At 59.3% G+C, this 54,855-nt stretch carries 62 protein-coding genes and 1 pseudogene (2 of these 63 only partly in view); 24 read left to right on the top strand and 39 right to left on the bottom strand.

What is annotated here, in order from left to right:
- The 5 genes from BW974_RS00590 to ddh all read right to left on the bottom strand — a co-directional run.
- On the bottom strand, positions 1 to 942 hold the 5' portion of the coding sequence (locus BW974_RS00590) for a redox-regulated ATPase YchF (RefSeq protein ID WP_076427070.1). The gene continues 252 nt to the left of window position 1, outside the view; 942 of the gene's 1,194 nt are visible here — the first part of the coding sequence; its start codon is at positions 940 to 942; the stop codon falls past the left edge of the window.
- 92 nt (positions 943 to 1,034) lie between these two features.
- Positions 1,035 to 2,093 carry a dipeptide epimerase gene (locus BW974_RS00585; RefSeq protein WP_076427068.1) on the bottom strand — a complete coding sequence of 353 codons (1,059 nt, stop codon included), beginning with the start codon at positions 2,091 to 2,093 and terminating at the stop codon, positions 1,035 to 1,037.
- Position 2,094: 1 nt separating this feature from the next.
- Entirely contained in the window at positions 2,095 to 3,132 is a 1,038-nt protein-coding gene (locus BW974_RS00580; protein WP_076427066.1) for an N-acetyltransferase DgcN family protein, read from the bottom strand.
- A 725-nt stretch (positions 3,133 to 3,857) separates the two neighbouring features.
- Positions 3,858 to 5,246 carry an FAD-binding oxidoreductase gene (locus tag BW974_RS00575; protein ID WP_076430171.1) on the bottom strand — a complete coding sequence of 463 codons (1,389 nt, stop codon included), beginning with the start codon at positions 5,244 to 5,246 and terminating at the stop codon, positions 3,858 to 3,860.
- 195 nt (positions 5,247 to 5,441) lie between these two features.
- Complete coding sequence (ddh, locus tag BW974_RS00570; protein ID WP_076427064.1) at positions 5,442 to 6,377, bottom strand: D-2-hydroxyacid dehydrogenase; 936 nt, start codon at positions 6,375 to 6,377, stop codon at positions 5,442 to 5,444.
- A gap of 105 nt (positions 6,378 to 6,482) precedes the next feature.
- On the opposite strand from ddh, the gene BW974_RS00565 reads away from it, so the two are divergent.
- Positions 6,483 to 7,055 (top strand): LURP-one-related family protein, encoded by a 573-nt coding sequence (locus BW974_RS00565; protein WP_076427062.1) that lies wholly within the window; start codon positions 6,483 to 6,485, stop codon positions 7,053 to 7,055.
- 178 nt (positions 7,056 to 7,233) lie between these two features.
- On the opposite strand, the gene BW974_RS25250 is transcribed toward BW974_RS00565, so the two are convergent.
- Genes BW974_RS25250 through BW974_RS00555 form a run of 3 tightly spaced genes read right to left on the bottom strand, consistent with a single transcriptional unit; the run spans position 7,234 to position 9,850 of the window.
- Positions 7,234 to 7,437: a hypothetical protein gene (locus BW974_RS25250; protein ID WP_175609600.1), complete on the bottom strand. Its 204-nt coding sequence runs from the start codon at positions 7,435 to 7,437 to the stop codon at positions 7,234 to 7,236.
- A complete protein-coding gene (locus tag BW974_RS00560; RefSeq protein WP_076427060.1) occupies positions 7,424 to 8,674 on the bottom strand; it encodes an eIF2B alpha/beta/delta subunit family protein in 1,251 nt (416 codons plus the stop codon). The genes BW974_RS25250 and BW974_RS00560 overlap by 14 nt, the downstream gene beginning before the upstream one ends.
- A 51-nt stretch (positions 8,675 to 8,725) precedes the next feature.
- Positions 8,726 to 9,850, bottom strand: coding sequence for an outer membrane protein assembly factor BamB family protein (locus BW974_RS00555; protein WP_076427058.1), 1,125 nt, complete (start codon positions 9,848 to 9,850; stop codon positions 8,726 to 8,728).
- 86 nt (positions 9,851 to 9,936) lie between these two features.
- Between BW974_RS00555 and BW974_RS00550 the strand changes: the two genes are divergently transcribed.
- The 3 genes from BW974_RS00550 to BW974_RS00540 all read left to right on the top strand — a co-directional run bounded on the left by BW974_RS00550 (position 9,937) and on the right by BW974_RS00540 (position 12,274).
- Positions 9,937 to 10,458 carry a metallophosphoesterase family protein gene (locus BW974_RS00550; RefSeq protein ID WP_076427056.1) on the top strand — a complete coding sequence of 174 codons (522 nt, stop codon included), beginning with the start codon at positions 9,937 to 9,939 and terminating at the stop codon, positions 10,456 to 10,458.
- An 84-nt stretch (positions 10,459 to 10,542) separates the two neighbouring features.
- Positions 10,543 to 11,304 (top strand): coenzyme F420-0:L-glutamate ligase, encoded by a 762-nt coding sequence (locus BW974_RS00545; protein ID WP_076427055.1) that lies wholly within the window; start codon positions 10,543 to 10,545, stop codon positions 11,302 to 11,304.
- Positions 11,291 to 12,274 (top strand): 5,10-methylenetetrahydromethanopterin reductase, encoded by a 984-nt coding sequence (locus tag BW974_RS00540; protein WP_076427053.1) that lies wholly within the window; start codon positions 11,291 to 11,293, stop codon positions 12,272 to 12,274. Before BW974_RS00545 ends, BW974_RS00540 begins: the two co-directional genes overlap by 14 nt.
- Here the strand turns inward: BW974_RS00540 and BW974_RS00535 are convergent.
- Positions 12,228 to 12,434: a DUF8024 family protein gene (locus tag BW974_RS00535; RefSeq protein ID WP_076427051.1), complete on the bottom strand. Its 207-nt coding sequence runs from the start codon at positions 12,432 to 12,434 to the stop codon at positions 12,228 to 12,230. The genes BW974_RS00540 and BW974_RS00535 overlap by 47 nt on opposite strands.
- Before the next feature lie 72 nt (positions 12,435 to 12,506).
- Between BW974_RS00535 and BW974_RS24160 the strand changes: the two genes are divergently transcribed.
- Complete coding sequence (locus BW974_RS24160) at positions 12,507 to 12,917, top strand: DUF7573 domain-containing protein (RefSeq protein ID WP_139328791.1); 411 nt, start codon at positions 12,507 to 12,509, stop codon at positions 12,915 to 12,917.
- Here BW974_RS24160 and BW974_RS00525 read toward each other — a convergent pair whose 3' ends face one another.
- Both BW974_RS00525 and BW974_RS00520 read right to left on the bottom strand, forming a co-directional pair.
- On the bottom strand, positions 12,918 to 13,202 hold the full coding sequence (locus BW974_RS00525; RefSeq protein WP_245799864.1) for a PIN domain-containing protein: 285 nt from the start codon (positions 13,200 to 13,202) through the stop codon (positions 12,918 to 12,920).
- A 104-nt stretch (positions 13,203 to 13,306) separates the two neighbouring features.
- Positions 13,307 to 13,540 (bottom strand): antitoxin VapB family protein, encoded by a 234-nt coding sequence (locus tag BW974_RS00520; RefSeq protein ID WP_076427049.1) that lies wholly within the window; start codon positions 13,538 to 13,540, stop codon positions 13,307 to 13,309.
- Between the two features lie 242 nt (positions 13,541 to 13,782).
- On the opposite strand from BW974_RS00520, the gene BW974_RS00515 reads away from it, so the two are divergent.
- The 4 genes from BW974_RS00515 (at position 13,783) to yciH (ending at position 18,440) form a co-directional block, all read left to right on the top strand.
- On the top strand, positions 13,783 to 14,781 hold the full coding sequence (locus BW974_RS00515; protein ID WP_076427048.1) for an AAA family ATPase: 999 nt from the start codon (positions 13,783 to 13,785) through the stop codon (positions 14,779 to 14,781).
- Between the two features lies 1 nt (position 14,782).
- Positions 14,783 to 15,838: a DUF58 domain-containing protein gene (locus BW974_RS00510; protein WP_076427046.1), complete on the top strand. Its 1,056-nt coding sequence runs from the start codon at positions 14,783 to 14,785 to the stop codon at positions 15,836 to 15,838.
- Positions 15,835 to 18,081 carry a transglutaminase TgpA family protein gene (locus BW974_RS00505; RefSeq protein ID WP_076427045.1) on the top strand — a complete coding sequence of 749 codons (2,247 nt, stop codon included), beginning with the start codon at positions 15,835 to 15,837 and terminating at the stop codon, positions 18,079 to 18,081. Before BW974_RS00510 ends, BW974_RS00505 begins: the two co-directional genes overlap by 4 nt.
- 65 nt (positions 18,082 to 18,146) lie before the next feature.
- Positions 18,147 to 18,440, top strand: a complete 294-nt coding sequence (yciH, locus tag BW974_RS00500; protein ID WP_049971819.1) for a stress response translation initiation inhibitor YciH — start codon at positions 18,147 to 18,149, stop codon at positions 18,438 to 18,440.
- 47 nt (positions 18,441 to 18,487) lie between these two features.
- Here yciH and BW974_RS00495 read toward each other — a convergent pair whose 3' ends face one another.
- From BW974_RS00495 to BW974_RS00480, 4 genes are all read right to left on the bottom strand, one after another.
- Positions 18,488 to 18,865, bottom strand: a complete 378-nt coding sequence (locus tag BW974_RS00495; protein WP_139328790.1) for a DUF7522 family protein — start codon at positions 18,863 to 18,865, stop codon at positions 18,488 to 18,490.
- Between the two features lie 71 nt (positions 18,866 to 18,936).
- Complete coding sequence (locus BW974_RS00490) at positions 18,937 to 19,284, bottom strand: rhodanese-like domain-containing protein (RefSeq protein ID WP_076427040.1); 348 nt, start codon at positions 19,282 to 19,284, stop codon at positions 18,937 to 18,939.
- Between the two features lie 60 nt (positions 19,285 to 19,344).
- Positions 19,345 to 19,863, bottom strand: coding sequence for an NUDIX hydrolase (locus BW974_RS00485; RefSeq protein WP_076427038.1), 519 nt, complete (start codon positions 19,861 to 19,863; stop codon positions 19,345 to 19,347).
- The gene (locus BW974_RS00480; RefSeq protein ID WP_076427036.1) at positions 19,860 to 20,411 is read right to left on the bottom strand and encodes an NUDIX hydrolase; all 552 of its coding nucleotides are present in this window, start codon (positions 20,409 to 20,411) and stop codon (positions 19,860 to 19,862) included. The genes BW974_RS00485 and BW974_RS00480 overlap by 4 nt, the downstream gene beginning before the upstream one ends.
- A gap of 114 nt (positions 20,412 to 20,525) precedes the next feature.
- On the opposite strand from BW974_RS00480, the gene BW974_RS24470 reads away from it, so the two are divergent.
- Together BW974_RS24470 and BW974_RS00475 are read left to right on the top strand one after the other, a co-directional pair.
- On the top strand, positions 20,526 to 20,705 hold the full coding sequence (locus tag BW974_RS24470; RefSeq protein ID WP_139328789.1) for a hypothetical protein: 180 nt from the start codon (positions 20,526 to 20,528) through the stop codon (positions 20,703 to 20,705).
- 231 nt (positions 20,706 to 20,936) lie between these two features.
- Positions 20,937 to 21,383: a metal-dependent transcriptional regulator gene (locus BW974_RS00475; protein ID WP_175609599.1), complete on the top strand. Its 447-nt coding sequence runs from the start codon at positions 20,937 to 20,939 to the stop codon at positions 21,381 to 21,383.
- A gap of 13 nt (positions 21,384 to 21,396) precedes the next feature.
- On the opposite strand, the gene BW974_RS00470 is transcribed toward BW974_RS00475, so the two are convergent.
- The 6 genes from BW974_RS00470 to BW974_RS00445 all read right to left on the bottom strand — a co-directional run bounded on the left by BW974_RS00470 (position 21,397) and on the right by BW974_RS00445 (position 25,955).
- The gene (locus tag BW974_RS00470) at positions 21,397 to 21,594 is read right to left on the bottom strand and encodes a hypothetical protein (protein ID WP_076427032.1); all 198 of its coding nucleotides are present in this window, start codon (positions 21,592 to 21,594) and stop codon (positions 21,397 to 21,399) included.
- A gap of 27 nt (positions 21,595 to 21,621) precedes the next feature.
- Positions 21,622 to 22,032, bottom strand: a complete 411-nt coding sequence (locus BW974_RS00465; RefSeq protein WP_076427030.1) for a DUF5809 family protein — start codon at positions 22,030 to 22,032, stop codon at positions 21,622 to 21,624.
- Between the two features lie 24 nt (positions 22,033 to 22,056).
- The gene (locus BW974_RS00460; RefSeq protein ID WP_076427029.1) at positions 22,057 to 22,473 is read right to left on the bottom strand and encodes a DUF5810 domain-containing protein; all 417 of its coding nucleotides are present in this window, start codon (positions 22,471 to 22,473) and stop codon (positions 22,057 to 22,059) included.
- 58 nt (positions 22,474 to 22,531) lie between these two features.
- Positions 22,532 to 23,002, bottom strand: a complete 471-nt coding sequence (gene rimI / locus BW974_RS00455) for a ribosomal protein S18-alanine N-acetyltransferase (protein WP_076427027.1) — start codon at positions 23,000 to 23,002, stop codon at positions 22,532 to 22,534.
- 342 nt (positions 23,003 to 23,344) lie between these two features.
- Positions 23,345 to 23,689: a DUF6176 family protein gene (locus BW974_RS00450; protein WP_076427025.1), complete on the bottom strand. Its 345-nt coding sequence runs from the start codon at positions 23,687 to 23,689 to the stop codon at positions 23,345 to 23,347.
- A 286-nt stretch (positions 23,690 to 23,975) separates the two neighbouring features.
- Complete coding sequence (locus BW974_RS00445) at positions 23,976 to 25,955, bottom strand: aconitate hydratase (protein WP_076427023.1); 1,980 nt, start codon at positions 25,953 to 25,955, stop codon at positions 23,976 to 23,978.
- A gap of 150 nt (positions 25,956 to 26,105) precedes the next feature.
- On the opposite strand from BW974_RS00445, the gene BW974_RS00440 reads away from it, so the two are divergent.
- The 3 genes from BW974_RS00440 (at position 26,106) to BW974_RS00430 (ending at position 29,715) form a co-directional block, all read left to right on the top strand.
- Entirely contained in the window at positions 26,106 to 26,627 is a 522-nt protein-coding gene (locus tag BW974_RS00440) for a deoxyuridine 5'-triphosphate nucleotidohydrolase (protein ID WP_281247679.1), read from the top strand.
- Positions 26,628 to 26,742: 115 nt separating this feature from the next.
- Positions 26,743 to 28,179 (top strand): S8 family serine peptidase, encoded by a 1,437-nt coding sequence (locus BW974_RS00435; protein WP_076427021.1) that lies wholly within the window; start codon positions 26,743 to 26,745, stop codon positions 28,177 to 28,179.
- 294 nt (positions 28,180 to 28,473) lie between these two features.
- Complete coding sequence (locus BW974_RS00430; RefSeq protein WP_076427018.1) at positions 28,474 to 29,715, top strand: MFS transporter; 1,242 nt, start codon at positions 28,474 to 28,476, stop codon at positions 29,713 to 29,715.
- A gap of 328 nt (positions 29,716 to 30,043) precedes the next feature.
- Here the strand turns inward: BW974_RS00430 and BW974_RS25245 are convergent, their stop codons facing one another.
- From BW974_RS25245 to BW974_RS00410, 5 genes are all read right to left on the bottom strand, one after another.
- On the bottom strand, positions 30,044 to 30,208 hold the full coding sequence (locus BW974_RS25245; RefSeq protein ID WP_175609598.1) for a hypothetical protein: 165 nt from the start codon (positions 30,206 to 30,208) through the stop codon (positions 30,044 to 30,046).
- 47 nt (positions 30,209 to 30,255) lie between these two features.
- Entirely contained in the window at positions 30,256 to 31,425 is a 1,170-nt protein-coding gene (gene trpB, locus BW974_RS00425) for a tryptophan synthase subunit beta (RefSeq protein WP_076427016.1), read from the bottom strand.
- 214 nt (positions 31,426 to 31,639) lie between these two features.
- Entirely contained in the window at positions 31,640 to 33,163 is a 1,524-nt protein-coding gene (locus tag BW974_RS00420; protein WP_076427014.1) for an FAD-dependent oxidoreductase, read from the bottom strand.
- Positions 33,164 to 33,240: 77 nt separating this feature from the next.
- Complete coding sequence (locus BW974_RS00415; RefSeq protein WP_076427012.1) at positions 33,241 to 34,872, bottom strand: alkaline phosphatase family protein; 1,632 nt, start codon at positions 34,870 to 34,872, stop codon at positions 33,241 to 33,243.
- A gap of 160 nt (positions 34,873 to 35,032) precedes the next feature.
- Entirely contained in the window at positions 35,033 to 36,457 is a 1,425-nt protein-coding gene (locus tag BW974_RS00410) for an MATE family efflux transporter (RefSeq protein ID WP_303645954.1), read from the bottom strand.
- 276 nt (positions 36,458 to 36,733) lie between these two features.
- Between BW974_RS00410 and BW974_RS00405 the strand changes: the two genes are divergently transcribed.
- A complete protein-coding gene (locus tag BW974_RS00405) occupies positions 36,734 to 38,053 on the top strand; it encodes a 5'-deoxyadenosine deaminase (RefSeq protein ID WP_076427008.1) in 1,320 nt (439 codons plus the stop codon).
- A 17-nt stretch (positions 38,054 to 38,070) separates the two neighbouring features.
- Here BW974_RS00405 and BW974_RS25240 read toward each other — a convergent pair whose 3' ends face one another.
- Positions 38,071 to 38,232, bottom strand: a complete 162-nt coding sequence (locus tag BW974_RS25240; protein ID WP_175609597.1) for a hypothetical protein — start codon at positions 38,230 to 38,232, stop codon at positions 38,071 to 38,073.
- 137 nt (positions 38,233 to 38,369) lie between these two features.
- Here BW974_RS25240 and BW974_RS00400 point away from each other — a divergent pair, with 137 nt between their 5' ends.
- Complete coding sequence (locus BW974_RS00400) at positions 38,370 to 38,762, top strand: VOC family protein (RefSeq protein WP_076427006.1); 393 nt, start codon at positions 38,370 to 38,372, stop codon at positions 38,760 to 38,762.
- 15 nt (positions 38,763 to 38,777) lie between these two features.
- On the opposite strand, the gene BW974_RS00395 is transcribed toward BW974_RS00400, so the two are convergent.
- From BW974_RS00395 to BW974_RS00385, 3 genes and pseudogenes are all read right to left on the bottom strand, one after another.
- Positions 38,778 to 38,966, bottom strand: a complete 189-nt coding sequence (locus tag BW974_RS00395; RefSeq protein WP_076427004.1) for a hypothetical protein — start codon at positions 38,964 to 38,966, stop codon at positions 38,778 to 38,780.
- Between the two features lie 179 nt (positions 38,967 to 39,145).
- Positions 39,146 to 39,409: pseudogene (locus BW974_RS00390) on the bottom strand (MATE family efflux transporter); the annotation flags it as partial.
- A 95-nt stretch (positions 39,410 to 39,504) separates the two neighbouring features.
- Complete coding sequence (locus BW974_RS00385; protein WP_076427000.1) at positions 39,505 to 40,080, bottom strand: 2Fe-2S iron-sulfur cluster-binding protein; 576 nt, start codon at positions 40,078 to 40,080, stop codon at positions 39,505 to 39,507.
- Positions 40,081 to 40,209: 129 nt separating this feature from the next.
- On the opposite strand from BW974_RS00385, the gene BW974_RS25235 reads away from it, so the two are divergent.
- Positions 40,210 to 40,365 carry a hypothetical protein gene (locus BW974_RS25235; protein ID WP_175609596.1) on the top strand — a complete coding sequence of 52 codons (156 nt, stop codon included), beginning with the start codon at positions 40,210 to 40,212 and terminating at the stop codon, positions 40,363 to 40,365.
- Between the two features lie 174 nt (positions 40,366 to 40,539).
- Here BW974_RS25235 and gnd read toward each other — a convergent pair whose 3' ends face one another.
- The 8 genes from gnd to BW974_RS00345 form a co-directional block, all read right to left on the bottom strand.
- Complete coding sequence (gene gnd, locus BW974_RS00380) at positions 40,540 to 41,433, bottom strand: phosphogluconate dehydrogenase (NAD(+)-dependent, decarboxylating) (protein ID WP_076426998.1); 894 nt, start codon at positions 41,431 to 41,433, stop codon at positions 40,540 to 40,542.
- Between the two features lie 50 nt (positions 41,434 to 41,483).
- Entirely contained in the window at positions 41,484 to 41,903 is a 420-nt protein-coding gene (locus BW974_RS00375; protein WP_076426996.1) for a hypothetical protein, read from the bottom strand.
- Positions 41,904 to 41,952: 49 nt separating this feature from the next.
- On the bottom strand, positions 41,953 to 42,381 hold the full coding sequence (locus tag BW974_RS00370) for a zinc ribbon domain-containing protein (RefSeq protein ID WP_076426994.1): 429 nt from the start codon (positions 42,379 to 42,381) through the stop codon (positions 41,953 to 41,955).
- Positions 42,382 to 42,426: 45 nt separating this feature from the next.
- Positions 42,427 to 43,620, bottom strand: a complete 1,194-nt coding sequence (locus BW974_RS00365; protein ID WP_076426992.1) for a cation:proton antiporter — start codon at positions 43,618 to 43,620, stop codon at positions 42,427 to 42,429.
- A gap of 7 nt (positions 43,621 to 43,627) precedes the next feature.
- Positions 43,628 to 44,122 (bottom strand): cation:proton antiporter regulatory subunit, encoded by a 495-nt coding sequence (locus BW974_RS00360; RefSeq protein ID WP_076426990.1) that lies wholly within the window; start codon positions 44,120 to 44,122, stop codon positions 43,628 to 43,630.
- Between the two features lie 31 nt (positions 44,123 to 44,153).
- Complete coding sequence (locus BW974_RS00355) at positions 44,154 to 44,459, bottom strand: hypothetical protein (protein WP_076426988.1); 306 nt, start codon at positions 44,457 to 44,459, stop codon at positions 44,154 to 44,156.
- 76 nt (positions 44,460 to 44,535) lie between these two features.
- Positions 44,536 to 45,531 carry a CAP domain-containing protein gene (locus tag BW974_RS00350; RefSeq protein ID WP_076426986.1) on the bottom strand — a complete coding sequence of 332 codons (996 nt, stop codon included), beginning with the start codon at positions 45,529 to 45,531 and terminating at the stop codon, positions 44,536 to 44,538.
- Positions 45,532 to 45,850: 319 nt separating this feature from the next.
- Positions 45,851 to 46,750, bottom strand: coding sequence for a lamin tail domain-containing protein (locus BW974_RS00345; protein ID WP_245799863.1), 900 nt, complete (start codon positions 46,748 to 46,750; stop codon positions 45,851 to 45,853).
- Positions 46,751 to 46,939: 189 nt separating this feature from the next.
- Here BW974_RS00345 and BW974_RS00340 point away from each other — a divergent pair, with 189 nt between their 5' ends.
- From BW974_RS00340 to BW974_RS00310, 7 genes are all read left to right on the top strand, one after another.
- A complete protein-coding gene (locus tag BW974_RS00340) occupies positions 46,940 to 47,134 on the top strand; it encodes a hypothetical protein (protein WP_076426983.1) in 195 nt (64 codons plus the stop codon).
- Between the two features lie 151 nt (positions 47,135 to 47,285).
- Positions 47,286 to 49,904, top strand: a complete 2,619-nt coding sequence (locus BW974_RS00335) for a valine--tRNA ligase (protein WP_076426981.1) — start codon at positions 47,286 to 47,288, stop codon at positions 49,902 to 49,904.
- A gap of 213 nt (positions 49,905 to 50,117) precedes the next feature.
- Positions 50,118 to 51,254 carry a metal ABC transporter substrate-binding protein gene (locus tag BW974_RS00330; RefSeq protein ID WP_076426979.1) on the top strand — a complete coding sequence of 379 codons (1,137 nt, stop codon included), beginning with the start codon at positions 50,118 to 50,120 and terminating at the stop codon, positions 51,252 to 51,254.
- Positions 51,251 to 51,988: a metal ABC transporter ATP-binding protein gene (locus BW974_RS00325; RefSeq protein ID WP_076426977.1), complete on the top strand. Its 738-nt coding sequence runs from the start codon at positions 51,251 to 51,253 to the stop codon at positions 51,986 to 51,988. The genes BW974_RS00330 and BW974_RS00325 overlap by 4 nt, the downstream gene beginning before the upstream one ends.
- Positions 51,981 to 52,802, top strand: a complete 822-nt coding sequence (locus BW974_RS00320; protein WP_139328788.1) for a metal ABC transporter permease — start codon at positions 51,981 to 51,983, stop codon at positions 52,800 to 52,802. Before BW974_RS00325 ends, BW974_RS00320 begins: the two co-directional genes overlap by 8 nt.
- A gap of 66 nt (positions 52,803 to 52,868) precedes the next feature.
- Complete coding sequence (locus BW974_RS00315) at positions 52,869 to 53,285, top strand: CBS domain-containing protein (RefSeq protein ID WP_076430167.1); 417 nt, start codon at positions 52,869 to 52,871, stop codon at positions 53,283 to 53,285.
- Positions 53,286 to 53,353: 68 nt separating this feature from the next.
- Positions 53,354 to 54,451 (top strand): aminopeptidase, encoded by a 1,098-nt coding sequence (locus BW974_RS00310; protein WP_076426973.1) that lies wholly within the window; start codon positions 53,354 to 53,356, stop codon positions 54,449 to 54,451.
- A 36-nt stretch (positions 54,452 to 54,487) separates the two neighbouring features.
- Here the strand turns inward: BW974_RS00310 and BW974_RS00305 are convergent, their stop codons facing one another.
- Positions 54,488 to 54,855 carry the end of a M57 family metalloprotease gene (locus tag BW974_RS00305; protein WP_076426971.1) on the bottom strand. 703 nt of this gene lie beyond the right edge of the window, so only the last 368 of its 1,071 coding nucleotides appear in the window; its start codon lies off the right edge, out of view — the gene reads right to left on this strand; it ends in the stop codon at positions 54,488 to 54,490.

Genomic DNA, 54,855 nt, shown 5'->3' with positions numbered 1-54,855 from the left:
CGCGGCCTCGATGGCTTTCTGGACGCCGGTGCCGTCGAACTCCGTGACGAACTCACGGATTTGGGAGAGGCCTTCTTCCTGTTCCTCGCTCACGTCGCCCGTGATTTCGAAGTCCTCGTCGCCAGCATCGTAGTCGATGATACCCTGTTCGGCGGCGTTCTTCAGGGCTTTCTCGGCGTGCGCGCTCGCTGGGACGATTGTCAGGTGCTCGTACTCCGGGTCGGACGTGATGTCGTCGTAGTTTTCCTGCGCCTCTGGCGTGTCCATTTTGTTCGCCGCGATGACCATCGGTTTGGTGCGCTTGCGGATTTCACGGGCGAGGTCTTCGCGGTCATTGTCGTCCCACTCGTCGGGTTCGAGGTCGAGGTCGAGCGAGAGGATGATTTGCTTGATTTCGTCCTTGTTCGTTTTGAACGCGGACATCTGTTCTGCGAGGTCGATTTCGATGTGTTTCTCGTCGCCGTCGTAGCCCGATCGATAGCGCTCGATTCCCTTCTCCAGAATCTCCAGATACCACATATCGAGTTCGTTTTCGAGGAACGCGATGTCATCGCGCGGGTCGTGGCCCTCGGTCGGTTCGCCCTCAATGTCGGTTGTTCCGGAGAAGTCCACGACGTGAACCAGCACGTCGGCCTCGTTCAAGTCGGTGAGGAACTGGTTTCCGAGTCCTTTGCCCTCGTGCGCGCCCGGAATCAGTCCGGCCACGTCCACGAGTTTCGTCGGAACGTAGCGCGTTCCTTCCTGACAAAAGCCGACGCTCGGCGTGCAGGTTTCGTCGAACTCGGGTGCGGCGCATTTCACGCGGACGTAGGCCTCGCCCACGGAAGGGTCGATTGTCGTGAAGGGGTACGCACCCTCCGGTACGTCGTTCATCGTCGCGGCGTTGAAGAACGTCGATTTGCCCACCGAGGGCTTCCCGACGAGTCCGATCTTGTAACTCATTAGGCCGGACTGGGCAATCCGCGGGTAAAGGAGTTTTCAAACGCTGACACGTCTGAGGCGTGGTACCGGGGGACGCGGCGGCCAGCGCAGAACTACTCCGGCGTAATCCCGTGTCCCGGCCCGCCAATCGAAATCTCCGGCCCTCGCTCCGTCGAAATCACGTCCTCCGCGAGCAGAAGATTCCCGTCCAAATCGACGTGCGAGAACGACCCGATTCCAGCGACGAGGTGCGCGCTCGTATGAATCCCGATTGCACTTTCGAGCATGCATCCGACCATCAACTCGACGTTCGCGGCCTCTGCAATGGAGGCGATGTCCGCCGCCGCCAGCAGTCCGGATTTCCCGAGTTTGACGTTGATGACGTCCGCGGCATCTTCACGAACCACGCGAATCGCGTCCTCCGGCGTGAATACGGCTTCGTCCGCCGCGACGGGAATCGAAATCGCGTCGCGGGCGCGGGCGAGTCCATTCACGTCGTCCGCCGGAACTGGTTGCTCTACGAGCGAGCAGTCGATGCCACGTGATTCGAGTTCCTCCGCGAACAGAATCGTCTCCTTGGGCGTCCAGCCCTGATTCGCGTCAACCGCCAGTTCCGCATCCGGCGCGGCGTCGTGAACCGCCTCAACGCGGGCAACGTCGCGCTCGACGGTGGTTCCGGTTTTTATCTTCAGCGAGTCGAATCCCGCTTCGACCGCACGAACCGCGTGGTCGTTCGCCTCCTCGGGCGGCAGAATCGAAATCGTGAGGTCGGTCGTCACCTGCCGGGGCGACCCGCCGAAAAGTTCCGAAAGGGGCATTTCCCGCTCGCGGCAGTAGGCGTCCAAAATCGCGGTTTCGACCGCGAACAGGGCTGACACCATCCCTGGAAACGTAGCGCGGACTTCACTAATCAGTTCCCGGTAGTCCGCGAGGTTTTTTCCTTCCAGCAGTTCGACGGCGGCGCGAGCAGTTGCGAGCGCCGCCTCTTGGGTTTCCCCCGTGACGGGCGTGAGCGGCGAACCTTCGCCGTACCCGGTCGCGTTCTCGGTTTCGACCGTCACGAGCAGGTTGTTCGCGTGGTGCTGTGTTCCGAGCGAGATTTCGAACGGTTCACGGAGCGGCAAATCGAGCGGCGAGACGGAGACGTTCTGTATCGTCGTCCGATTGCCCATCTCACAACACCTCTCGAACCGCCGAAAGGAGGTCTTCAGACCCGTTTTTGTGATACACGTTCGCGGCGGGGACCGGATACTCGACTTGCTCGGGGGCGGCCCACGTCGAAATTCCGGCAACTGTCGCCTCGGACAGTTCGGTGACGAGATCGATTTCGGCCTCGACGCCCGCGACCGGCCACTGTTCGAAGTGCGTTCGTCGGTCGCGGTCGGGTTCATCGACCAGCACCACGGCGTCGGGCCACGCGCCGTGCAGGAGCGAGAGCGTGACGCCGGAGTAAGCGCGGTGGGTGAGTGCGGCCTGTCCTTCCACGAAAACGATGTCGTGGTCTTCCGCGACGGCGGACACGAGGGCTTCGACGACTCCGGCGGTGAAATCCGCCGGTACGCGGTCGATGACGACGCCGCGATGCGCGCCGACCATGATTCCCGTTTGGCCGGTGGCAACCCATCCCGCGTTCAGTCCGGCGCGCTTTGCCGCGCGGTAGAGTTCGAACGTCGTGGTTCGCTTGCCGACCGCGCAGTCGGTTCCGACGGTCAGGACGACATTGGCGTCTGCTTCGTCCACTTTTCCATCTCCGACTCGCAGGTTCTCTTCTTCCGGCGGTTTCCGCACGTCGAAGAGGCGCGCGTCGTGTTCGTCTGCGAGGGCTTGCCACGAGGACTGGTCGGAGAGAAAGACGTGCAGGCCGGAGACAACGTCCAGTCCGTCGCGGATGGCTTCCTCGATGTCCGCGACCCATTCGTCCGGCAGTGCACCCCCGGCAGGTGCGACGCCGATGACGAGGGCTTCGGCGTCCGGAGCGCGTTCAATGGCCTCCTCTGTCGAGGCAACGATTGGAACGTCTTCAACGTCGGTTCGTCCGAGTACGTCGCCCGCATCTTCCCCTGCGTGCGTCGAGTCGATGACCGCTTTCGCGTCGAACAGTTCGCTGTGCATGACGACCCCGTTCGCCGTCTTTCCGTCCATGGTTCCAAAGGCACCTTCCGCGAGGATAATCGCGGGTGCAGGGGCGTCGAAGGCCTCCCGAAGGTTCATGTGCTACACAGGCGCACAGCCCATGAAAGGTTTGCCCCCTTTTATGGAAGGGTACCGCGCGCTTGCTGTGGGTTTTTGAACAAAAGAGAGGTGAGACTGTGAGAAGTTTTTAAAATACGTGTGGAAACGTCGCTTGTGAGTATTGTTAGTACCTCTAGAGGGCCAGTAGGAAGTCACGATGACACATACCCGCCACGACGAAATTGGTAGTGTGCGACTTACAACAAGTGAGGTTTTTCGATAGCAAGTCACGACTCCAATCAGACCGCCACCGCACCGCAATCAACCACACGCCTCCCCAACCGATTCGCTCGCGCGGCTTCGACTCGGCGTCTCGAACGACCGTATCCTCGAAGGCTCGCCAGCGTGCGCCACATCGCTTGACGACACAACTGCAAGGGTGCGCCAGCGTATTCGGGCGAGGGGTACGAGGCGACTGTGTCGCCTCGATTGCGAACGGCGAAGCTGTGAGCACGAACGACAGTGAGGCGCGAGTGCAACCTTGCGCTGGCGGGGAGGAGTGGGGAGTACGAGAGTTCTTTGAAATCTCGACAGTGAACGGCGAAGCCGTGAACTGGCGGAGGTGGTGCGGAGGCGGTTTCGGTGGAGTCGGGAATTGCAAGCGGTACATTCGATAGTATTCCGTAACAGAAATCAGAGTATGCTGAACCGAAATATATCTTGACAGAACAATCAAAAAGGAAAACGAAACGCTCTGCTGGCCTTCAGTTCGCGGGTTCGATGTTCTGATTCACGTGGAAGAAGTTGTCCGGGTCGTACTCCGCCTTGACCTCCCGCAGTCGCTCGTAGTTGTCGCCGTAGGTGGCCTGAATCCGGTCTTCTCCTTCCTCCATCATGAAGTTGATGTACGACCCACCGACCGTGTGCGGATGCAGGTCGTGCCAGTAGTCGCGCGCCCATTTGGTGATTTTCCCGTCGTTTTCCGGGTCGGGGTCAACGCCCACGATGACCATCGACCAATTGGCGTCGCGGGCGTTCCACGCGGTTTCGTCCGAGTCGATGTCGTGAGCCGCCCCGTCGATTGGATAGAGGTGCATGGTCGATTTCGGCGTCGGCACCTCGGCGTGGCGCTCGTGAATTTCGATGGCTTCGTCGGAGAGTTCGCGCACGAAGTCGCCTTTCCAGTACCACTGCTCGCCCGGCGGATAGAGGTCGTCGAACATGCTCTGAAGCGCCGGATACGGCATCTCCCCGACGTGTTCGAACAGCGGTTCGGCGACGTCGCGGGCCGTTTGAAGCATTTCCTCGGTTTGGTCTTCAGATCCCAGACAGCACCACATCATGCCACAGACCTTTTCCCCGTGAATCTCCGGCGGGAAGGGGTCGCCCGGAACCTCCGCAACCAGATAGAACGCATACACGTCTTCCGGCGCTTGTGGGAGCCATTCTCGGTACCAGCGCATCGTGGTTTCGAGTTCCTCGATGGGCCAGAACAGCGGCCCGGCGGTCACCGTATCGACGGGGTGCAGTTCGTACTCGAAGGAGACGACCACGCCGAAGTTGCCGCCGCCGCCGCGGAGCGCCCAGAACAAGTCTGGATTTTCATCTTCGCTCGCACGAACGAGTCGTCCGTCGGCCAACACGACATCCGCGCTGAGCAGGTTGTCGATGGTCAGACCGTATTTCCGGGTCAAATAACCGTGGCCGCCGCCGAGCGTCAGGCCGCTGACGCCGGTTGTGGAGATGACCCCGCTGACGGTCGCCAATCCGAAGGCGTGAGTCGCGTAATCCACGTCGCCCCACGTGCAACCGGGTTCGACTCGCGCGATTCGTTCGTCGGGGTCAACACGAATGCCTGTCATTTCGGACAGGTCGATAACCAATCCGTCGTCCACGAGCGACAGGCCGGGCCCGCTGTGGCCGCCGCTCCGTATCGCAGTGTCGAAGTCGTTCTCGCGGGCGAAGTTCACGGCCGCGATTACGTCGCCGACGTTGGCACACTGGACGATAAGTCCGGGATGTTTGTCTATCATCCCGTTGTAAATCGTGCGCGTGTCGTCGTACTCCGCATCGTCAGGCCGAACCAGCGTCCCCCGAATCTCCTCCCGAAACTGTTCGATGATTGTTTCGTCGTCTCTTGCTGTCGTCGCCATTATTTCCTCCGTCTGTCGCGCCCGTCCCGACATCGTTCATTTCTAGTTCGCCATTACGGAGGGCGCAACTGATTCTACGACACGGAAAGCGTTAGTTGTTACCAAATAACAAAGTCAACAAATACACCGCGAAATCAGCGATGAGCAGATAATAAGCGATAAAAATCGAAATCAGTCAGAGTCAGTTCAGTCGGCTCAGACGACCCGGTTCGTGACTTCCTCGTCGGCGTCGATGTGCTGGACGTTCTCTCGAACCAGTTCAGCGATATGGTTGTAGTAGTCGATTTCCGCCGCCGCGGCGTGCGGCGTGACGACGACTTCGTCCATCTCCCAAAGCGGGGACTCCTCCGGAAGCGGTTCTTCCTCGAACACGTCCAAGGCCGCGCCCGCGATTTCGGCGCTTTCGAGCGCCGAAATCAGCGCGTTCTGGTCGGCGCACTTTCCGCGAGCCACGTTGATGAAGTAGGCGTCCTCGCGCATCGCCTCGAACTCCGCCGCCCCCATCAACCCTTCCGTCGCATCGGTGAGGGGCGTCGCCAAGGCGACGAACCGAGCCTCCGAAATCGCGTCGTGCAGGTCGTCGTTCGCGTACACCTCTCGGACGTGCGGCACCGATTCGGCGGAGCGCCGGACGCCTGTGACGTGCATTCCGATTGCATCCGCCCGCTTTGCGATTCCCTGTCCCAGCGTCCCGAGGCCGACCACACAGACCGGTTCGTGCTGGAGCGTAAACGGTTCGTTCCAGTCGGGGCGGTTCCACTCGCGGTCGGCCTGCTGGCGCGAAAAGACGTGGAGGCGGCGGGAAATGGAGAGCATCATCCCCAGCACGGATTCGCCGACGCTGGTGCCGTGAATGCCCGTGCTGTTCGTCAGAATGATACCCGCGTCCTCGAACGCAGAAAGCGGGAATCGGTCGTATCCCGCCTGAATCGAATGCACCCACTTGAGTCCGGAATCGAGAAGCGCGCTCCGGTGGGCGAAGGTAACCACGGCGTCACATTCCGCGATTTCCGCTGGGCCGTCACCGACGACCACGACGTTCGGGTCGATGGACGAAAGCGCCTCGCGCAACTGTTCGGGTGGGAAGACGGCACCGACCGACTCGTGGATTCCGAGGTGAGAAATCTGCATAGACAGGGGTACCCACGGCACGGGAATGAATCTTCGGACAGTGGCAGAGTGGATGCGACGAGCCATCAGCAGAGATTACTATCGGCACGTTCGAATCGTCGGACGATGCCAGTGCGCGACGAGGTTGGTGACCTGCCGTTCGGGGACGAATCGTACACCGTCAAACGAAAGTTTCTCCGGGAGGAGTTCTGGGTTTCCGATTCGGACGGCAGTCGGATTCTCGACACCGGACGAAACGTGTCGGAGGGCATGGCAACGTTTCCGTTTCGTGATGAGGACGACGAAATCGTGTTTCGAGTGCGCTCGAAACGGATGTTCGACAGTACAGGCGACTACGTTCTTCTCGTGGAAGGAGAAAACGAGCCACTACTCACCCTCTCGAAAGACCTCAGTTTTCGCCGCCATCACTGGACTGTCGCGTTTCCGGACGGCGAAGAAATCGCCGAAGTGACCTCTCGCCGGGGACTCGTCGGTGCAGTGAACACCGTCTCGCAGATGCTCTCTCCGCTTCCACAGACATTTTCCATCGACGCGCCGAACGGCGAGCATATCGGGGACGTTGCTGGGCGACTTCATCCGCGAACCGTTTACGACGTTCGTATCGAGCGTCCGGGGGCGACTTCGCAAGGGGTTTTGAGCGCTGCTAGCGTGGCTATCGCGGTGCTGGAGAGTGTGTAGTGGAATGTCGATAATTGGTGTTGAATCGAAAGGGCGGCTCGGGAAAAATCCTCGTCACAAGGGGCTCGGAGGGGGTAACTTTCGTCACCGCCGCCCAATCGTCCGTATCCACCCGACTGGTTTGACTCTTACGAGCGGACATCGTCCCAAAGCACCGTTCGAAACGACGCAGAAACGGTCACGGCGTTTCGCCGTACAGAACGAACAACGGCGAGAGGAAGAAAACGTGGACAAGAGGAAGATGGAGAAAGAAAGCCACCGTCTGTTCGAGGGATTCGACCACACGGCGTATCCTGCGATGATGGGAAGCGAAAAGTGGATGAGAAAGTCGATAGACGACGCCGAGTTCCAAAACCAATGTAGCACAATCACGTCTCGTCATCTCGCCATCCGGCCAACGACCGCAGTTCCTCGCCTACGTCCCGAACAGCCTTTCTTCCGAGCAAACCGCGCTCGGTTACGTACCCAGTGATGAACTCCGCAGGCGTTACGTCGAAGGTCTGGTTCAACACCGACAGATTTCTATCGCCGTCGTACACCGCCGCAGAATCGCCCGATTCCAGTTCCGGGCGGTCCGCCCCGTCGCGGAGTCGTACCTTGTCGGTAGACGTAACGACGAACACCGGCACGTCTTCGCGGTTGGCGGCCGTGGCCGCCAACCGCGTTCCGGTCTTGTTCACCACGTCGCCGTTCGGGAGAACGGAATCCGCACCGACGACCACGCTGTCTACGTCTTCCGTCGCCAACACGTGCCCGATTCCGGCGTCGGTGTGAAGCGTCACGTCCGTACTTTCGGTGAGTTCCTCTGCAACGCCGACGCCTTCACATGCTGGTCGGGATTCCGCGACGAAGACGCGCTTCGCGCCGCGAAGCGCGTCGAGGACAGTGCCGGAGCGAGAGAGGGTGAGAACGGTCGAATCCGCGATTCTCTCCCGTGCGTTTTCGGTCGCTTCCTCGTCAACTCGGTAGGCACGGTCGATTCCCTCGATAGCCGACTGCTCGACGGCGGTGGGGGAGTCCGCCTCGGCCATCACGCGATTTACTCGATTTTCGAGGACGGCCATGCTCGGCCGGGTAGAGCGAAGTTCGGTCGCCAACTCGGCCAGTTCGTCCCAGTCGTCGTCTCGAACCGCAAGCAATCCAGCTCGGTCGCGGAGGGTTTCGAGGGCACGAATTGAAATGTACGCGGAACCGTGTTCCGCGTCCTTGGCGACTGATTCGACGCTCGGCGCGACGTGCGCGTAAGATTTCCACAAGTCGGGCACTGTCTCCCGGCGAAGGATTTCGGTCGGGGAAACCCACTCCATCTCGGTCGTTTCCCAATGAGGTTCGACTGCGCGACTCGCGCAGTCGAACAGGTACGGATGGACTATCCAGCGTTTCCCGAGCGATTCGTCTTCCACCTCGAAGGTATCGCCCGCTCGAACGAACGTGCAGGCGGAGAGCAGGCCGGTTTCTTCCTCGATTTCTTCGCGCGCGAGGGCGTCAGGGTCACCCTCGGCGTGTCCGGCGACTCCACCCCACAGACCCGCATACGACCCGACCTGCTCGCTTCGCTGGAGCAGTAGCACGTCACCGCGATTCCGCAGAAAGCAGGTGACGACGTGGATTTGGTCCATACGAAATCGTCGTTCCGAGGGAGGGTGAATCTGTGGTCGAATCGAAGCCAATCACCGGTCGTAGGCGACGATTGACGTGTCGTCGCCGACGATGACCACGTCGTCGCGCAGGATGGGTTTCATCGTCGCTTGCTCGTTCAGTTCGTACTGCTCTTTCTGCGCACCGCCGACACCGAAAATGGAGAGACTGTTCTCGGGAGTGGACGACTCCTGCGTCGTTTCGACTCGTTCGACAGATTCGATTGCGACTTCCTTTTCGGTCACCGAAAGTGGCGTGCCGAACTTCGCCTGTTTTCGCCAGCGCTCTTCGCCGGTGTTTCTGTTGCAGGCAATCACGTACGTCTCCATCGCGAATCGACTCCGACGATGGTTCGAATAGAACGAGAGAATGGCGTACACGCTCGAATCGTTCGCCTCGGGAAGCGTTCCGACCGACCCAATCCAGTCGCTTTCTGTTTGCCAGCGCACGCTCCCGTCGGTTGAGTTCAGTGCTGTAACGCCGTCCATCGAGGCGACGAAAACGGCACCGTCGTGGTGCGTGAGCACTGCATTTCTGCCGGTTTTCTGCTTCCATAGCGTCCTTCCCTCGGCCGCATCATACGCTCGTATTGTCCCCGTCGGAGAGGCCGCAAACACGCGCTCGCTGTCCGTATCGACCGACGAACGGATGTGTCCGAAGGGATGTGCCCACTCGATTCGCTCCGTGTCGAGGTTCAACGAGAAGGCCGCGTATTTCTCGATTTCTTCACTGTAGGCGACGCCGTACAGTCGTGATGACTCCGCCGAAACCGCAGAGTAGCGACCGAACGCCAAGTAGTCGGTTCGAAGTTCGGTCGGGCCATCGCCGTTCACCGGAACCTCGTGGATACTTCCGTCCGCCTCGACGAATGCGCGATTGCCGACGAGAACCGGCGGGGCGGTAATCCGTGAGAGGTCGGCAAGCGGTTCGTATTCGCCGGAGAATCGAACGAATCCGAGTTCGCCGTTCGGTTCCAATGTGGTCGCGACGACGAGTCCGGTGTCGGTGACGGTCGATGCTCGTGCGGGGTAGCCGTCCAGTGTCACCGTCCATCTGGTGTCGTCGCCGTTCGCTCGGAGTGAGGTACACCCGCTTCCGAACGCTAGCAAACTGGCACCTGTAGCGCGAAGAAATTCGCGGCGGAACCCGCGGGTCATAACTAAACCACCGAAACTGAGCAAAAAAGCGTTCCGGTGGAAATCGGCCTCAAACGCTTTTCTGCCGGGACAACGAAGCGAAAACCATGCTTCGGGTCGCCATCATCAGCGACACGCACATCCCCTCGCGAGCGAACCGCCTCCCCGACTGGATTCGAACCCGAATTCAGCGGGCGGATTACACGATTCACGCGGGGGATTTCGATTCGGCGGACGCGTTGGTTTCCATCGAGGAACTGACCGACGGCAACCTCACCGCAGTCGCCGGAAACACCGATCCGCGGTCGCTCCGTCTTCCCGAAGTGGCAACCCGAAAACTCGGCGGTGTGACGTTCGTCGTGACGCACGGAACTGGGCCGAAACGCGGCTATCGCAGTCGAGTCACCGAAATCGTTCGAGAAAATTCCGACGAAGCGGCCGAGAAGTCGGCCGCTTCGCCGGTCATCGGCGTCTCCGGCCACACGCATCGAGTGATGGACGAGGAAGTCGATGGCGTCCGACTGCTCAATCCGGGGAGTGCGACGGGGGCGGCCCCCGCCCGAAACGCGACGATGCTGGTTGCGAGCGTCGAAGATGGAACGGTTTCCGTGCAGGTTCACGAAAGCTGACGCTTCAGCCGTTCGAACTCACGAAAGCTACCGCAATTTGCACGTTTCGGGCGGGTTTTTATCCGGGCGCGCGAACGTCCGGGCATGAACGTTTTCGCGGTTCCGGGGATTCCGGAGGTCGAACCGGGCGACGACATCGCCGAACTCGTGGAGGAGCGAATCGACCTCGAACCCGGCGACGTACTGCTGGTCGCGAGCACCATCGTCTCGAAAGCCGAGGGCCGCACCGCAAATCTCGCGGAGTTTCCGGCGAGTCCGCGGGCGGAAGAACTCGCAGATCGACTCGGCGAGATTTCGGGCGAAGAGAAAGACCCGCGATTCGCACAGGCCGTCCTCGAAGAGAGCACCGAGATTATCATGGAAGCGCCCTTCCTGCTCACTTCGACGCGATTCGGCCACATCGGCGTCAATGCGGGAATCGACCGCTCGAATACGGGCGACGCAGACCTTCTCTTGCTCCCGAAGCGACCGAACGAGAGCGCCGACCGAATCCGGTCGGCGCTCTCGCAGGACGTACCCGTCGTCGTCACCGACACCTGCGGACGGCCGTTCCGACACGGCCAGCGCGGGGTCGCGCTCGGATGGGCCGGAATGCCCGCCAGTCGAGATTGGCGCGGGGAACGCGACAGGGACGGCCACGAACTCGAAGTGACGGTCGAATCGGTCGTGGACGAACTCGCGTCCACGGCAAACCTCGTGAGCGGCGAGGGCGACGACGGCCTGCCGGTCGTCGTCGTCCGCGACTGGGAGTTCGGCAACCACGAAGGAAGCGACAACCTGTTCCGGGCGGTCGATGGCGATTTCGTCCGGCAGGCGCTCAGGGGGTGGGAGTTTGCGCGGGATTGAACTCACGCCCGAAGACCCGGTTTCCGAACTGGTCGCGCTCGGCGCGCGCGCCGAGCGCGAGGGATTCGACACGCTGTTCGCCAGCAGCCATTACAACAACCGCGACCCCTTCACGGTGCTTTCGCAAATCGCGGCTGAAACCGAGAACATCCGACTCGGCCCGGGCGTCGTGAATCCCTACGAAACCCATCCCGTGACCCTCGCTTCACAGGTCGCGACCATCCACGAGGCCAGCGACGGACGAGGCGTTTTCGGACTCGGCGCGGGCGACCGTTCGACCCTCCAAAATCTCGGCATCGACCGCGACCGCCCGCTCCGGCGCGTGCTGGAGACGATGAAGGTCTCACAGCGACTCTGGGACGGCGAGCGCGTGACCCACGACGGAACCTTCGTCGCGGAGGATGCGGGCTTAAACTACGGAGTCGGCGAGATTCCGGTGTACGTCGGGGCACAAGGGCCGCACATGCTCCGAATGAGCGCGAAACACGCGGACGGCGCGCTGGTCAACGCCTCTCACCCGCGCGATTTCGAGTGGGCGGACGAGCGCATTTCGGAGGGGTTGGCCGACCGGCCCGACCATCGCGGCGAGTTCGACTTCGCCGCCTTCGCCAGCGTGAGCATCGCAGAGGACGGCGACGAAGCGCGAGAGGCCGCCAGACCGCCGGTCGCGTTCATCGCAGGGGGTGCGGCAAAGCCCGTGCTGGACAGGCACGGAATCGACCACGAGCGCGCGGACGAAATCGGGGAGAAAATCGGCGCAGGGGAGTTTTCCGCCGCGTTCGAGCTAGTGACGCCGGAAATGATAGACGCCTTCTGTATCGCCGGAACGCCGGAGACGGTTGGCGAACGAATCGACGCAGTGCTCGACTACGCCGACAGTTTCGTTGCGGGGTCACCGCTTGGTCCCAACAGAAAAGAGGCGATTAGGCTCGTCGCTCTGGCCCTCGACCAGCAGTGTCGGGAATCATAGCGGCACCGAGTCCGCCGAGTGCGAGGAAACCGAAAACTAGCACCGAGACGCCGACGAGCAGTGCGCCGAAGAAGAGGAGGATTGCGGAGCCGGGGAACGAAACCGCGACTTCGGTGAACAGCCGAATCATTTCCGTGATGTTGTGGACGAGGTTTACCATACTGCAACGTCCGTACTGGGGGTACTTGGTTTCTCCGTCACGCTTACGATGTGGCGATTCGTAGACGAGAGCGTGTCGCGGGATACGTCACTAGCCGACTTCGGAGCGAGCGAGGACGAGGCGAAAGCCGAGTCCGAGCGAGAGAAATCTGAGGCCGAAGCGGAAACAGAGGCCGTCAAAGCCGAGTCGGAAGCAGAAGTCGGCGAGCAGGAAAACCAAGAAACGGAGTCAAAAACGGAAACAGAAACGGAGTCAGAGGCCGAAATGGAGTCCAAAACGGAAACGGAGTCGGAACGTGGTTCACGTTCCGACTCCGCAAGTGAAGACGAATCTGAGTCGCTGGTTGATTCCGACGCAGAACCGGCCCGCGCGACCTACGACTGGACGCCCGGTGGAGTTGCTTGCGAGTGCTGTGGCGAATCGGTCGAAAAACGGTGGCGGGACGAAGACGAGATGGTTTGTGCGGACTGCAAAGAGTGGTAGTCAGTAAGATTCGACTTGAAGGCCGTCGATTCGCTCGAAATGGGTCACGTTTCGTGTGAGAATCGGTTCATCGGCGATGAGTCCGGTTGCCGCGATGATACAGTCACTCTCGCCGATTGGTGTGCCGTCGTTCTGTAGTGCTCCGTGAAGCCGCCCTGCTTTGCGCATTACGGGAGTATCTGCAGGAACAACGGTTTTCGTCTCGATGACGTTGCGAACTTTCTCACGTTCCGATTCGGAATCCATCGTTCGCTCGATAGCGTGAAAGAGTTCGAAAACCGTCATGGCGGACAGTTTTTGTTGGACGCGATTTCGTTCGAGCAGTTCGTATCGTTCGACGGTTTACTCGTCGTTTTTCATTAAATCGACGATGAATGCGGTATCCAAAATCATTTCATTCGGTCAGCTATGTCGTCTGGTTCCCGCTCGCGTTCCGCACGTCTCTCTTCGATGGCGTCCCATAGTTCGTCCGCTTCTTCGTCGGAAAGGATTCCCGCGATTTCGAGCAGGGAGCGTTCGCCAGCCAGACGTTTCACTACATCCGAGAAGCTTTCTCCCTCGCGTTTTTTCACTCGAAGCTTCTCGTACGCTTCGTTGTCCAGCGAGATGTTTTTCGCCCCCATGTATACACATACTTGTGTGTAAATTTATATATCTAATCCAGATGTGAATAGCTTTTCTCCCTACTTGTCGCCAGTTAGAAAGCACCAATCCACAAAGTATTCAACAGTAAGTCGAACAACTCTTTGAATAGCGACAAAAGTTACAAAGGTACGTCCCCATAGTACGCATAACGAGAGGGGACTTTTGCGTCTCCGGCAGGTGCCACCCGAACCCGTTACGACCGAATCCCGGCATTTAGAGCATGAAGGAAGCTAACAAAGACCCCGAGCCGACACATGTGGAACGATCGACAGACGAGTTTGCAGACCCACTTTCTATCGAAGATGCGGCGGATTTGACGCAACGAATCATCGAAAACATCGAACACGTCATCGTCGGCCAACACGACGCCGCCGAACACATTCTGACGACGATTCTCGCGCGCGGTCATCTGCTGTTGGAGGACGTTCCCGGCGTCGGGAAAACGATGCTAGCACGGTCGCTGGCGCGCTCCATCGACTGTTCGTTCAAACGCGTGCAGTTCACGCCAGACCTCCTTCCGTCGGACGTAACCGGTGTCAACATTTTCAACCAGAAAAACAGGGAGTTCGAGTTCCAACCCGGCCCGATTTTCGGCAACGTCGTCCTCGCGGACGAAATCAACCGTGCACCACCGAAGACGCAGGCCGCCCTGCTGGAAGCGATGGAAGAAGAGCAGGTCACCATCGACGGAACGACGCACGAGGTGCCGCGACCGTTCACCGTCATCGCCACGCAGAACGCGATTGAACAGGACAGAACCTACGAGCTGCCGGTGGCGGAAATCGACCGGTTCATGAAGAAACTCTCGCTCGGCTATCCGAATCCGGAAGACGAATCCGAAATCCTCCGGCGGGTCGTCGGCGAGCATCCGATTCGCCGACTCGACCCGGTTGCGAGCGCCAGCGACATCCGCCGAGCGCGAGCGACGGTTTCGAAAGTGACGGTTCAGGAACCCGTCCGGGAGTACGTCACGCGACTGGCGAACTACACCCGCGACCACGGACAACTCGGCGTGAGTCCCCGCGGGTCGATTTCTGTCCTCCGTGCGGCACAGGCGCGCGCACTCCTGGAAGGCCGAGAGTACGTCGTCCCCGACGACGTGAAGTTGGAAGCGGAAACGGTGTTGAGCCACCGCGTCCGCGGCACCTCCGGCACGATGGGCGGCGAGGAAGGAAAGGCCGTCGTTCAGGCCGCCCTCGACAACGTTCCGGTGGAATGAGATGCTGACGCGACGCGGACAGGGATTTATCGTTGTCACTATCCTCGGGGTTGCGATGGCGTTTTTCTTCGGCCCGCGGGCGTTGAACGCAGTCGTCGGCCCGATTCTCGTCGCGTTGGTCGTCGGATACGTCCAACTGAAACGAACGAGTCATCCGAATCTCACCGTTTCCGCGCCGAGTGTCGGCTTTCGGGAGGACGAAGCGACCATCACACTCGATTTTTCGGCCCCCGACCCGTTCGCAGGGCGAGTTTCGCTCGGCCTCGCGGACGGACTCGAGCATTCGGGCGAATCGGTCGAAACCAGCATTGGCGAGACGGAAATAGAGTACGACGTTCGACTCGCACAGCGCGGTGAACAGTCGATTGGCCCGGTTCGCATCGTCGCCGAGGACGTGTTTGGCCTGTTTCGGCGAACGTTCACGCACCAGGTGCGCGAGACGATACTCGTCTTTCCGCGGATTCACCCGGTCGATGGCATGAAAACAGTTTCCGCGCTCGAAGAGAGCCTCGGCGTTTCGGCGCGGCGCGAGTTCGACCAACTGCGCGAATATCAGCGTGGCGACCCCCTCCGCGACGTGCATTGGAAATCAAGCGCGAAACGACCGGCGGACGACTTGCTCATCAAGGAGTTCGAAACGGAAGAAGAACGCCAGCAGATCGAAATCACGGCGGAGGCGGACGGCGGCCGCGTCGATACCGTGGCGGACGCGGCGGCGAGCATCGCGTCCGCGATGCTCGATGTGGGAATCTCCGTTGGCCTGAGGACGCCCGAAAGTCGGATTCCCCCTGATTTCGGCGATACACAGCAGACGGACATTCTCACGCTGCTCGCACACATGGAAAGCGGGCGCGTTCACGACCGCGAACGAGGACAGGCAGACATCGTCATCCGCGGACAGACCGCGCGCGAAGACGCGGAAATCCAGTTCGCCGGACGGACGGTGGCGTTCAACGAGTTCGCGTTCGAGACGAGAGGGTCGCCACCGTCGGCGCGCGCCGACGGTGGCGTAGATGACCGAGTTGACGTGACGGACGAAAACGGAGACTTACGATGAGCACGAGACAGGACGACCGGCTTCGGTTCGGTGGCGTAGCGATACCATATCACTGGCTTGCCGTCTGTTCGACGGCGGTGCTCATCGGGTCGTATCTGAGCATTCTCTATCGGATTACGAACGTCGTCGGCGTCGCAGGCGATTTGCTGTTCGTAGTCGCGGGCGCGCTCGTCGGAGCCATGCTGTTGGCGCGAAAGCTTCCAGCGTGGACGGCGTTCGTCATCGGTGCAATTTTGCTCGTAATCGGCCTGTTCAGTTACTACGCAACGGTTCCCGGGGTGTATCTCTCGCTGGAACAGGCAGACCGCATCATCGCGGATACCATCGCGTTGTTGACCGGGTTGTCGGTCGAGATGATGCGGGAAATCGAGACGTGGGCGTTGAGCGTCGCACCCGCCGCCGTCTTCGTTCCGTGGTATCTCGTCTTCCGACGACGGTACGGACTCGCCGCGGCGAGCGGCGGGGCAGTACTCGGCTTTTTCGTCCTCACGGGCGACGCCGGAGCGTTCGTGACGCTGACAGGAATGGTCGGTGCACTCGGTATCGTCGCCTTCGGGACGATGTCCCGATACGGCGGCACCATCGCGCAGATGGACGTGTTAGCAGTGGCGTTAGTTGCGATGATACTGCTCTCGACGACGGTGAGCGTCGTTCCCGGTGGCAGCGCAAGTCCGATTCTCCCGAGTAGCGGCGGCGGTGGTTCCGGAGGCGGCGGCGGACTCATCAGTAACGACAAGCGCGTTGCGATACAGGGGAGCATCGAACTCTCGCCGAAGGTGCAGTACACCGTCACGTCGAATCACGGCGGCTACTGGAAAGTAGCGTCCTACGACCGATATACGGGCGACGGTTGGATTCGAACCGGTGGCAGTCGGTCATACGAAGACCAGTCACCACCGCCCGGAACGTCCTACGAAGTCCGGCAGACGTTCACCGTCGAAGCTGACCGCGTCGATGCGATGCCTGCGGCGTGGAAACCGATACGCGTGATGGGTGATATGGACGACAAAACCCGAATCAGTAGCACCGGAAGTCTGTCGCCGAGAAGCGCGCTAACAAAAGGCGAGTCGTACAGCGTCCGTAGTCGCGTTCCGACGAAAGACCCCGAAACGTTGCGCGATTCGGGAGCCGACTATCCATCCGAGATACGACAGCAGTACTTACAACTACCCGGGTCAACGTCGAACCGACTGAAAGAGAGGACGAGCGAGATTACCGCCGACGCGGACAATCCATACGAGAAGGCAGTCCGCATCGAAACGTGGTTGGAGGAGAACAAGGAGTACTCCCTCGATGTCGAGCGACCGGATGACGAAATCGCCGATTCGTTCGTCTTCGAGATGGAGGAAGGCTACTGTGTCTACTACGCCACGTCGATGGTGACGATGCTCCGGACGCAGGATATTCCCGCGCGGTTCGCCACCGGTTACACGTCGGGTCAGCGCGTTTCGGAGGACGAGTGGGTCGTCCGTGGCCTCGACTCCCACGCGTGGGTCGAGGTGTACTTCCCGGACACGGGGTGGGTTCGATTCGACCCGACGCCGAGCGATTCGCGTTCGGACGCGGAACAGGAGATGGTCAATGACGCCCGTGCGAGCGGCGAAAGCGGCGTCGATACGGACGAAAGCGAGAACGGAACGTGGACGCCGGAACCGACGACGACCACCACGACGACCACGACGACCACCACCACGGATGACGAAGATAACTCCACCAGCGATGGGGTAGACGGCCCTAATCCAGACCCCGGTGACCCGCAAAATCCAGACCTCGGCGAGTTGACGAGCGCGGTGACGCCGACGGAAACGACGAACTCGTCGTCCGAGGAAGGAGGCGGGATTCCTATCGAACCGCCGTCGAGAGAGCAACTGCTGTACAGTGGCTTGCTGGCGATTGGCGTGTTGCTGACGGCGAGACGAACCGGCATACTGCAACGGGCGTATCGAACGGTGTGGGTTCGCTGGCAACCGCGTGACGACCCCGAGACGGACGTGGAACGGGCGTTCAATCGGTTGGAGTATTACCTCGCCCAGAAGCATCGTGTGCGACGAGCAGGTGAAACGCCGCGCGAGTATATCGCTTCGCTCTCGCACGTTGGCGTGGACGACCGGGCACAACGTGTCGGATCGTTGTACGAACGGGCGCGATACGCAGGAGATGTGAGTCGGGAACACGCAGACGAAGCCGTGTCGCTCGTAAACGACATCGTCCGAGGGTCGAAACGTCGGCAGTCAAGTGGATAAATATCACTCGACATGGCAACATACCCGACAGTGTTTAATAGGTTGCTTTCGTAGCCCCATGCGTAATGTCGGAAGTCTGCTCGACGTGCGGGCTGCCTCAGGAGCTTTGCGTCTGCGAAGACGTCGCAAAAGAATCCCAGCAGATCACTATTCGCATCGACGAGCGCCGTTACGGAAAAGAGGTAACGATTATCGAAGGATTCGACCCGAAAGACGTCGATTTGGACACCTTGTCCTCCGACCTAAAATCCAAGTTCGCTTGTGGTGGCACGGTCGAGGAGGGACAAATCGAACTGCAGGGTAACCACACCGGGCGCGTCGAGGATTTCCTCCGCGACAAAGGCTTCAACGTCGCCTAGCGGATACTCTCGGTCGTTTTCGAAAATAGAAATGCAAGAGAACAGAGCTATGCGTCTATTCTTTCGAGACAGTCGTCGATAACACGGTAGAGAGATTTCCCACTTCGTTCGCTGAAGGCGACGAGAATCCCCTCCGTTTCGGTGCGGGTAAAGTGGATGACGAACAGGTTACTGAACGTGTAGACGTTCGCGCGAGGGGTGCCGAGTTCGGGGGCAACCGTCCCTGCCAGACCGATAGTGTTGTGGAGGTCACGGCCTAACTCGACCAAATTTGTTATCTGTTCGTCGCCGAAGCTATCTCGAACCGTATCGGAGAGGAAGTATATTTCGTACTCCTGCGAACCGTATGCGATGATTCCCTGTAAGCCGCGCCCTGCTCGGCGCTTGCAGTACGCTCCAACATCACGCACGCTAACATGTGTCATGATTGGTTATAGAAAACACACTGGTAGGAAGTAGCATATATTTATGTATTGTTGCCGAAGGAGAGACAGAATTAGAACGGTGCGTCGGATTCAGCACCCTCTGCCGATTCGAGGTCGTGTTCCCAGTCGTTCAGTCCGCCAGCCATGCTTTCGACGCGCGTGTTTTCGGGGATACCTTCGTAGGAGTCGATGAGGCGGGCTGCTTGCACGCTCGATTTTCCGAGGGGGCAGACGGTGACGACGCGCTCTGCATCCTCCAACTCCGAGACACGCTGTGGAAGCGCGTGGAACGGAATGTTTTCGCTTCCGGGGATGTGACCGCCGTCGAACTGCGACTCCGGCCGGATGTCAACGATTCGTACGTCTTCGTCTGACTCTACGAGTTCGTGAACGTCGTCCGTCGAGATTTCGGCGTCCATCGACACGTCGTATGGACGCCGACGGAATAAGCAACCCGGTCGGATTTCGAACGAGGAGTATCAGAGCAGTCCTTCTTCCTGTGCGACCAGTAACGGCGGAAGCGACCAGCCACAAATCGGGCCAGCACGAACTGTTTCGATTGCGTCCGCGACCGGAACGGTTCTGACCTCGATGAACTCGCCCGGTTCGAGGTGCTGGGTTCCCGGCGTGAGGGCGTCGGCGAACACGACGCCGCGGCGCTTTCGCATTCCCGCCGTCGGATAGTACGTTTCGAGCAGTTCGACGTGCTCCGCCTCGTAGCCGGTTTCCTCGCGGAGTTCCCGCTCTGCGGCCTGTTCGAACGACTCGCCGGGGTCGATTCGCCCCGCCGGACAGGACAACATGGTCTTCCCGAGTCGCGGGCGATACTCCTCGATGAGTACGAGTTCGTCGCTAGTGCGCGCCACGATGGCCACCGAATCCGGCGGGTCGAACCAGAGTTTCCGGACGCGTTTTCCGTCGGGGCGTTCGAGGGAATCGTACCCTACTGCATGCCCGAACAGCGCCAGTCCCCGTCTCGCTTTGCGTTTCCAGTTCATCCGTCGATGAGTCCGGCCTCGCTGGCGAGGAGCAGTGCCTCGATAGTCGCGTCGTTGGCGGGTGCCTCGCGCGCCGCATCCAAGGCGTCCTCAACGGGAATCAAGCGCACCGAGAGGAACTCGTTGTCGTCCAGATTTTGCTCGGTCGGCGTTAGTCCTTCTGCGAAGACGATGCCGCGTTCGTGGCGCAAGACACCCGTCGCGACCCAGAAGGATTCGAGCAGTGCGAGGCTGTTCGCCTCGAATCCCGTCTCCTCGCGGAGTTCTCGCGCCCCGGCAGTGGTGTAGGATTCGCCGTCTTCGACGATTCCAGCGGGGCATTCCAGACAAGCTTCTCCAATCGCGGGGCGGTACTGCTCCACGAAGACGATTTCGTCGCCCGCGACGGCCAGCACGACCACTGCTGGCGGGAGTTCAGCCCAGTAGTATTTTTTCGTCGTCCCGTCGGGTTGCTCCACGAGGTCGTAGCCGCCCGTGTACCAGCCAGTTTCGTATTCGACTTCGGATTCGAGCACCGGCCAGTCGTGGTCGCGCCAGTCGTCGGTCATGGTTGTGGAATGTCGGGGACGGGGCTTAAAAGCGGGAGAATGACAGTTGGGAGTAAGGAAGTAAGTTAGTATCGGATAAGGAGAGAGCTCTGACGACGGAGCCATCACCGAATTTTGACTGCAAATCACGACTACAAATACCGCAACCGCATGCGGGCGGGTGCGCCAGCGGTCGGCGCACCCGCCCTCGTCGTCCCCTCTCCTCCTCGGGTGTTCGGACAGGTCGCGCGGCAAGCGCGACCTATCCTCACCGCGCGTCCCGTGGATTGGTCGGCTTGCCGTCGTTCCCGGTAAAGTACACAACCGCTAAGGGCTAGGTGTTCACCGGAAATCGAAGATTTTCCGGGGAGACGAATCCCTCGAAGGAGCGTCGAAGACGCGACTGAGGGGGTGAGGAGGCTTTTGATCAACCTTTTTCGAGGGAGGCCGATCAAAGCCAGTCCCACACGGGACTGGCTTTGGTTCCCGACCGCGGCAAAAGGTTGAGGGATGGATTTATGCCGCTCCTGCACTCAGATGGAGGTAATGAGTGAGGTTTCCGCGAGCGTCGGGCGCTACCTCAGCACGATTCATCTCGTCAGCAAGAGCACTGGTCGCCCGGCAAAAACCGGAGAATTGGCGACTGCCCTCGACGTGAGCGCCGCCAGCGTCACGGAAATGCTGACGACGCTCGAATCGCGCGACCTCGCAACCTACGAGAAGTACAAGGGCGCGCAACTCACCGACGAGGGCGAGGAGACGGCCCGCGAAGTGATGTGGAAACATTGCCTCGCCGAGAACTTCCTCGAAGACGACCTCGAAATCGACAGTCCCGAGGACGCCCGTGAGATGGGTCAGGCCCTCTCGGACGATGTCGCGGCCCGACTCCGTGAGCTAATCGACCACCCCTGTGCCGGGCAGTGCAGTGCGCCACAAACCGAGTACAGCGAATGCTGTGACGACGTTCGCGGCGAGGAGAACGTCCCGAACTGAAGACGATTCTCTCTTAGGACTCGAATCGAACGATTTTCTCGAACGCATCGAGTGACAGTTGCTCGCCACTGGTGATACCACGTGCAGGTGCAGAGACAAGGGAATCGGTAACGAACTGCCGCGCAACCAGCGATTTTCGGTCGCGTCCCTGCTCGAACTGAGCGTAATCGAACGGGGAAAAGTGGTCGAATTGTTCGGGATTTGATGTCATATACCGAACGGATCGGGCGCGAAGTAATTAAACGATGTCCCGGTAGACGCGGCCGAAGGTGATTCGCTGCAGGGTCGCAATCGCCGCATTTTCCTTTTCGTTGTAGGTCGCGGCGACCACCGTTTCCACCGCGGGTGCGACGTGCCACGCGACGTTTTCTACGTTGTCGCTTCCTTCCACGTGAACGTCGAAGTTCTCTGGAACAGCGTCCTCGAACTCCTCACGTGTTCCGGTGGTAACCGAGAGAAGCGACGCGAACAGTGCGTCCCGTGCGGTTTCGACCACGTCGCTCGTTACGCGCTCGCCGTACTCCTCACGGTCGAACTGCATCGCTTTCGCCGTCTCCTTGACGACGGTTTGTGCCGCCGGGCCAACGGACTCGTACTGTTCGCGTGCTGTGGCTTCGTCTTCGGGGGAGAAGGTTCCGTGCGTTTCCATATTCGGCGGTTCACGCGGAGGGAACTATTCGTTTTCGTCCTCGCCGTCGCTTTCTTCCTCGGCCTCCTCGTTTTCTTCTAGCATCTCCTCGGTCATCTGGCGCGCTTCGTTGAGAATGGATTGGGCTTCCGCGCCCATGTTCGCGTCACGTCCGTAGCCGCCGGTTTGCTGGAGTTCGGTTTCTAAACTGTGTTCTTGCTGGCCGTGATGCTGGTGGTCGTGAACCGTATCCTCGAACACCTGCGGATACTCCTCTTCCGAGGCGTGTTCCGTGACGCGCGATGCGAGTTCGTCCGGACTCTCCTCGCTCCATCCCGGCGCGTGCTCGTCCAACCACGTTTCGTGGTCGTCGTCGCCGAGCATCGCGGCAAACGCGAGGTGGTTGGCGAGGTGTTCCCCGTCGGACTGTGGCGTCTCGCAGACCGGGCACGCAAATCCCATATCGGCCTGTAGGAAACACAGACTGAAAAGCGGTTCAGTTCCGATGGGTGAATTCCCTTCAATCGAGTTCGACTATCATCACGAGTGCGTTTTCCCCGTCGCCGTAGTAGCGCGGTACGGTTCGAAGGTAGTGAAAACCGAACTCCTGATACAGGGAAATCGCGGGTTCGTTGCTCTCTCGCACCTCCAGTTTAACGGAGTGAACACCGCGCGCTCGAAGTCCGTTGAGCGCGCGCAGCAGCAGTTTTCGACCGATTCCCTCCCCTCTGCGGGAAGGATGCACCGCGAGGTCTTTGACGTGGCCGAGTGCACGCCCGTGATTTGGCACGATGTCCGCGACGACGTACCCGAGGATTTTCGAGTCGCCCGCTGCCACCAGAAACGTCGGTTCGCCGACGTAGCGTTGGAACGCGGAAAACGGCCACGGCTGGCTGAACGACGCCTTTTCGATGCGGAAGATGGCGAGCAAATCCGCGTTTTCGGCGGGGCGAATCGTGGGTGCGTCCGCCTCGTTCGCGGTAGTTGTCACGGATGGGGGTTCGACACGAGAGGATAAAGGTTTCCCGCCCACTTTTTGCTGTGTGAGTGCGGCTTTGCCGCACTCACTGGCAAAATCTGGATCAAAGGCACCGGAAGACGTTCCTGCTCACACGGGAAGAGGCAAGCTCTTCCCTGCTCTCGTTCGCTTCGCTCACGAGAACTTCGTTCCGCGGGCGTGCGACTTCCGAGCCATTCGCTCGCTCCTCTCACGAAGACATTCCTCACCCCCTCAGTCGCGTCTTCGACGCTCCTTCGAGGGATTCGTCGGCCCGGAAAATCTTCGATTTTCCGGTGAGCAGTTAGCCCGCAGAAGGTTGTGTAGTCTGCTCAGTTATGGCAAATCTGGATTGTCGAGATGGTAGAGCAGTTCGTATTCCCCGACATCTTCGACACTTTCGAGCGTTTCCCGCATAACTTCCTCGTGTTCTCGGTCGATTTCGTGCGTCGAATTTTCGAACGCCTCGTACACCTCGTGGATGTCCTCCGCTTTCATGTAGTAGACCAAAAAGTCGCCGTCGTCAGTTCGCTCGATGAAGGCGGATTCGGCGTGCATGCCCTCGTTTTGAAGCGTCTCAACCGCCTCGTCTTTCCGCTCTCGGACTTCTTCTGACCACTCCTTCAGACGCTCCGTTTTCCCCGGCTCGATTTTCTGTTTTGTCAGCACGACATCGGTCATATCGGACAAAGAAAAGGAGAGCAAACTTATAGCTATCCCAACCACTTGGGCAACGACAACTAAAAATTACGGGTACAGCAGGCCGACCAACCACTAGAGGGCTAGCCCACTCACCGCGAGCGAGGAACGAAGTGACGAGTGAGCGGGCCAAGGAACCCCCCGAAGGGGGTGACGCCGTGCTTTTGGTCCAGCTTTTACAGGGAGACAGACACGAAGAGCGACGCGATTCGCGTCGCTCTTCGTCTCTCGACCGTCGTAAAAGGTGGTAGCTGAAAGGTCGTGGTTTTTAGTCGTCAGCAGGTGCCGCGCTGTCGCCGGACTCGGCCTGCTTCTTCGTGTGCGAGAGCTTGCCACCGTCGGCGAGGATGCGGCGTTCGCGCTCGGAGGCGTCGAGGGTCGCAGTGAGTTCCCAGTCGTCGTTCACGCGAACCGTGAACTCTTCTTGACCGGAGCGAACCGCTTCTGCAACGTCGTCAACGACTTCGATGTCGTCGCCCTGCTCGATTTGCTCGTAATCGTCCGCGTCGATTTCGAGGGGGAGCAGACCGAAGTTGAACAGGTTCGCCTTGTGGATGCGGGCGAAGCTCTGTGCGAGAACACCTTCGACACCGAGGAACATCGGGCACAGGGCCGCGTGTTCGCGGGAGCTACCCTGACCGTAGTTCTCGCCAGCGACGAGGAAACCGCCGTCGGCGTCAAGTGCGCGCTGTGCGAACGAGTCGTCGACGCGCGAGAGGGTGAACTCGGAGAGTTTCGGGATGTTCGACCGGTACATCAGGATGTCCTGCGTTGCCGGGATGATGTGGTCGGTCGTGATGTTGTCCTGCATCTTGAGCAGAGCAGGGCCTGCGAGTTCGGATTCGAGTTCGTCCTTCAGCGGGACATCGCCGATGTTCGGGCCTTTGATGAGGTCGTCGTCCACGGCCTCGTCGGGGGCGATGAGGTCGGGGTCGTCGGCGCTGGTGCCGTATTTGCTGCCCATTTCGATGCCCGGTGCGTCCATGTCGCCGAGTTCGTCGGCGAGGTCGCGTGGGTCGACGATTTCGCCTTTGAGTGCCGCCGCCGTGGCGACTTCCGGCGAACAGAGGTAGACCGAGTCGTCCTCGATTCCGGAGCGACCCTCGAAGTTGCGGTTGAAGGTTCGGAGCGAGACGGAGTCGGATGCCGGAACGTGACCGATACCGATACAGGCACCACAGGTCGCCTCGGAGAAGTTGACGCCAGCGGCCATCATCTCTGCGACCCAGCCCTCACGGGCGAGCATCTCGGAGGCCTGTTTGGAACCGGGTGCGACGATGAGGTCGGTTTTCCGGTCGATCGTACGACCTTCGAGCATCTTCGCGGCGGGGAGGATGTCCTCGTAGCCACCGTTCGTACAGGAACCGAGAATGACTTGGTCGACCTTCTCGCCCGCGACTTCGCGGACGGGGACGACGTTGTCCGGCATCGACGGCTTTGCGATGAGCGGTTCGAGGTCGGAGAGGTCGATGACGATTTCGTCGTCGTACTCCGCGTCGTCGTCGGGCGTGAGTTCGACGTACTCGTCTTCTCGGCCGAGTCGGGAGAGCCAATCCTTAGTCTCCTCGTCCGTCGGGAAGATGGAGGTCGTCGCGCCGAGTTCCGTACCCATGTTCGTGATGGTCGTTCGCTCGGGGACGGTGAGCGTTTCGACGCCGGGGCCGGTGTATTCGAAGATTTTGCCGACGCCACCTTTTACGGAGAGACGACGGAGCATCTCGAGGATGACGTCCTTGGCGGTTGCCCACTCTGGGAGTTCGCCTTCGAGTCGGACGCTGACGATTTCCGGCATCTCGATGTAGTACGGGCCGCCACCCATGGCGACTGCAACGTCGAGTCCGCCGGAACCGATTGCGAGTTCACCCAGTCCGCCGGGTGTTGGCGTGTGGGAGTCCGAACCGAGCATCGTCTTGCCGGGTGCGGCGAAGTTCTCCTTGTGGACGTTGTGACAGATACCGTTTCCGGGGCGGGAGTAGTGTGCGCCGAAGGTGCCTGCCGCCGAGCGAAGGAATCGGTGGTCGTCCGTGTTCTTAAAGTCGAACTGATAGGTCTGGTGGTCACAGTACTGCGCGGCGACTTCGGTCTGGACTTCGTCCATGTCGAGCGCCTCGAACTGGAGCCAGACGAGGGTGCCAGTCGTGTCCTGTGTGAGAACTTGGTCGATCTCGATTCCGATTTCTTCACCGGTTTCGAGTTCGCCCTCGACGAGGTGGTCGTCGAGAATCTTTTCCGTCAGTGTTTGTCCCATATCGGACGAATATCGACTCTCCGAAGGTATAAATCCCGCGTGTTTACGTTTTCATCGTTCGTGGTAAATTCGGCTCTCGTCCGGCAATTCTTTCGAAACCTGAGCCGAACGAATGCCAACACGGAACAATCGACGCACCGATTCGACACGATTTTTACCGGGAGAACTGAACAACGTGGTATGTTCCGGAGTGGGACGTTCGTTGCAGAGCACATTGCGGAAACCACAGACGAGCAGGTTCAGCCCAACGGGGTCGATTTGACGCTGGAAGCCGTGTACGAACAGCGCGATTCCGGCCGAATCGGTCGGGAGGAAAAAGAAATCGGTGACCGACAGCGAATCGAGTCCGAGCAAGTCGGCGAAAACGTACCGGAGACGTACTACCTTCCGAAAGGGGCCTACATCGTCCAATACGCGGAGACGGTGCAGATTCCCGAAAATCACGTCGGCTACATTTATCCGCGGTCGTCACTCATGCGCAACTCCTGCATGCTCAACACGGCGGTTTGGGACGCAGGCTACGAAGGGAAAGGCGAAGGACTGCTACAGGTTCATCACGACATCGAACTCGAACGCGGTGCACGAATCGCACAACTCGTGTTCGGTGAAGCGAGCCACGAAACAACCTACGACGGCGATTATCAGGGCGAGAACATCGAACCGGTTCCGTAGAAATAAACCGCGATAGGGTTGTTTCGGCGTCATTTTCGTGGAAATTACACCGAGGAGGATTTTTCAACTCTTGGCGAAAAGTGTTTAGTTTATATATTTCAGAGTGGAATATGGGATGGTTGATACCCAACCACACGGACGGCGGCGATTCCTGAAAGCAACTGGCGTGGCGGCGGTCGCGTCGGCAATACCATTCAGCGGTACTGCGAGTGCGGGTGACGGAATTATCGACAGCGCGTTCGACCTCGCGACGAGCGCGCTCCAGCAGTCCCTCGTCGTGTTCGACAGCAACGACGACGTTGACCAGTTGGGCACACTCGACCTCGTAAATGGCTACCACAAATTCGAAGTACTTCCTATCGGATACACGGAACTCTCCGTAAGTCAGTTGGAGACGCTAGCCGACTGGGATTCGGTTCGATACATCCAGAAGAACGTCGAACTGGACTATTACAACGAAGACACACGGGAGGTGACGAACGTTTCCGAAGTACAGTCGAACGGCTACACCGGGGAGGGCGTCCATACTGCAGTCATCGACTCGGGAGTCGACGGCGACCACCCCGACCTCGATTCGAGTCTGGTTGCGAACTGGCGGTGGGCGGGCAACCTACTTGGCGAACCGACACTCTGGGTTCCGGCTGGAGACTTAGACACCGACGACAACGGTCACGGTACCCACTGTTCCGGGACGGTTGCTGGCGACGGAACGAAAAGCGACGGGCAACAGAAGGGGATGGCCCCCGACGCCGACCTCACCGTTTACTCGGCAGGGCTGGCACTGCTCATCGTGAAACCGGTGGCCGCGTTCGACCACCTTCTCGCACGGCAGAAGGCGGGCGAGACGGACATCTCCGTCGTCTCGAACTCCTACGGGTCTTCGAACGGGAACGCGTTCAACCCGGACGACGCGCTCAACGTTGCAACATGGGAGGCATGGAAGGAGGGACTCCTCCCGGTGTTCGCGGCGAGCAACTCCGGGCCGAGTACGAACACGCTCAACCAGTATGCCAAGGCACCGAACGTGCTGGGTGTCGCCGCGACGAAAGACGATAAGACGGTTACGGACTTTTCTTCGCGCGGGCGAAGCAAGGACTTCGACGGGGAAACCAACTGGAACCGTAAAACCGCGCTCGACAACTTGGAGCAGTATCGTAATGGCGGGTCGCCATCCGGCCCGCTCGGCATCTACCGGCCCGGAATCGGTGCGCCCGGAAACGCTATCGTCAGCACGATGGCTCCGACCGACCCACTCAACGCACAGGGTGGCGACACCGACCTGTGGTACGCGAGCATCAGCGGGACGAGCATGGCGTGTCCGGCAGTCGCCGGGATGGCCACCCTCATGGTCGATGCCTATCGGCAGAACAACGGCGGGTCGCCAACTCCTGCGGAACTGCTGAACACGCTTTCCGCGGAAGCCGAAGACGCGGTAAGTAGCTACAACCCGTGGTCTATTGGTTCGGGATTCGTGAACGCCCAATCCGCCGTAACTCGTGCGGAGAACGGAAATATGGCCACGTACAGCGACGTGAGCCTCGTAAACTACTGAACTGGGAGTTTCGGAACTCTCGCCGGGGCGACCACAGAAATCGACACATCTATTTTTATCGGATTGTCACAGTCGAAGCGACTGATGTCTTCCGATGTGTTGAAAAAATGTGACAACTGTGGCGAACAGGTACTCGATGTGTATCTCGAAGACGGTCTGTGTTCGAACTGTCGTGACGAAGACAATACAGAGTGACGAGTGCTACGCACGAGTGCCGACAGCTGAAACAACAGTAATCGAACGCAACTATTTCGAAACGAAAGGGTTTTTCGACGGTTCTTCGCACTGACAAGCGTGCAACGCGTTCAGTTTTACGCGCTCTATCTCACTCGGTTCGCCGCCGGGTTCGGAGTGATTACGCTGGCGACCCTTCTTCCCGAATATCTCAACGTTCTCGACCCGGAATCGGGCGTCGTCGTCGGCCTGTTCGTTTCCGGACTGACCGCGGCACAAACCGTGGTCACCGTTCCGATGGCGTGGGCGGGCGACCGCTACGACAAGCGAACCGTCCTGCTCGTAAGCCTCGCGCTGTCGGTTTGCTCCTACGCCGCCTTCCCGTTCGTGGAAAGCAGTTGGGGCTTCATCGCGGCGCGGGCGCTTCAGGGAGTTGCCATCACCGGAACCGGCCTCATCACGCTTTCTCTGGTCGGCGAACTCTCGACGGTTGACACACGGGCGAACAACATCGGCAAGGCGAACTCGGCGCGATTCGCCGCATCAATCCTCGGGTCGATTTCCGCCGCGGTGCTGTACGGAGAGTACGGATTCAGCGTGGTTTTCGGCGTCATCGTCGCCCTGCTGATTCCGGCCCTGCTCGGCGTCCTCCTGTTCGTCGAGCGTGATGGGACGCGAATCGAAGGCTTCCCGTTTTCGGACTTGGCGGTCAACCGAAAACTGCTCACGCTGACGAGTTTCCGGTCGCAGTACGCCGTGGCGGTGACGATGGTTCGAAACTGGGTCGTGGTCTACGCCGGACTGAACGCCGCGGAGGGTGGGCTGGCGTACGCGGCCCTCGCAGTCAGCGTCGTCCTCGTCTCGGAGAAGTTCATGAACATGCTGTTTCAGCCCTACACGGGCCGACTGTCCGACAGTTACGGACGCGCCCTGTTCGTCTTCGTTGGCGGCGGACTGTACGGATTAGTCGCCCTCTGCGTTCCTTTCGCTCCCACAATCGGTCAGACGCTCGGACTACCGGCCATGTTTCCCATCCTCGGCAAACTCTCGCCCGCCTTCCTGCCCCTCGTCTTCCTGAACGCCCTCCTCGGCGTGGCGGACAGTTTCCGCGAACCGGCCAGCATGGCCCTGTTCGCGGACGAAGGCGCGGATGGCGCGGGTGTCGCCAGTAGCTTCGGGATTCGGGAACTCGTCTGGCGACCCGGAAGCATCCTCGCGCCGATTCTGGCGGGGATTCTGATGACCGGGCCGGGCATCCAATGGGTGTTTTACGTCGGTGGCTTGGCGTCTATTTCCGGCGTGCTAACCTTCTTCGGCGTGCTGTCGCATTCACACGGCGCGAAGGCACTGACGCAGTGGTGACTAGGTGGAGTTGGTGACCAGACAGAATTGCATTTTGTCTGTTTTGTCGGGGCAGTCGCGGGAGGAAGTCCTGTATCTACGGCGGGAATAAGCAACTCCCCCTTAGAATCTGACCCTTTTCATCGCGCTAGCTGTTGCCGACTCCAATGAAACCGCCTCCGCCCCACCACCGTCAGTGTCCCCAGTCCTCCCCGCCAGCGCGGGAGAGCACTCACGCCTCACTGACGTTCGTCGTTCGTGTGAAACGCGCTGGCGCCACCACCGCAAACAAACCGAGAAGTCATTGCGCACACTCCCGTTATCAACCGAAAATCGGCAATCCCACCAATCACTTGGCGGGGCCGAGGGCAGTCGTCCTCGGCCTGCCTGCGGGCCTGGCGGATTCCGGGCGAACGAGGAACGAGCGACTGGAAGGAGCGTGACGAGTGAGGGCGTGTTTGTAGACGTGATTCGCAGTCACGAGGTGAAAGACAGGTTCCTCTCCACTCGTCACACCGAAACCAACGATGGCGAAAAAGTCGAAGAAAATTCTATCTCGGCCTACTCGCCCAAGTCGAACATTTCGGCGGCCTGTTCCATGTCTTTGTCCCCGCGACCGCTCAGATTGATGAGAATCACGTCGTCTTCGTCCTTCTCTTCGGCAATCTCTTTCGCCAGCGCGACGGCGTGACTGGATTCGAGTGCAGGAATAATTCCCTCCAGTTCGCTCAGTTCGCGGAACGCGGAGAGAGCCTCGTCGTCGGTGACGCCGTGGTACTCACAGCGACCGGATTCGCGGAACTGGGCGTGTTCCGGGCCGACGCCGGGATAATCCAGCCCTGCTGAAACCGAATGGACTTCCACGTCGTCCGCCAGAATCCGGGTTCGCATTCCGTGGAGGATGTCGGTTTTGCCGTTGGCCAGCGGCGCGGCGTGGCGTTTCGAGTCTGACCCTTCGCCACCGCCCTCCGCGCCGTACAGTTCCACCGGGTCGTCGCGGAAGGCGTGAAACAAGCCGATTGCGTTCGACCCGCCGCCGACGCAGGCGACGGCGGCGTCGGGGAGTCCGCCGGTTTTCTCCTGTATCTGCTTTCTCGCTTCCTCACTGATAACCGACTGGAAGTCGCGCACCATTCGCGGAAACGGGTCGGGGCCGACGACGCTCCCGACGAGGTAGTGTGTGTCCTCCATGTTTTCAGCGAAATCCTCCAACGCAGCGTCCACCGCGTCCGCGAGGCCGGAATCGCCGCGGGTGACTTCGTTCACTTCGGCCCCCATCAAGCGCATGCGGAAGACGTTCATCTTCTGGCGCTCGGCGTCCTTTTTCCCCATGTAGATTTCCGTGGGAATGTCGAGGAGCGCGCCGACCATGGCGGATGCAGTGCCGTGCTGGCCCGCGCCGGTTTCCGCGATGAGACGCTCTTTCCCGGCTTTCTTGGCGAGCAGTGCCTGCCCGAGACAGTTGTTGATTTTGTGCGCTCCGCCGTGAAGCAGGTCTTCGCGTTTCAGATAGATTTGTGCACCGTACTCCTCGGAGAGGCGTTCCGCGTGGTAGATTGGTGTCGGCCTCCCCGCGAAATCCGCGAGTAGGGAACGGAAATCGTCTTGAAACTCGTCGGTGTCGTAGATTTCGTCGAACGCTTCTGCAAGGCCGGAGAGCGGTTCTTCGAGCGCGTCGGGGACGTGTCGGCCACCGAACGTTCCGAACTGAGTCGCATTTTCCTGAGACATGGGAAAACGGTTCCAGTCCCATGTACATAAATCTGCTTCAGAGAGCATTGAAGGGCTTCACTAGACATATCTGTACAAAATTTGTGGCTGGAGGCCATTCGTAGTATCAGTTGCGTGGCAGTGCTCAAATACTATTCTACGAGTACCGCTCTTGAATTTAATGTCAAGGAGAGAACCGAATCCGACTCAAAGAAATCGAATTCACCAGCAGTCCTCACTTTTTCGGCAGGTCACGAACCGCTGGACCGTCGAGAACCACTCCGTCGAAGTCAAACCGCGACCCGTGACACGGACAATCCCACGTTTTTTCCGCGTCGTTCCACGCGACGACACATTTCAGGTGCGTACAAACTGCCGAAACGCGATGCAGTTCGCCGTCCTCATCTCGATATTCGGCAATGGCGTTTCCGTCCTCGCGAGTAACCCTCGCTTCTTCTTTCGAAAGCGGTTCGCGCGTTCCCTGCGGTTTCCTCGCCCAGTCTTCGACGAACCGCTTTCCGATGGTTGCGTTTTCTCGTACCAGCGGTTTCGCGTCCGACAGTGATGGTAGTCTCCCGGGGTCGAAAACGTTCGACCACTCGCTTCCCGACCCGGCGATTTCGTCGGCGAGAATTCGACCCGCGGCGATACCGTTCGTCATCCCCCATCCACCGAATCCCGTTGCGACGTACACGTCGTCCATCCACGGCGCAAGCGTGCCGACGAACGGAACGGAATCCGTCGTTCGATAATCCTGCGTTGACCAGCGATAGACTACTTCCTCGACATCGAAGTGATTTCTCGCCTCTCGTTCGACTGCCCGGTATCTGTCGGCGGTCGAACCACCTTGTCCAGTTTTGTGATTTTGCCCGCCGACGAGAACGAACGACTCGCCGTCGATTTCGTGCGGACGAACCGAGAAGTACGGTTCCCCCGAGCGATAGTACATCCCCTCCGGTTGCGGGTCGGCGATTCGAGTTGCCAGCACGTACGACCGCTTCGGAAACTGCCGGGCGAAATATCCCGCGGGGTCGGAAAACGGAAAATGGGTTGCGACGACGACGGCGTCCGCGGTGACGGTTCCTCGCTCCGTCGTGACTTTGCAGGGCGAACCGGAATCGAGGTCGGTCGCCTTCGTCTGTTCGAAAATATCACATCCGTCGCCGGAAATCTCGTCGGCTAACCCGAGCAGATACTTCCGCGGATGGAACTGCGCTTGGTCGTCGAATCGAACTGCGGCCACAGCGTCCGACGGAATCGGAATATCCTCCGTGAAAGAAGCGGGCAGGCCGACGCTTCGTGCGGCGTTCACCTCCTGTCGAATTTTGCCCCGGTCGTTTTCGTCGGAAACGTAGGTGTAGGCGGGCCGTCGCTGGAAATCACAGTCGAAATCCCCCGCCCTGTCGGCGACGGTTTCGATGGCGGCCTCGTTCGCCTCGGCGTACCGGCGAGCGCGGTCGCGTCCGAACTGGGAAACCAGCGAGTGATATACGAGTCCGTGCTGGCTCGTCAACTTGGCGGTCGTTCGCGCCGTCACTCCGGAGACGATTCTGTCGGATTCGAGTACCGTAACCGTTCTTCCGGCATTTTTCAATTCCATCGCGGCGGAAAGTCCCGCGATACCGCCGCCGACGACCGCAACGTCTACGCGATGGTCGTCCTGAAGCGGTTCGAAATCAGTCGAATCGGTCGTTTCGAGCCAGAATGAGTCGTCTGTTCCCGGCAGTTCGTCCGCACCAAATTCGTCGTTCGTGTTCATGGAAACCCCCGAACACGTTCGGGGTCGGAGTGGATAAAAAAGATGGCCGGAAGATGAGCGACCGGAACCGAGCAAACCTACTGCATGTAGCCGAGGTCGGCCAGTCGCTCCTCGACGCCTGCTTCGTCTTCGCTGTCCATCGAAACGTCGTCGTCCTCGTCGTATTCCGGGTAGCTCTGTGAACCAACATCGTCAACGACCGGAATCACGTCCCCGTCCGTTCGGTCGTTGTACGGAATCCCGAACGCGGACATGATGGTCGGCGCAACGTCGAAGAGATGGGCCTTCGTCGGCATTCTGTCGGGGTCGATTCTCTCCCCTTGCGCGGCGACGATACCCTCAATCTTGTGATTCCACGGTTCGGTCGGCGGTGCGAAGTAATCGCCGAGCAGTTGTGCCGAGAGGAACTGCCCCATCTCGTTCGGAATCGTCACGATGTCCGGGGCGTTGTCGGCGTTTTTCCCGTGGAAATACTTCTCGCGAGGTGCGACTTCGCCGAAAACGGGTTCGCCGTCGGGTGTTTCTACCCCACTGAGTTTTTCTATCAAGTCGTCGCGGACTTCATCGTACTTGTCAGGGGGGACGATACCCTGTGGTTCCCGACCACGCAAGTTGATTCTGACGCCTAACTCGGTTCGGGCGCGCATGTATGCGGTCGATTTCGGGAAATCCACCTGTTCGTTGCCGGTTCGGGCGACGTTTTTCGGCGCGTACTGCTTTGCGATTTCCGCCAGCCCGACCTTCTCCAAACCAGTTCTGATTCGGTGGGCGGTGAACCCGAACTCGGCCATCTTTGCGGCCATTCGCTCGAAAGTGTTCGGTTCCCACGTTTTCGTATCCTTTCCTTCGCGGAGTTCTTCTTGAATTGGGTTCCACGACGGCATTCCTTTGCCACCTTTTCGCGCCTTCACATAGCCTTCGTCGCGCAGGAACTCGTTGACGCGGAACTCGTACTTGTCGTACGGTCCCATTCCGTGGTCGCTGGCGATGAGAACCGTGTTCGGGTCACACTCCTCCAGCAGTTTGCCGACCTGTTTGTCGGCTTCCTCGTAGACGGTTTTCACCTTGTCCCACTCGCCGTTGAACTCGTGGAAGACGGTGTCCGTCTTCTGGAATTGGACGAACCCGAAGTCGGGTTCGTGTTTGTCGGCCAGATAGCGGAACGCCTCGCCGCGCATGCGGACGAGATTCGTGTACTCGTCCATCTTTTGGGCGTCAGAGAGTCGCTCGTCACCGCGGGTGTAGTTGGGGTACACGCGGTAGTCGCCGATTTCGTTGCGAACCTCGTCCAGTAGCCCTTCCGGATAGCATCGTGGGTTTTCCGGCCCGATGAAGCCCGGAATTATCGCGCCGTCGATTTCCTCTGGTGGATGGGTAACTGGTACGTTGACGACGACGCTCGATTTGCCGTGTTTGTCGAGCAGCGACCATATCGAGTGTTCCTCGACGTCGTTGCCGCTGACGACGTGGAAGTCGTAGCCCTCGTAGGCGACGAACCCGCAGACGCCGTGTTGTCCGGGGTTGACTCCCGTGTAGAGCGACGGCCACGCACTCGGCGTCCACGGCGGCATTTGGGACTCAAGCGGGGCAGACGCGCCATCCTCACAGATAGACCGAATGTTCGGAATAACGTCGTCTTCATAGAGGCGCTCAAAAACTGGCAGACAGCCCGCATCGATACCGATGAGGAGAACATCTACGTTGCTCATCGTATCTCACCCGGGACATAGCTTCGGCCAGCGTATCTCGTTTCTTCCGTCGGACAGGAATCATATCGACCCTGCGCTACGACGCTCGCCAGACTCATTGCTGGCTCCTACCAGTTCTACTCATTTTATTATGGCACGCTTAATCCTCCACGACAGTAAATTAGTCGCCTTCGCCGTCAGTAACAACCGTGCTGGTGTCGTCAATCACGGTACGCTTCCACGTTCCGCGAGTGAACCAGAGCGCGGCAGCGACTGCTCCGAGGACGTTGCCGACCGCCATTCCCATCCAAATCCCGGTCGGTCCCATATCCTGAACGAATGCGAGATAGTATACGACGGGAACCCGACCGAGCCAGAGCGCCACCATCGAAAACGCCATCGCAGTTTTCGTGTTTCCGGCCCCGCGGTACGCGCCGAGCAACACCTGTAACAGAGCCATAAACGCGAACTCGGCGGAACGAATCCGGAGATACTCGCTTCCGTACATTATAGTGTCGGCGGCCTCCTGCGTCCCCGTCGCCATGAACACGCCGACGATTGGTTCCGGAAACAGTGCCGCAACGATTGCAACGGCGAGCATGACGGCGGAACCGACCTTCGCCGCGAGCCAAACGGCCCGCTCCGCACGGTCGGGTTTCTCCGCGCCGAGGTTCTGTCCGACCATCGTGTTAGTCGCTCGGCCTAGCCCCATCGCCGGGAGAAAGACGAGGGAGGCGAGGCGATTACCAAGTCCGTAAGCGCTGACCACGGGCGGAGCGAACTGGACGACCATTGCGGTCAGGGTAATCATCGCCAGCGCACTGGTGGACTGTTCGAGCGCGCTCGGCGTTCCGAGTCGAACGATGTCCCAAATGTATCCGAGGTCCGGAACGAGGTCACCAACCTGCACGTCCGGCCCGGCGCTCGTCCCGAACAGGATGTACAGTCCGAGAACTGTCGCAACCGCTCGCGCGGAGATGGTTGCGAGCGCGGCCCCTTGGATTCCCATACCTTCGATGGGACCGAATCCGAAGATGAAAATCGGGTCGAGAATGACGTTCACGACCACGCTGACGAACATGATTCGCATAGGCGTCCGGGTGTTGCCGTACCCTCGCATCAGCGAGCTGAAGACGAAAAAGCCGAAGAGGAACGGCAGACCGAGGAAGAACACTTCCATGTACTGGCGAGCAAGCGGAACGACATCCACCGTTGTCGCTCCCTGAGACGGCATCAATGCGAGCATCGGCTCGGTGAGGAAGAAACCGAGCGTCCCGAGGACGACCGAGAGGAGCGCCACGAACGACAGAATTTGTCCCGCGACTGTTCCGGCAGACCCTTCGCTATCGGCACCGGTGTACTGGGCGACGAGGATGCTCCCGGCAGTGGTAAAGCCGCCCGCGATGGAGATGAGGAAGAAAATGAGCGGGAACGCGATACTCATCGCGCCGACCGCGTTGGCGGAGAGCCGGCCCAGCCAGAAGGTGTCCGCGACGTTGTACATCACCTGCAACAACTGGATAACGACTATCGGCCACGCGAGTTCGAACATCGGTCGCACCAACCCACCCTCCGTAATCGAACTGCTGGGCTGTGTGCTAGTCATCGTACTTTCGAAACGAAATAGTACCGTTTCAATATTTCGACTCTAAAATCAGGTGGCAATATCTACCAAAACCCGGCTTCGAGGTCATGTCCGCAGGAACCGCGAAACAGCTTTCCGAAGGGTAATTCGGGTTTAAAAACAGCCTAAACCGGCGAAAAGTGGAGTTATGTGGTGATGAAATTCAGTGACAGTCACAACGTCCATCTGACCAACCGTCGAAACCGAAGTACTCATGCCCGTGACGCCCACCCGTGGAGACGGAACGAACGGACATTTATGATACTGACTGGAACAGTCGTCGCCGACGCGACGACGATTATCGAAGATGGGGCAGTCGTCGTCTCCGGCGAGACTATCGACGCAGTCGGTAACCGCACCGAACTGCTCGACAGGTATGCCGAACACGACGTAGACGAGTACGACCTTCTCCTTCCGGGCCTCGTCGGCGGCCACATTCACTCGGTGCAAAGCCTCGGACGAGGAATCGCCGACGACGCAGAACTACTCGACTGGTTGTTCGAATACGTCCTCCCGATGGAAGCCAGTCTCGACGCGGAGGAGATGTACGCCGCCGCCCGACTGGGCTACCTCGAACTCATTGAGAGCGGAACGACCACCTGTATCGACCATCTCTCGGTTCGACACGCGAATCGAGCGTTCGACGCCGCGGAAGAGATGGGAATCCGAGGCCGCATCGGAAAAGTGCTGATGGACAAACGCGCCCCCGAAGGACTCCACGAGGACACCAAAACCGGACTGGAAACCACCGAAGAACTCATCCGACAGTACCACGGCGCGAATGAGGGCCGGATTCAGTACGCCGTCACGCCGCGATTCGCCGTCTCCTGCACCGAGGAGTGTCTCCGAGGTGCGCGCCGACTCACCGACAAGTACGACGGCGTGAGAATTCATACCCACGCGAGCGAAAATCAGGACGAAATCGTCACCGTGGAGTCCGACACCGGCCAGCGAAACATTCACTGGTTGGACGAAGTCGGATTGACTGGCGAGGATGTCGTCCTCGCCCACTGCGTCTGGACGGACGAATCGGAGCGCGAGGTGCTCGCAGAGACGGGAACACACGTCACCTACTGCCCCTCTTCGAACATGAAACTCGCCAGCGGAATCGCGCCCATCATCGACTATCTCGACCGGGGAATCAACGTCGCGCTCGGTAACGACGGCCCGCCGTGCAACAACACGTTAGACCCCTTCACCGAAATGCGGCAAGCGAGCCTCCTGCAAAAGGTGGACGAACTCGACGCACAGGCGGCCCCCGCGGGAACCATCTTCGAGATGGCGACGATAAACGGCGCTCAAGCCGCCGGATTCGACTGCGTCGGAAAAATACAGGAAGGCTGGCAGGCCGACATCATCGGCGTAACGACCGACATCACCCGCGCGACACCGCTGTACGACCCGCTTTCACACGCCGTTTTCGGCGCACACGGTGACGACGTGGAGTTCACGATGGTCGCCGGGGACGTGCTCCAAGAAAACGGCGAGGTGGTCGTCGCCGACGCCGACGCGATTCGTGCGGAGGCGAACGAAATCGCGGCCGGATTGGACGTGGCTCCCGAAACCGGCGTCTTCTGAGCGTTGCCGATTTCCGGTTATCTTCTCAATGCGGCGATTGCCGTCGCAGGCGTCGAACCGTGAGCAGATCGACCAGTTGCGTCTTCTGCAATCCACTGACCGTCGGGCGTCTGTCGAACCGTTGCGAGGTCAGCAGGGTTCCGAACCGCGTATTCGTCGTCGTGATGCTGGAGGTGCATGAACGGTAAATGGCAACACGACGTGTTAACTAATAGCCAGATAAATGTGTGGTAAGAGTCGCTTGAACCGCTGATTTCGGACGGTTCGAAACCGGTGAGTGGGATGGTATTAAATCAGCTACCGAGAACAGTCGAACATGACACATTCGATTCAGGGCTTCGACCACGTCGTGCTGCCCGTCTCCGACCTCGTACGAGCGGTTTCATTCTATCAGGACGTACTGGGTTTGCGGTCAGTTGACCGGCGCGACCCGGGGACGGACGACTACCACTGGCTGAACCTTGGACAGGGACAAGGACTCAATCTCGCTCAGGTGGATGAGGTTTCCAATGATACGAGTCCGCGCCATATCGCGTTCAACGCGTCGGAGGAGTTCTGTGAAGAGGTTGCGGAGCGATTGGAGGAGCGCGAGATTGCGGTGCGGAAGACCGAAACGAGCGTCTACTTTTCCGACCCGGACGGAAACGAACTAGAAGTCACCTGCTGGCGTGAGAAGCGACTGCGGGAGTCCGGGGCGAATCATTGGTAGCGGTGGAGTACGGGGCTATTTCGTATTCCCATCGCTCCGACCGGGAATCGACCAACCGTGTTCTTTGATGATTTTCGGCGCACAATCTTCGCAAAACGTGAACTCGCGGTCCTGTTCCCGTCCACCGGGACCGAATCGGAACAGCGAGTGGGGTTTGACGGTGAGGAAATCGCCACATTCGTCGCAGACGTATCCTTCTGGCATGATGGACTTTTATAGATTTGGCAGTATACGTCTTTCTCAGCGGCTCATACGGCAGAGTAGATGAAATATCGTTCCAGCGTAGCGAATGCGACTCAGTCCTCGACACTGCTTCCCGACGCCGGTGTCGGTTCGCTGATAACCGCCTGCTTCCACGTCCCGCGGGTGAACCACAGTCTGGCCCCGATTGCGCCGATGTACTGGGCGACGAGCGTACTCCCAGCGACGGTAAACCCGCCGCTGATGGAAATAATAAGGATGCTAACGGGAAGTGCAACACTCAGGGCACCGACCGCGGGTGCGGAGACGCGCCCGAGCAAGATGGTGTCCGTAATGTTGTAGGCGACTTGCAGGAGTTGCGTGATGACAATCGGCCACGCGAGCTTAAATAGTGGTCGCGAAAGCCGTCCTTCAGTAATCGTATCCTGCGTTTCCGTCACTAGTATTCGACAGAATTTCGGAGGATTTCAACGCTTTGACTTGCGGATTATGTGAGAAAAACAAAAAAGGAAATGTCGCCGAAGGGAGTACGGCGAGCAGACTACGGCGTTTCGTTCGTCTCGACGCTGATGTCGGCCTGTGGATAGGCCGTACAGGACAGGAAGTATCCGTTGTCGAGTTCGTCGTCGCTAAGCGTGTCGTTGTTGCTGTGAATGATGTCGTCCGGTTCTCCGTCGGCGATTTTCGCACCGCAGGAGAGACACGACCCTGCGCGGCAGGAGTACGGAAGGTCCCAACCTTCTTCTTCGCCTGCTTCGAGAATCGTCTCGTTGCTGGCGACTTCGATGGTCGAACCCTCTTTGACGTATTCGACTTCGAAGTATTCGACTTCGTCTTCCGGAATCGCTTCGGGGTCGAAGCCAGCGTCCTCTTCCTCGCCTTCTTCGCCTTCGAGTTCGCCTTCCGCACCGGCACCCACAGCGACTGCGCCGCCACCACCGATAGAGCGGTTCATCGGTTCGGGGAAGTCGGTTTCGGGGACACTCGCCGCGCGTCGGTCGAGCACTTCTTGGGAAATGTCGTCCGCGGCGCGCCACTTGGTTCCCTTGGTGAAGTGCAGAGCCACTGCGGTGAGCGTGAACAGTAGCCCGAGTCCCAGACCCAGTTCGTTTACCATATGGCGGAAGCTACGGAACGGTGGTTTAACAGCATTGTGATTGGCGAGTGGAAACGGAGTGACGGTCGTTCGACCAGCAATCGAATTATCCCATAGAATTAACAGTCGTGGGGAGACGAATATTGAAAAGTGGCGAATCCGGCCGAGGCTGTGAGCGTGTTGGTCGCGCTTGAGTTCGTCTTCATGTCCGCAATAGTGCTTGTCTTGGTTCCGCTCGAAGCGGCGTTCTCAATTATTCCGCTCTTTTTACTCTTCCTCATCGCACTACATCTGTATCGTTCGTGAGACGGACAGTTGTTCTCTGCCGGAACTGCTCCACGAATACAGTACCGACCAAAGCGCGTCCACTTTTTTGCGCGGAGCGACAGTCGTCACTCCACTGGCAAAATCTGGACCAAAACCTCGGTGCTCCGTGCGGTCCGCGCCGAGACCGCTCGTTTCACTCGTCGCTCGCAGGAGTCACTCCCGTTTGACCTCGTGCCGACCGAAGCCGTACCGAAGTCGGTTGGCCAACCGCCGCGAAAAGCGGCCTTCCGACCGACTGTCGAATCGCTCGCCGAGGGCCTGATAGATGAGCGGAACCGGAACCTCCTGTTCCAGCGCTTCCTGCACCGTCCACGTTCCAGTCGAACCACCCGCGATGTGGTCGGCCACGTCGCCCAAATCGGTGCCTTCCTCACGGAACGCTTCCTCACAGAGTTCGAGGAGCCACGAGCGGATGACTGCGCCGTTGTTCCACGTTCGGGCGACTTTCTCCAAATCGAGGTCGTACCGACCCTCGTGGAGCAGTTCGAAGCCCTCGCCGTAGGTCTGCATCAGCGCGTACTCGACGCCGTTGTGAACCATCTTCACGTAGTGGCCCGACCCTGCTTCACCCATTCTGTCGTGGCCATCCGGACCGGTCGCCACTGCGTCGAACACGGGAACCAGTTCATCGTAGGCCCACTGCGGCCCGCCGACCATCAGGGAGAAGCCGAGTTCGGCACCCGCGGGGCCGCCGCTGGTTCCGCAGTCGAGGTACGCCGCAGAGGTCGTTTCTGCGCGTCGAACCGAATCCTCGAAGTAGGAGTTTCCGCCATCGACGACCACGTCGTCTTCGTCAAGGAAGGGTTCTAAATCTTCGAGTGCAGCGTCCACGGGTTCCCCGGCGGGCACCATCAGCCAGATTCGTTTTTCGTCACCGAGTTTCTCTGCGAGGTCGGCGACCGAGTCGGCGGGTTCCGCACCCGCCGACTCTGCTGATTCGACCGCCTCCTCTGCCACGTCGTAGGCGACGATGTCGTGTCCCGCATCGAGCGTTCTGTCCACTACGATTCGACCCATGCGCCCCAGTCCGATGACGCCCAGTTGCATGGCAGTAGGTGCAGGTGGGGGAGAGGTAGGGGTTGCGGTTCGAGTCGAGGCTATGCTGTCGTTGTAGCAGGGACGTACACCTCGTGTTTGCTGTAGATGTACGCCGCGATGGCACCGTTTCCGAGCAGTGTCACGAAACCACTTGGACTGCCGAACCAGAGGGCGACCAAGCCGACCAGCGCGCCCGCCACGAACAGCACGACGGCCCATCCCCACGCCCACTTTTTCGCCCGAAAGAGACCGTAGTAAATGGGAAATTTCGCAACGAGAAGCGGCGACAGAAAGAGGAGACTCGTCTCGGCGACTGACGGCGGAATCACGGTGACGGAGAAGAGCAGGGCGAACCAAAACGGGTCAACGACCAGCGCGAGAACGCAGATAGCTTCGATGTATTTCGGCGTCGGCGCACCGCAATCGCGGCAGAGTTTCGCACCGTCACGGGTACTCGCGCCACAGACTTCGCAAGACACGTGGCAATCTGTGGACAGAGGCTACTTCAAAATAGGGGTTCGGAGGAATCTAACATCGGGATTCAAAACCGATGTTTTTGCGTGAGGAGATAGAGGAGAATACCCCGTTGAGAACCAGTTTGATGACTCCAATCGGGTCACCGAGAGAGAATCCACCGACGCTGAAGAACATGTCCAATCCGTACACCGTCACCGCGAGTTTCCATCCCCACGAGTGGAATCGCCACAGGCCGTAAACGATTATGAACTGGAGAGCGGCCACGAACAGCGCGAACCCGCCGAGTACCGTGGCGAAAAGCCCGCCGTCGAGAAGCCAGTATCCCAACACCGCCTGCAAGAAACCGCTCACGAGCACGAGTCCGCAGACGAGCGTAATTCCCCTCGGTCTAGTCGCGACGGTGTCACTCAGTCGTCGATAACAGTCCCGACAGTAAATCGAATCGGAAGCGACATCGACGCCGCAGTTCGGACAGTTCATGACAGATATATTTTATAAGATATAAAAGCTATTTCGGCCACGCGATTACGCGAGCGCCGTTTCCAACGCGTCCGTCACCCTGTCCGCGTGCTGAATCAACAGCGTGCCGAGAATGCTCATGATGAGCACGTAGCCCACGGTAAACGCGGGTATCAAGTCACCGAGCGCACCGGTTCCGACGCTTATCGCGAGTGTCGATAAGACCAGCGAGAACTCACCGCGGGGAACCATCCCGAACCCGACGCGGAACGAGCGCGTTCTGTCGAGTCCGTAGAAACGCCCCGAAACGGTTCCGCTGACGAACTTGCCGACGGTCGTAACGACCACCGCGACACCCAACAGGAGGAGGACATCCGCCAGCAGAGTGATGTCCGTGGCCAAGCCGATGGAGAAAAAGAAGATGGCGGCGAACAGGTCACGAACCGGCGAAAGTACCTGCTCGATTCGGTGGACGTGGTCGGTTTGACTGAACATCGTTCCGACGAAGAAGGCGGCGACTGCCTCGCTGACGCCCAGTGCCAAGGCGGTTCCGGCGATGAGGACGGTTATGCCGGTCACGCGAAGAAGGAACAGTTCGTTCGATTCGGTTTCGAACAGTCGCTCGATGTACTCCGAACCGTACCACGCAACCGCGACGAGGACGACGAGGAAGGCCACCGACACACCGATGGATAGTGCGGCATCAGTCGGGCTTCCCTCGCCCAGTGCGACCGCCGACAGCAGGGCCAGATACACCGCGATGAAGATGTCCTCGAAGACGAGCGTTCCGAGAATCGGTTCGCTTTCCGCGTTCGCAATCCAGCCTTGGTCGATGAGCGACTTCGTTATCACGGCGCTGGACGAGATGTAGACGATTCCCGCGAGGAAGAAGGCTTCGAGCCACGAGAAGCCAAACACGACACCGAGTCCCAGTCCGAGGGAGAAGTTGATTCCAAGGTCTACGAGGCCGACTTTGACCAGTCGGTCGCGGTTCGAGACGAGTTGCTGAAGACTGAACTCCAAGCCGAGAAAAAAGAGGAGGAAAACGATACCGAGCTCGGCGAGAAGGTCGATGAACTCGCCGGTTTGGACGAGTTGCAGCGATATTCCGCCGATGGACGTTGGTTCGTTGGGACCGACGAGGATGCCGACGACGATGTAGGCGGGGATGACGGAGAGGCGAATACGGGACGCGAGCGCCCCGATGAGGGCGATAGCTGTCACTGCGATTCCGAACTGAACGAGGAGCGGGTCTGCCATCGGTGGCTCAGTTGCCCTCTTCGTCGGCGGTGAGCAAGTCCGAGAGTTCCGCCTGTTCCTCGCGGGTTCCGATGGCGACGAGGAGGTCACCCGAGTCGATGCTCGTGTCCGGACTCGGGTTCGAAATCGTCTCCTCACCGCGCTGAATTGCGATGATGGAGACGCCGGTTCGCTGTCGAATTTCCGCCTCCTGAAGCGTTTGACCGACCAGCGAAGAGCCGTCTTTTACCTCCACCCATTCGATGATGGACTCTCCGAGCGGAACGTTCAAATCGTCCATCTCGACCGGCTGGAAGTAGGCCCCTTCGAGGATAGAGCCGAGCTGACGGGCTTTCTTGCCCGTCAGCGAGGCGAGTTTAACGCTGTCCTCGTTCGGCGACGGACGCCGATACAGTTCGCGTTTCCCATCGTGGTGGATGATGACGACGAGTCGCTCCTCGCCGTCGAGTTCGAGTTCGAACTTGTGGCCGACGCCGGGGATTTCCGATTCGTAGACAGTCATAGTGGAAAGGGAGTTGGAAAGGGCATAAATATCACGTTAAAAATCGCGATGGGCGACGGATTACGTCACTCGAAATTCGAAGAGTGCGTCTCGGATTTCCTCTGGACATTTTGTGGAGATACACCGGTAGTCGCGGAGCGATTCTATAGCGGAGTCTCGCCTTCGTCTCACTCCCCTCGTCGGAGTGATGGAGAGTGGCTACGACAAATCCGGTGGCGGTTCGGAACTCGATGGCTCCGTCGCGCCGAACCACACGAAGGTCGTCGAATCGATGCCGAACCGAATCGGTCGCTTCCTCGGGCGAAATCCGGAGGTCGAGACGCTCGAAGCTACTCATTCCAATGGTAGTGATTCGAATACGGGACGGGTAACCCTTTCGCCAAAAATAAAAGAAATCGAACGGTCGTCCGCGACTAACAGAAGTTCTGCGTCGCGTACACTTGTCCGTCTTCAGTGACGTAGATGCCAATTCCTTCGTTTTGCCACGAATCAGTGAGGATGTTCTCACGGTGGCCCTGCGAGTTCATCCACTGGTCTACGATACCGCGAGCGAGTTCGCGTTCCGTTGTGTAGCGAACCGTACCGTCGCCGCTGTTAATCGGCGTGTCGTACCACGTCTGGGCGATGTTTTCGCCGCCCGTGAGATACGAACCGTCACCGGTCGATGCGCGACAGGTGTATCCTGCCTGCTCGTAGCGGTCGGCGAAGTTCTCGCCCTCAGGAGAGGTGTGCGAGAAGTAGTTTCGGGTCGCCATGTCCTCGCTGTGTCCGCGCGCGATGTCGCGAAGTTCGGTGTCGAACGAAATAGCGTTGAGGCCACGTTCAGTGCGCTCTTCGTTGACGAACTGATGGACGTATCGCTCGACCTCACTTCGGTCGAAGCCGTCCGATTCGTCTGGCGTCGTCGTTGGCTCGGTTGTCGTAGTGGTTTCAGGTGATTCAGTAGTGGTCGTTTCGGGTTGTGTCGTGGTTTCCGGAGTCGTACTCGTCTCCGAGGTCGTGGTTGATTCCGGTTGGGTCGTCGTGTCCGGTGTTTCCGTAGTAGTCGTCTCTTCCGGCGTCGAGGTCGTCGTTTCGGGTGGTTCCGTCGTCGGCTGTTCCGGTTCCGGCGTCGTCGGTCGGTCAGCATCGTCTTCACCGCCGGACAGAATTGACTGGAGGAAGCGCCAGAAATCATCGTCCAGTTCACCGTCTTCGAGAGCGTTCTGTACGGCAGAAATCGCGCGTTCCCAGTCATTCGCCTCAGAAGTGTCTGTTGTGGTGGACGAGTGAGTTTCGTTCGCAGTCGAATCGTGGTTGCTTCCCGATATCGTCGATTCAGCCGAAACCGCACCGACGGCAACCGTACTGGTCAGGACGAGGACTGCGAGAGCCAGTGAAAGACCGGCAGAAAGGGATTTCCGTCTCATATTGTCCTCGCTGGTTGGATAGTCGTCTGTCGATACTCATCGCGGCAGTCGGTCGATAGTTGTGACTGCCCGTCGTCGTGGAGGCTAGCGTGCCATGCCATCGCAGGTAGGTGTCCCGACCACTAGAATATAATTTTTTGCAAAATCGACTATTGATTATAGATTTCTAATGGAATTCGCACGAGAGATTGGTAAACGAAATTTGTTGGTCGGTACGATGACAAAACCACCAAATCAGAGAGAAATAGACGCGGCGGCAAGGACGATATCATATTATAAATACTCCCACGGAACCCTCAAAGAACACGTTCGTTATTTGTTAGTACGCGCGACTCGTTACCCGACTTCCCGAATCGGTGTCGAGGAAAACGGTATCACCGTCGTTGCTCCAGACGGCGGAACCGCGGTTCCAGTACACGTCACCGCTCGAATCCGAACCGCTGCCGGTGTGGAGCGTCACCGTTTCGCCGGGGGCGAGCGACGTTTCCGAAAAAGTGTACGACTGGCCCACCGCGTCCGAAATCGTCCATCCGGAGAGCGAAATCGTGCTGGAACCGGTGTTTTCGAGGATGACGTACTCGTCGTTCAGGTTGTCGTTGTCGTCGCCCGAAGCGTCGGCGTGAATCGTCTCGATGTCTACGTCGCCCGCACCGCCAGCGTCGCGGCACCGCCACAAGTCTCTGCGTTCGCTTTGGGCGCTCGATTCGGCGCTGTAGTAGCTATCGCTCTTGGAAAACGTCGAATCGTACACCCGCGCTCGCCCGGAGTCGATGAGTTTGTAGTTGTAATCTTCACCGCCGTGGTAGACGTAGGCAAGCAGTCGCCCGTAGTAGCCGCGTTTGTCGGATTCGGAGTCGAACTTCAGGGTGACCTGCTCCCCTTCGAGTTCTCGGGTCATGAACGCCGTCGCGTCCTCACCTTCGTCGGCGAGACAGTTCTCACCGGCGCTGTTGGTCGGAACGCCTTCGAACTCGTCGGGCGTGTTCGCGCTGTGCGTTTCGGGCGTATCGACGCCGAGCAGTCGGACGGTTTCCGTCGTTCCATCGGAATAGCGAACGTCCAACGTGTCGCCGTCCACGACGTCGGTAACAGTGACTTGGTCACTGTCGGTGATGTACCCATCAACAGGTTCGACGGCAACCGTGCCAGCGACACCGCCGAAAATCAGTGTGAAAACGAGCGTGAGGACCGCACCGTGAGTTATTAATTTATTTTCCACAGTACAAATATAATTTCTACACTATTAGGATTTTGTATGAACAGAACACTGAGACACATACACATATTGATAGAAACTCGTGTACTTCGGATACTATCCCAATAAAGTTAGTTGTCGTTTCAAATAATTCAGTATATCTACTTCGCTATCCGGTACAATCAAATAACTAACTGATGTATCGTATCGGATATGGGCGACGACCGAATCATTCGACGATTAAACGTCGTCGTCGTTCTCCTTTCGGTCATCGCAATTTTGCTGGCGATGCCGTATCTCCTCTCCGTTTTCGACCATCTGACGAGACTGCTTCAGGCCGTCGCCGCCGCCCTCGGAACCATCGGCATCTTCGTTCTCGTTCAAAGATATTGGACAGTTTGGGATTGATTCGAACGCCATCGGACGGGAACCTTTATCAGCGACGACGCGCACAGTCACAGGTATGAGCGCGATGGTGTCGGTAGTACGTCTATAGTGCAGACGATAAGCCGGTCGTGTTTCTCACCGAATCACCAGACAGCGACAGGAATTTGTATCCATGAGCGACGTTCCAAACGACTACGAACCCGAGCGTATAGAACCGAAATGGCGGAAAGAGTGGCAAGACTCCGATATATACACCCCCGACGGAGATTTGGAGTACGTCATCGACACGCCGCCGCCGTACCCAACCGGAAACCTTCACATCGGGCACGGACTCCAGTGGAGTTACATCGACTTTGCGGCGCGGTATCACCGCCTTCAGGGCGAACAAGTGCTGTTCCCGCAGGGATGGGACTGTCACGGACTGCCGACGGAAGTGAAAGTCGAGGAGAATCACGACATTCACCGAACCGACGTTTCCCGGGAGAAGTTCCGCAACCTCTGTATCGAACATACCGAGGAACAGATCGACTCGATGAAGGAGACGATGAACGAACTCGGCTTCTCAATCGACTGGAACGCGGAGTTCCGGACGATGGACGAAGAGTACTGGGCGAAAACCCAGCAGTCGTTCATCGAGATGGAAGAGTACGTCTACCGCGACGAACACCCGGTCAACTGGTGTCCACGCTGTGAGACGGCCATCGCGGACGCGGAAGTCGAGAAGGAAGACCGGACGGGAACGCTCTACTACGTCACGTTCGACGGCGTGGACAACGACGATATTGAGATTGCAACCACCCGCCCGGAACTGCTCTCTGCCTGTGTCGGCATGGCGGTTGACCCCGACGACGAACGCTACGCCGACCGAATCGGCGAGACGTTCGAAGTGCCGCTGTTCAGGCAGGAAGTCGAACTCATCGCCGACGACGACGTTGACGGCGACTTCGGAACCGGCGCAGTGATGATTTGTACGTTCGGTGACAAACAGGACGTTGACTGGTGGGCCGAACACGACCTAGACCTGCGTCCGGTGTTCACCGAAGACGGCCACCTGAACGAACTCGCGGGCGAGTTCGAGGGCCTGACCATCAGCGAAGCGAAGGAAGAAATCGCCGACACGTTGGACGAGGAGGGTTATCTCAACGACTCCGAATCGACCGAACAGGCGGTCGGTGCCTGCTGGCGCTGTGATACGCCAATCGAGATTCTGTCCAAAGAACAGTGGTTCGTCAAGGTGCAGTCGGACGAGATTCTGGAGAAGGCAGAGGGAGTCGAGTGGATTCCCGACCACATGCACGCACGCCTCGAAGAATGGGCAGAGGGCATGGACTGGGACTGGGTTATCTCCCGCCAGCGCGTGTTCGCCACCCCGATTCCGGCGTGGGAATGCGGAGAGTGCAACCACTGGCACCTCGCCGAAATCGAGGAACTGCCGGTTGACCCGACCGAAACCGGCCCCGAAACCGGCGACTGTCCGGAATGTGGCGCGGACTCGTGGACTGGCGAAACCGACGTGATGGACACGTGGATGGACTCGTCCATCACGCCGCTCCACATCAGCGGATGGCCGGACGACCTCGAACTGAACGAGTTCGAACCCGTCTCGCTCCGCCCGCAGGGGCACGACATCATCCGAACGTGGGCGTTCTACACGCTCCTGCGCGTCGGCGAACTGACGGACGAACGTCCGTGGGATACCGCCCTCATCAACGGCATGGTGTTCGGGCCGGACGGCAACAAGATGAGTAAGTCCCGGGGCAACGTCGTCACACCGGGGGAAGCCATCGACGAGTACGGTGCCGACTCGCTCCGGCAGGCGTTGGTTCTCGGCGGCCAACCCGGAAGCGACGTTCAGTTCCAGCCGAAGGAGGCGACCTCCGCATCGCGCTTCCTCACGAAAATCTGGAACATCTTCCAGTTCTCGCGTAACCACTTCGACGAGAACACGCCGGAAATCAGCGACCCGGCCTACCGTGACGCAGACCGCTGGATTCTTTCGCGGTTGTCCCAGACCGCCGACTCGGTCAGTGAGGACATGGAGGAGTATCGGTACGACAGCGCGCTCCGAACGCTCCGGGAGTTCGTCTGGAACGACCTCGCGGACGACTACCTCGAACTCGTCAAAGGTCGCCTGTACGAGGGTCGCCCCGGCGAGCGAAACGCGGCACGACACGCGCTGTACACGACGTTCTCGTCCATCATCCGGATGTTGTCGCCGTTCTCGCCGTTCTTCGTCGAGGAAGTGTACAGCCACCTCCCCGGAACCGAGGACAGCATCAGTCAGTCGCGCTGGCCGGACGTCGAGATGCACGATGAGGAAGCCGAACTCGCGGGCGAAATCATCGCCGAAACCGCAAGCGAGGTCAGGGCGTGGAAGTCTGACGAGGGAATGGCGCTCAACGCCGAACTCGACCGCATCGAACTGTACAGCGATGCCGAGCGGAAACCGGACACCTACGACCTGAGTGAGGCCGTGAACGCCCCGGTGTATCTGGAAGAAGGAAGACCGAACGTCGAACTCGCGCCGGTGGGCGTTTCGCCCGACCACTCCGCAATCGGGCCGAAGTTCCGCGACAAAGCGGGCGCGGTCGTCGGCGCGCTGGAATCAGCCGACCCCGCCGAACTCAAAGCCCAGTTGGATACCCACGGCGAAATCACGCTGGACGCCGCGGGCGAGGAAGTCACCCTCGACGGTGACTGGGTCGAAATCGAAGAGGAATACCGCGCGGAAAGCGGCGAGGAAGTCGAAGTGCTCGAAACCGAGCACGCGACGGTTCTCGTCTTTCCCTGAGCTGTAAGGTCGAATATCGCTGTCTTTTCGAACGAAATTCGCCGGAAGGGTGTAAACCAGTTAGCAACAGTGCGCGCCACGACCAATCCAGAAACACTGCAACCTTAATCCCGTCAGCTGACGGGATTAGCGGGTTGACGGTACTGATTAACAACATCCGATAATACAATAGCAGGGGTTATTAACTATGGATATTAAATTGTTAATATACTAATGACGAACATCACTCGAAGACGCACACTCAAGATGGGAACTGCGCTGTTCGCAAGCGGAACGATTGCCGGTTGTCTCGGGTCGTCTTCCGGCGACGGGTCGGACGGTTCGACCACGGTGCAAACATCGTTTTTCGTCCTAACCGACTTCGCGCGGAATGTCGTAGGGGACGCTGCGAACGCCGAAAGTTTGGTACCAATCGGCCAGCACGGCCACGGTTGGGAACCGTCCGCGCAAGTTCAGCGGGATGCGATGCAATCCGATGCTGTCGTTTACATGGGCGAAGGATTTCAGCCGTGGGCCGACAGAATGGTGAAAAATGTCGAACAAGACCGCCCGGAAATCACGATTGTCGAGGCGAGACACGGGATTTCTCTCCTGTCCGCGCCGGGTCACAGCGACGAGCACGGTCACGAAGGAGATAACCACGACGGCGAGCACGAGGAGGAAAATCACGGAAACGAAACAGACCACGGGCACGAGGAAGGCGAACATAACGACGGAGACAACCACGAGGGGGAAAATCACGGGAATGAAAACGATACTAACCACGAAGAGGGCGAACACCACGACGAGAGCGAAAACGGTCACGACCACGGGGCGAGCGACCCGCACTTCTGGCTCGACCCGCAGCGCGCGAAACAAGCGGTTTCCACTATCGAAAGTGGCCTTTCCGAGATGGACGCCGTTTCCGGCGAGGCGCTCACCGGAAACGCAGAGGACTTCCGAAACCAGTTGGACGAACTCGATTCGACGTTCGAATCCGAACTGGAATCCACGGAGCGAAACGCGGTGCTGGTCGCTGGACACAACGCCTTCCAGTATCTCGGCGAACGATACGGATTCGAGATTCACGCCCTGACGGGACTCGCACCGGATTCGTCACCGAGTCCGAAGGACGTACAGCGCGCGCAGAACACCATCGAGGAACACGACATCACGCACGTTCTCGCGCCGGTGTTCGAATCCGACAGAGCCGCAAAACAACTGGTTTCGGAAACCGATGCAAAAGACCATCTGCCGATTACGCCGATTCCGAGCGTCACGGAAGAGTGGAGTGAAAAGGATTGGGGGTATATCGAAATCATGGAACAAGTGAATCTCCCCTCGTTGAAAACGGCACTCGGAGTGAAATGACGGTCGCCGAAATCGAAAACGCGACGTTCGGCTACGGTGACAGACCGGTACTTTCTGACGTGTCGATGACTGTCGAGAACGGCGAATTTCTCGGCCTCGTCGGGCCGAACGGGTCGGGAAAGAGCACCCTCCTCAAACTCGTGCTCGGCTTGCAGACGCCGGACGAGGGGACGGTTCGCCTATTCGGCGAACCGCCCCGAAAAGGGAGAAAAGGCGGACGCGTCGGCTACGTCGCACAGAACGTAACCGCAGTTTCCGGAATGCCCGTGACGGTCGAGGAAGTCGTCAGAGCGGGGCGGAGTTCCCTCCTCGGGTTCGGATTCGCCGGAGAAGAACACCGCGAAGCGGTCGAATACGCGATGGAAACCGTCGGAATCTCGAATCTGGCGGAGCGCAGAGTTGCCCGCCTTTCGGGCGGGCAACAGCAACGAGCGTTCATCGCCCGCGCGCTGGCCGCCGACGCGGACGTGCTCGTACTGGACGAACCGACGGTCGGCGTCGATGCCGAATCCCGAGAGGAGTTTTACACCCTCCTGCACGACCTGAACGAGGACGGGTTGGCCGTCATTCTCGTGGAACACGACATCGGCGTCGTCACGGAACACGCGGACAGAATCGCCTGCCTGAATCGAAAATTGTACTTCCACGGCGACACCGACGAGTTCGAGGCCAGCGAGGTGCTGGCCGAGGCCTACGGGGCGAACCAACGACAACTCCACCACGACCATGATTGATATTGCGGAGATGCTGAGCTATCGGTTCATGCGCCTCGCGCTCATTGCGGGACTCTGCGTGGGCCTCGTCGCACCCCTCGTCGGGTCGTTTCTCGTCCACCGCGGGATGGCACTCATCGGGGATACGCTGGCCCATTCCGCCTTCGCGGGGGTCGCAGTCGGACTGTTCCTCGGCAGTCTCGATGTCGTCGTCTCGCCGTATCTCACCGCGCTCGTGGTGTCCGTACTCGCGGCGCTGGCGATACAGGCGCTCGCGGAGCACACCGATGCCTACGGCGACGTGTCGATGGCAATCGTCTTGTCGGGTGGGTTTGCCCTTGGGAGCGTTCTCATCAGCCTCTCGGACGGCGGTATCTCGGTCGGAATCGACCAATATCTGTTCGGCAGTTTGGCGACGGTCACGTCCGAAAATGTCACCGTGATGGTCGCACTCTCGGCGCTCGTCATCGGCGTCGTCGGCGTTACGCGACGGCAACTGTTCGCCGTCACGTTCGACGAGACGGCGGCACGCGTTTCGGGAATCCCGGTGCGACGGTACAACCGCCTACTGGTCGTGCTGACCGCGTTGGTCGTCGTCGCAGCCATGCAAATCATGGGCGTCATCCTCGTCGCCGCGATGCTCGTGGTTCCCGTCGCCGCCGCATCACACGTCGCGCGCAGTTTCCGGCAGTCGCTCGTCATCGGCGTGCTCATCGGCGAAATTGCCGTCATCGTCGGCATCACGCTCTCCTACGCCTACGGACTCGCCGCGGGAGGAGCCATCGTGCTAGTCGCAATTGGTGTGTTCACGCTGGTCGCTGTCGTTGCTCGCTGAGGAAGAAAATTCTCGGTGGCTGTCGTCTTTAGATAACTTTTCGTTGTGCTCGTTTCGGGGGATTCCGTGACAGTCAGAGACATTGCGGCGACCGATGTAGTTACCGCCACCGAAGATGCCACGCTCGCGGAGATTGCACAAATGGTGGGCGACGAAAGCGTCGGCTGTGCTCCAATCGTGGAGAACGACGAACCGGTCGGAATCGTCACCAACCGAAAAATCGCGCTCTCGCTTGCGGACGATAGGGATGCGTCGAACCGAACGGTCGGCGACATCATGACCCGCGACCTGATAACCATCGAGTCGGATGCGAGCGTTCACGATGCAGTCGAACAGATGGAAGACGCCGGAATCCGGCGTCTTCCGGTCGTCGAAAGTGGACGGCTGACCGGCCTCGTGACGCTCGATGACGTGTTGGTCGCGGTGGCAGACGAGTTGGACGAAGTCGCAGACGTTATCGAAGAGCAATCGCCGCGACTGTGAATAGTGGCGGGCGAATCGTCACGACCAGAAACCACGAGAACTTTTCTCCCGCTCTTCGATTTGCGAGTATGGACGAGCGAATCCACGAACACGCCGAAGTGCTGGTAGATTGGAGTGCGCGGGTCGAGGCAGGCGACAACGTCGTCGTACTGGTTGACGACGGGGCGCACGAACTCGCCGTGGCAGTCGGCGAGAAACTGGGCGAACGCCGAGCGAACCCGCTCACGGTGTACCACTCCGACGAAGTCGAACGGTCGTTCCTTCAGGGGCACGACGGCGATTTCGATGAAAATCCGAAACACGAACTGGCGATGTACGAAAACGCCGACGTGGTGCTAAGGCTCGGCGGGAGCACGAACACGACGGCGAAAGCCGACGTGCCGGGCGAAACGGAACAAGCGTACAACAAGGCGCGGATGGGTATCCGCGAAACTCGCCTCGGAACCGACTGGGTTTCGACGATTCATCCGACCCGCGCCCACGCACAGCAGGCGGGGATGGCCTACGAAGAGTATCAGGAGTTCGTCTACGACGCCGTGCTTCAGGACTGGGAGTCACTCGCCGAGGAGATGGCGAAGATGAAGACGATTCTGGACGAGGGAACCGAGGTCAGAATCGTCAAGGAGGACACCGACCTCACGATGTCGGTGGAGGAGCGAACCGCGGTCAACAGTTGCGCGACGGTGGCCTACGACTCGCACAACCTGCCGAGCGGCGAAGTGTTCACCGCGCCGCACGCCACCGAGGGCGAGGTGTTCTTCGACGTGCCGATGACTCACCGCGGCAAGCGAATCCGAAACGTGCATCTCACGTTCGAAGACGGCGACGTGGTGGATTTCAGCGCCGAAACCGGGGAGGACGTGCTGGCCGACATCCTCGACACGGACGAGGGCGCGCGCAAACTCGGCGAACTCGGCATCGGCATGAACCGCGGCATTGACCGCTTTACCGACAGCATCCTGTTCGACGAGAAGATGGGCGACACGATTCACCTCGCAGTCGGACGCGCCTACGACGCCTGCCTTCCCGAGGGCGAAACCGGCAACGACAGCGCGGTGCACATCGACATGATAACCGACATGAGCGACGAGTCGCGGATGGAAGTTGACGGCGAAGTCGTTCAGCGAAACGGCGCGTTCAGGTGGGAAGACGGCTTCGAGGAATAACCGAGGCGACTCCCATCAGTCGCTTTCACCACTCATTCACTCCCACCAGTCGCTTTGTCGTTCTCGTACTGACGCGTCTTGGAACGGCGGAGCCAGTTCCGACTCGTCGAGGCCGAATCCGTAGCCCAACCAGTAGCCGACGTACCAGCCGACCGCATCGGTATCGACGCCCGAAATCGAGATGGTCAGCCTCTCGTACTCCTCCAACGCACCGTCTTGGTCGGGGTCGGTACCGCGGATACCGCCGCAGGAACCGCTCGAACTCGGATTGCACGGCAGTTCGTCTGGGAACTCCACGACGATGTCCGCGTTCGCTCGATTATCAGTGAACGTAAACGAGACGTTCGAGGGAACGGTATCTTCTGCTCCGTCAGCGTAGTAGTCGAGTGCGTGTTCTACCTGTT

The organism is Haladaptatus litoreus (assembly GCF_900156425.1).
Taxonomy (GTDB): domain Archaea; phylum Halobacteriota; class Halobacteria; order Halobacteriales; family Haladaptataceae; genus Haladaptatus; species Haladaptatus litoreus.
Note: the sequence above shows the minus strand (reverse complement) of the source record. Positions and strands in the feature narration are given on the sequence as shown.

What these genes read in the sequence shown, in the direction of transcription:
- BW974_RS00395 (WP_076427004.1), bottom strand. Translation starts at nt 38,966, where the DNA reads ATGCCAGAAGGATACGTCTGCGACGAATGTGGCGATTTCCTCACCGTC.
- BW974_RS00385 (WP_076427000.1), bottom strand. Translation starts at nt 40,080, where the DNA reads ATGGTAAACGAACTGGGTCTGGGACTCGGGCTACTGTTCACGCTCACC.
- BW974_RS00465 (WP_076427030.1), bottom strand. Translation starts at nt 22,032, where the DNA reads ATGGAAACGCACGGAACCTTCTCCCCCGAAGACGAAGCCACAGCACGC.
- BW974_RS00480 (WP_076427036.1), bottom strand. Translation starts at nt 20,411, where the DNA reads ATGACCGACGACTGGCGCGACCACGACTGGCCGGTGCTCGAATCCGAA.
- BW974_RS00420 (WP_076427014.1), bottom strand. Translation starts at nt 33,163, where the DNA reads ATGAACACGAACGACGAATTTGGTGCGGACGAACTGCCGGGAACAGAC.
- BW974_RS00560 (WP_076427060.1), bottom strand. Translation starts at nt 8,674, where the DNA reads ATGGACCAAATCCACGTCGTCACCTGCTTTCTGCGGAATCGCGGTGAC.
- BW974_RS00360 (WP_076426990.1), bottom strand. Translation starts at nt 44,122, where the DNA reads ATGACTGTCTACGAATCGGAAATCCCCGGCGTCGGCCACAAGTTCGAA.
- BW974_RS00515 (WP_076427048.1), top strand. Translation starts at nt 13,783, where the DNA reads ATGAAGGAAGCTAACAAAGACCCCGAGCCGACACATGTGGAACGATCG.
- BW974_RS00415 (WP_076427012.1), bottom strand. Translation starts at nt 34,872, where the DNA reads ATGAGCAACGTAGATGTTCTCCTCATCGGTATCGATGCGGGCTGTCTG.
- BW974_RS00450 (WP_076427025.1), bottom strand. Translation starts at nt 23,689, where the DNA reads ATGACCGATGTCGTGCTGACAAAACAGAAAATCGAGCCGGGGAAAACG.
- yciH (WP_049971819.1), top strand. Translation starts at nt 18,147, where the DNA reads ATGTCGGAAGTCTGCTCGACGTGCGGGCTGCCTCAGGAGCTTTGCGTC.
- ddh (WP_076427064.1), bottom strand. Translation starts at nt 6,377, where the DNA reads ATGCAGATTTCTCACCTCGGAATCCACGAGTCGGTCGGTGCCGTCTTC.
- BW974_RS00535 (WP_076427051.1), bottom strand. Translation starts at nt 12,434, where the DNA reads ATGGTAAACCTCGTCCACAACATCACGGAAATGATTCGGCTGTTCACC.
- BW974_RS00475 (WP_175609599.1), top strand. Translation starts at nt 20,937, where the DNA reads ATGAGTGAGGTTTCCGCGAGCGTCGGGCGCTACCTCAGCACGATTCAT.
- BW974_RS00580 (WP_076427066.1), bottom strand. Translation starts at nt 3,132, where the DNA reads ATGAACCTTCGGGAGGCCTTCGACGCCCCTGCACCCGCGATTATCCTC.
- BW974_RS00495 (WP_139328790.1), bottom strand. Translation starts at nt 18,865, where the DNA reads ATGACACATGTTAGCGTGCGTGATGTTGGAGCGTACTGCAAGCGCCGA.
- BW974_RS00350 (WP_076426986.1), bottom strand. Translation starts at nt 45,531, where the DNA reads ATGAGACGGAAATCCCTTTCTGCCGGTCTTTCACTGGCTCTCGCAGTC.
- BW974_RS00320 (WP_139328788.1), top strand. Translation starts at nt 51,981, where the DNA reads ATGATTGATATTGCGGAGATGCTGAGCTATCGGTTCATGCGCCTCGCG.
- trpB (WP_076427016.1), bottom strand. Translation starts at nt 31,425, where the DNA reads ATGTCTCAGGAAAATGCGACTCAGTTCGGAACGTTCGGTGGCCGACAC.
- BW974_RS25240 (WP_175609597.1), bottom strand. Translation starts at nt 38,232, where the DNA reads ATGCACCTCCAGCATCACGACGACGAATACGCGGTTCGGAACCCTGCT.
- BW974_RS00445 (WP_076427023.1), bottom strand. Translation starts at nt 25,955, where the DNA reads ATGGGACAAACACTGACGGAAAAGATTCTCGACGACCACCTCGTCGAG.
- BW974_RS00400 (WP_076427006.1), top strand. Translation starts at nt 38,370, where the DNA reads ATGACACATTCGATTCAGGGCTTCGACCACGTCGTGCTGCCCGTCTCC.
- BW974_RS00410 (WP_303645954.1), bottom strand. Translation starts at nt 36,457, where the DNA reads ATGACTAGCACACAGCCCAGCAGTTCGATTACGGAGGGTGGGTTGGTG.
- BW974_RS00555 (WP_076427058.1), bottom strand. Translation starts at nt 9,850, where the DNA reads ATGACCCGCGGGTTCCGCCGCGAATTTCTTCGCGCTACAGGTGCCAGT.
- BW974_RS00470 (WP_076427032.1), bottom strand. Translation starts at nt 21,594, where the DNA reads ATGACATCAAATCCCGAACAATTCGACCACTTTTCCCCGTTCGATTAC.
- BW974_RS00325 (WP_076426977.1), top strand. Translation starts at nt 51,251, where the DNA reads ATGACGGTCGCCGAAATCGAAAACGCGACGTTCGGCTACGGTGACAGA.
- BW974_RS25250 (WP_175609600.1), bottom strand. Translation starts at nt 7,437, where the DNA reads ATGACGAGACGTGATTGTGCTACATTGGTTTTGGAACTCGGCGTCGTC.
- BW974_RS00335 (WP_076426981.1), top strand. Translation starts at nt 47,286, where the DNA reads ATGAGCGACGTTCCAAACGACTACGAACCCGAGCGTATAGAACCGAAA.
- BW974_RS00405 (WP_076427008.1), top strand. Translation starts at nt 36,734, where the DNA reads ATGATACTGACTGGAACAGTCGTCGCCGACGCGACGACGATTATCGAA.
- BW974_RS00525 (WP_245799864.1), bottom strand. Translation starts at nt 13,202, where the DNA reads ATGACGGTTTTCGAACTCTTTCACGCTATCGAGCGAACGATGGATTCC.
- BW974_RS00520 (WP_076427049.1), bottom strand. Translation starts at nt 13,540, where the DNA reads ATGGGGGCGAAAAACATCTCGCTGGACAACGAAGCGTACGAGAAGCTT.
- BW974_RS00485 (WP_076427038.1), bottom strand. Translation starts at nt 19,863, where the DNA reads ATGAACTGGAAACGCAAAGCGAGACGGGGACTGGCGCTGTTCGGGCAT.
- BW974_RS00370 (WP_076426994.1), bottom strand. Translation starts at nt 42,381, where the DNA reads ATGAACTGTCCGAACTGCGGCGTCGATGTCGCTTCCGATTCGATTTAC.
- BW974_RS00435 (WP_076427021.1), top strand. Translation starts at nt 26,743, where the DNA reads ATGGTTGATACCCAACCACACGGACGGCGGCGATTCCTGAAAGCAACT.
- BW974_RS00330 (WP_076426979.1), top strand. Translation starts at nt 50,118, where the DNA reads ATGACGAACATCACTCGAAGACGCACACTCAAGATGGGAACTGCGCTG.
- BW974_RS00340 (WP_076426983.1), top strand. Translation starts at nt 46,940, where the DNA reads ATGGGCGACGACCGAATCATTCGACGATTAAACGTCGTCGTCGTTCTC.
- BW974_RS00585 (WP_076427068.1), bottom strand. Translation starts at nt 2,093, where the DNA reads ATGGGCAATCGGACGACGATACAGAACGTCTCCGTCTCGCCGCTCGAT.
- BW974_RS00505 (WP_076427045.1), top strand. Translation starts at nt 15,835, where the DNA reads ATGAGCACGAGACAGGACGACCGGCTTCGGTTCGGTGGCGTAGCGATA.
- BW974_RS00310 (WP_076426973.1), top strand. Translation starts at nt 53,354, where the DNA reads ATGGACGAGCGAATCCACGAACACGCCGAAGTGCTGGTAGATTGGAGT.
- BW974_RS00490 (WP_076427040.1), bottom strand. Translation starts at nt 19,284, where the DNA reads ATGGACGCCGAAATCTCGACGGACGACGTTCACGAACTCGTAGAGTCA.
- BW974_RS00460 (WP_076427029.1), bottom strand. Translation starts at nt 22,473, where the DNA reads ATGGGATTTGCGTGCCCGGTCTGCGAGACGCCACAGTCCGACGGGGAA.
- gnd (WP_076426998.1), bottom strand. Translation starts at nt 41,433, where the DNA reads ATGCAACTGGGCGTCATCGGACTGGGGCGCATGGGTCGAATCGTAGTG.
- BW974_RS00365 (WP_076426992.1), bottom strand. Translation starts at nt 43,620, where the DNA reads ATGGCAGACCCGCTCCTCGTTCAGTTCGGAATCGCAGTGACAGCTATC.
- BW974_RS00355 (WP_076426988.1), bottom strand. Translation starts at nt 44,459, where the DNA reads ATGAGTAGCTTCGAGCGTCTCGACCTCCGGATTTCGCCCGAGGAAGCG.
- BW974_RS00550 (WP_076427056.1), top strand. Translation starts at nt 9,937, where the DNA reads ATGCTTCGGGTCGCCATCATCAGCGACACGCACATCCCCTCGCGAGCG.
- BW974_RS00575 (WP_076430171.1), bottom strand. Translation starts at nt 5,246, where the DNA reads ATGGCGACGACAGCAAGAGACGACGAAACAATCATCGAACAGTTTCGG.
- BW974_RS00545 (WP_076427055.1), top strand. Translation starts at nt 10,543, where the DNA reads ATGAACGTTTTCGCGGTTCCGGGGATTCCGGAGGTCGAACCGGGCGAC.
- BW974_RS00565 (WP_076427062.1), top strand. Translation starts at nt 6,483, where the DNA reads ATGCCAGTGCGCGACGAGGTTGGTGACCTGCCGTTCGGGGACGAATCG.
- BW974_RS00510 (WP_076427046.1), top strand. Translation starts at nt 14,783, where the DNA reads ATGCTGACGCGACGCGGACAGGGATTTATCGTTGTCACTATCCTCGGG.